Origin of the sequence: Pseudomonas sp. B33.4 (genome assembly GCF_034555375.1) — a bacterium.
Lineage (GTDB): Bacteria > Pseudomonadota > Gammaproteobacteria > Pseudomonadales > Pseudomonadaceae > Aquipseudomonas.
This window is the reverse complement of the sequence record NZ_CP140706.1, coordinates 6185857-6242092: the sequence shown is the minus strand read 5'-3', so window position 1 is coordinate 6242092 and position 56236 is coordinate 6185857. Positions and strand designations below refer to the sequence as shown.

The following is a 56236-nucleotide window of genomic DNA, read 5'->3' as shown; positions in this document are numbered from 1 at the left end:
CGTTTCTCCAGCCTGATGCTGGTCATTGGTTTGCTGTTCATCTACCTGCCGATGCTGATCCTGGTGATCTACTCGTTCAACGCCTCGAAACTGGTGACGGTGTGGGGCGGCTGGTCGATCAAGTGGTACGTCGGCCTGCTCGACAACACGCAACTGATGGGCTCCGTGCTGCGCTCGCTGGAAATCGCCTGCTATACCGCCGTAGCGGCGGTGGCGCTCGGTACGCTGGCGGCGTTCGTGCTGACCCGCATCACCCGCTTCAAGGGCCGCACACTGTTCGGCGGTCTGGTGACAGCGCCGCTGGTGATGCCTGAGGTGATCACCGGCCTGTCGCTGTTGCTGCTGTTCGTGGCCATGGCGCAGATGATCGGCTGGCCGCAGGAGCGTGGCATCGTCACCATCTGGATCGCCCACACCACATTCTGTGCGGCGTACGTGGCGGTGGTGGTGTCGGCGCGTCTGCGTGAGTTGGACCTGTCGATCGAAGAGGCAGCGATGGACCTCGGTGCGCGGCCGTGGAAGGTGTTCTTCCTGATCACCATTCCGATGATCGCGCCATCGCTGGCGGCGGGCGGCATGATGTCGTTCGCGCTGTCGCTGGATGACCTGGTACTGGCGAGCTTCGTTTCCGGCCCGGGTTCGACGACCCTGCCGATGGAAGTGTTCTCGGCGGTGCGTCTGGGCGTGAAGCCTGAGATCAACGCCGTGGCCAGTCTGATTCTGCTGGCGGTGTCGATCGTGACCTTCATGGTCTGGTTCTTCAGCCGCCGTGCCGAAGAAGCGCGCAAGAAAGCCATCCAGCAAGCCATCGAAGAAAGCGCAGCCGATTCGTGGAAGCAGCCGGACGTGCGTCGGGCGCCAAGCCCGGAGGCGGCGTAAGCACTAATGGGTTGGCCTCATTCTCGAGGCCAACCCAATTCAAACTGTAGGAGTGAGCCTGCTCGCGATAGCGGAGTCTCAGTCAGGAAATTTCCAACTGACAGGACGCTATCGCGAGCAGGCTCACTCCTACATGGGTTTTTAAGCAGTCCAGGGAGAGTTGCGGATGACTTCAACGAAGTTCATCGGCTTGAACCCCGGCTCCTGATCCTTCAGCACATCGGTCTTCACATTGCCGAACGTGGTCTGCGGACGATGGCGCAAGCCATCGGCAAACGCGCAGATGATGCATTCCTTGAAACCTTCCCCACGCGGGTGCGCATGCACCACCGCTTCACGCTGCACGGTGCTGAACGCCGCGTAATCCATTCCCAGTACATCCATCTCCACGCCTGCGGTCACCAGCGCTACGGTCGGGCGCAGATGCTTCGGCACGCCCGGTGTGGTGTGCAAGGCAATCGACAGCCAGACTTGTTCGATGTCGTCATCACTCAACCCGTAGGGTTTGAGAAACGCCGCCGCTGCGTTGGCACCGTCTACTTCGAAGCGCTTGTCATCACTGCGATGACCTTCGACCAGGCCGAGGTCATGGAACATTGCGCCGACGTACAACAGCTCCGGGTTGTAGGCCAGTTGCTGACGTTCACCGCTCAGGGCGCCGAACAGGAATACCCGACGCGAATGGTGGTAGAGCAGGTCGGACTCGATGTCGCGGATGTACTCGGTGGTGGCCCGGGCGAGGGCGCTGTCAGGGATTTTGATGCCGGCGATGGTGCTGCTCATAACGGTTTCCTCGTCGAAAACGCCGTCGTGGCGCTGATGGGGAAAGTCTGTGCCCGAGGCTGAAACCGGACAATCGATCCATGGCTGCGATCCTTGCCAATCCACCTGCAAATCGTGCCAAGCTAAAAGATCGCAGCCTTCGGCAGCTCCTACATGGGAAAGCGGGGACACCTGTAGGAGCTGCCGAAGGCTGCGATCTTTTGCTCTTGAAAGGGAATCCACAGCCATGAACAAAACCGTCGCCATCGTCGTGTTCGCCGGCGTGCAGTCACTGGATGTCAGCGGCCCTATGGACGTGTTCGCCGAGGCCAATCGCTTCTTGGCGGCCGAGGATCACTATCGGCTCGAAGTGATCGGTGTCGAACACGGCCCGATGGCCTGTTCCAACGGTTTGAACCTGAATGCCCATCGGCATTTCAGCGAAGCACTCGACGCCTACGATCTGCTGCTGGTCGCCGGCGGGCCGCAATTGCCGTTCATGGATTTCGGCGCGACGTTCGACGGTTGGCTGCGCGGGGCCTGTGCACGGGCGCAGCGTTTTGGTTCGATCTGCAACGGCGCGTTCATGCTGGCGCGCGCCGGATTGCTGGAGGGGCGCACCGTGACTACGCACTGGAATGACGCCGAGGCGTTGGCGCAGTTGTGTCCGACAACGCAGGTCGAAGCGGACCGCTTGTATGTCGAGGACGGCACGCTCTACACCTCGGCCGGAGTTACGGCGGGCATCGATCTGTCGCTGTATCTGCTGGCCCGTGATCACGGTGCCGAAGTGGCGTTGAGCGTGGCCAAGCGATTGGTGGTGTTTACGCAGCGTTCTGGTGGGCAGTCGCAGTTCAGTCCGTTCCTCACGCCACATGCGGAGCCGACATCGGCGGTAGCGATGGTGCAGTTGTATGTATTGGCCAATCTCACAGGCGATCTGACGATTGCCGATCTGGCCAATGCGGCGAACATGAGTGCGCGTAACTTTTCCAGAGTGTTCGCCCGGGAGGCCAAAGTCACCCCGGCGGAGTTCGTCGAGCGGGCGCGAGTGGATGCGGCGCGGGTGATGCTGGAAAGCACCACGGCGCCGTTGAAGACGGTGGCATATCAGTGCGGGTTTCGCGATGCGCAACATATGCGCAGTGTGTTCAACCGCCGATTGGGCGTGACGCCGCAGCAGTTTCGGCTGAATTTTGCGCTGCTGCTTTAACCCTCACCCCAGCCCTCTCCCGGAGGGAGAGGGGGCCGATCCGGGGATATTGAGGAGATACGCCGACGTGAAATTGCTGTGCCGAATCCACAATCGACTCGATCTCTCAGGTCGGTGCATAGCGAAAGACACCTCGGTCAGTCCCCTCTCCCTCTGGGAGAGGGTTAGGGTGAGGGGCTTTTAAGGTGCCCGCGCCGGCAACAACTTCAAGGTACTGCGCGTATTCGCCGTCACCTCTTCGGCATTGAAATGCGCCTGCACATACATCCCGTCGACATACGCCTCAGCCTGATCGTCATAGTGACTGTCAAACGGCACACCACTCTGCCCGACCGGGTTGATCGTCAACCCATGTGCGGGATCGGCAAAATCCACCAGCCGCCGAGTCGACGGCCCGTAAGTCACCGGCCATGGCGCCGGGCCGATCTTCGCCGACAGATTGTTCGGCACTTCATGACTGCCCGGCGCCGCAAACGGCCCGACATTGAAAATCCGATCCAGCGGCTTCTGCTGTCCCAACGGATGGCCGTGAGTCAGCGTATGCGCGGTCCCCCATTTCCAGCCAGCAACATCGTCACCAAGCGTTAGCTTCAGATGCGCCATGCTCGCCTGCCATGCCGTGCGCACGACGTCTGCGCGAGTTTCTTTGGCCGGCGTGCTGCGGTTATCCCACCACGGAGAATCGGCATTCGCCGCCAGTCTGGGCAACGCCGCATCGATCACTCGCGTGGACAGTAAGGTGTCGAAAAAATCATTGCCCAACTCATCACGCATCGCCGCATCGGCCAGGTCGTAGAGGAACTGGTTGAACACCGTCGCACTGACCGAATCCAGCGGATAGTCGCCCGGCCACTGCGCCAGTTGCTCGACCAGTTTCAACTGCGCCGGATCGCTGACCACCTCGCGTAGCACCGGTAGCAATGGCGCCAGCAATCGCGGGCCATAACCGGTCGCCGTGCCCAGTTGCAGTTTCTGGTTGGCTTCGTTGGTCCACTTCACGCTCTTGTCGCTGAGCTGACGATTGAGCTGTTGCCCGCGATCGGCGAGGTTGTAGTAACCGGGAATCTCCATGCCGGTCGGCGACAGCGGCTGGAAGTTGGCCGAGACGATGTAGCCGCGTGCCGGGTTCTCTTCCTGCGGGTTGGCGCTGAACGGGTAGAAACCGTCCTTGTCGGCCTGATTGCTGCTGCCGTCGAGGATGAACTCCGGCCGCACCCCGGCGGGGCGCTTGGGCAGCAACGCCGAAGCCCACCAGGCGATATCGCCCTTGGCGTTGGCGTAGACGAGGTTCAGCCCTGGTGCCTGCACCTTGGCCGCGGCGGCGCGGGCCTTGGTCAGCGTGTCGGCGCGGTTGAGCTGGTAGAAGCCTTCGAGGATCGGGTTTGGCGTTTCGAGAAACGCCCACCACATGGCGATCGGTGTCTTGCCGGCTGCGGTGCCGAGCGCATCGTTGACGATCGGGCCATGAGGGGATTGGCGCAGGGTGAGGGTCACTGGCGACTGCCCCTTCACATTGATTTGCTGCTCGGTGACGACCATGTCGGTCCACTGGCCGCGATACCAGACCTGATTCGGATTGTCCGGGTTGACCTTCTCGGCGATCAGATCCAGATCATCGTTCTGGAACATGGTCAGGCTCCAGCCGAAATCGAGGTTGTGCCCCAGAAACGCAAACGGCACCAATGCCTGATGATGGCCGTACAACTCGAAGCCGGGCGCCGACAGTTGCGCCTCGTACCACACGGATGGCACCGAGAAGCGAATGTGCGGGTCGCCGGCCAGCAGCGGTTTGCCGCTCTGGCTGCGGCTGCCGGCAATCACCCAGGCGTTGCTGCCTTCGAACTGCGGCAAACCATTGTCGATCAGCGCTTGTTCGCTGAGACGGGCGAGGGCGTTGAGGTCCTTCCAGTCGCCGGCAGCGAGAGCCGGCGTCGGTTTGGCGTGACCGTTGACCAGCACACCTTTGGGCTGCCAGTCGAGGTCGAAAACGTTGAGATAATCGGCGCCGAGCTGATCGCGCACGTAGGTCAGCAGCGGTTCGGTGCGAAACGCCGCCGCAAAGCTATAGGCCATGTAGCCGGCGACGCTGATGCTGTCTTCCGCCGTGAACGGCCGTTTGGGGATGCCCAGAACGTCAAACTCGATCGGTGCGGCGTGGCTGTCCTGATATTGGTTAATGCCATCCAGATAGGCTTGCAGGCCCTTCCACGCCGGCGACTGTTTATCGAGGCTGGCGACATAACTGGCGGCGCGCTCGCGGATGCGCAGGCTGCGGAACAGTTTGTCGGTGTCGAGCAGTTTCGGCCCGAGCACTTCGGCCAGTTCGCCACGGGCGAGGCGGCGCATGGCTTCCATCTGGAACAGCCGGTCCTGGGCATGCACATAACCGAGGGCGCGATAGAGGTCGGTTTCGTTCTCGGCGCGAATGTGCGGCACACCGCGCTCGTCGTAGCGCACGGTCACCGAACCTTGCAGGTTACGCAGTTCGACCTGGCCCTGGCGCGTCGGTTGTTTGCTGTAGACATACCCGCCGACGCCGGCAAGCAGAACAACGATGAGCAAGCCAATTACGGTGAACACGCGCTTCATGGTGACTCCTTGTGCATGCGGGATTGCCGCCCGTCGGGCTGCAAACAATTAGCACAGACCCTCCGGCCCGTGCAGCGCTGTCCTTGAAAAGTCCGGAATGCCTTACGGCGTCTCCACCGGCCACGGGCAATAACAACCGACCGCCAGGGTGTGCGTGGCATTGACCGGGCGATCTTGCGTCAGGGCATTCAAAATCGGTTCGATAAAACTGTTGCTGGAGTTACAGGTCAGGCCTTCGCTGTACGGGCCGAAGTAGGCCAGTTTGCCGCTGCGGTCCCAGATCGCCACGGCCGGGCTGGCGGGGACTTGTTCGGAGCCGGGCAAAATCGTGATGGTTTTCAGGCTGCTGAGGGGGGCGGGTAACTGGCCGTGGCTGCCAGTTTTTTGCACGGCGAAGAATTCAACGCCTTTGGCGCCAAACTGCTCGACCATCTCGGTCAGGTGCTGTTGATTGCCGACATTGCACGGGCAGGCCGGGTCCCAGAAATGCACCAGGCGGATCTTGCCGGGGCCGGCGAGATTGTCCGGCAGGCGCAGCGGATCACCGGAAAACACTGCCGTGTGTTCGCTGAACGCACGCAGATAACGCCCCTGAAACCAGTCATACGCCGCCCACAGGACCCCGGCGCAAATCAGCGCGAGCAGGCTGGCAAACAGTGCGGTGCGGTAGGGCGAACGCATGGATTTGGTTCCTCAGAGGCGGGCTAGCTTGCCATGTCTGTCACTACAGATGAATATCGCAGGCCGATAAAGTCTGTTTACCGTTTTGGAATTCCCGCATGCCTGCCACTTTCGACCCCGATCAAATCCGCGCCAGTCTCAAGCCTTTGGCCGAGTGGCAGCCTTTGTCGGACGAGGCGAAGGCGTACCAGCAGTTTTATCAAACCGATTTTCCCCATCGCGATGTCTGGCGTGGCATGGGCCGTTTCGACGTCGATGGCTATGAGCTGGTCAGCCATTGCTGGTGGCCGGAGAAGGTCAAGGCGACGCTGTTTCTGCTGCACGGTTACTACGATCACGTCGGACTCTACCGGCATGTGATCGAGTGGGCGCTGGACCAGGATTTTGCGGTGATCGCCTGTGACTTGCCGGGCCATGGCCTGTCGAGCGGGCCGCGCGCGAGCATTCGCGATTTCTCTGAATATCAGGACGTCCTGCAAGCGTTGTTCGCCGAGGCGCAGTCGATCGCGCTGCCGCAGCCGTGGCATTTGTGCGGGCAGAGCACCGGCGGGGCGATTGTGGTCGATCATTTGCTCAACCATGCGCAAAACAGCCCGGCGCAAGGTCAGGTAATTTTGATGGCGCCACTGGTTCGGCCGCGAGCGTGGGGCTGGTCGCAGCTGAGCTATTACCTGCTCAGGCCGTTCGTCCGGGGTGTTGCGCGACGCTTCAGCGAGAATTCCAACGATCCGGATTTCCTGCCGTTTCTGCAGGCCGATCCGTTGCAGCCGCGACGCTTGCCGACGAAGTGGGTAGGGGCGTTGTCGCGTTGGATCATCCGCGTCGAGCACGCGAAAAAAAGTCCGCGACGGCCGCTGATCATTCAGGGGCAGGCGGACATGACCGTGGACTGGCAGCACAATTTGCAAGTATTGAAATGGAAGTTTGATCGACCGCAGATCTTGCTGCTGGCCGAGGCGCGACATCATCTGGCGAATGAGACGGCGGAGATGCGTGAGGAGTATTTCGAGTTCTTGAGCAAGCGCATCAGGGGCCGGAATCTGTAGCGTCTGTGAGGGCCCCATCGCGAGCAGGCTCGCTCCTACATTTGGAATGCGTACCCCTGTAGGAGTGAGCCTGCTCGCGATAGCGGTCTAAGAGACGACGAAGATCATTGCCCGACAGCCAACCCTGCGCGAATCGCCGCCAACGCCGCCTGGTAATACGCCTTACCCTCAGCCGACTCGGCAAATGTCGCAAACTCCTCCAGCTCTTCATCCGACAGATCGCGATAGACGTAAAGCAACGTGTTGTTCATGTCCGCGCCGATCTGATCCATCAAGCGCTGGCGCTGACCATTGAGCATGCCTTGCGCCTGACCACCACCGAGCAGCCCGGGGATCATCGAACTCAAGCTGTCCGCCGCCACACCAGCAATCGCCAGGCTGACTTCGGCGCCGGCTTCACGGGCCGGCAAGGCTTGCGCGAGGTGGCCGATGATCAGCAGACGGCTGTCACTGGCCTGCATCTTCGGCAAACCCTTGGCATTTTTAGCCAATTGATCGCGACGCGTCGCGAGCAGCTCAGCCGCGACGATTTTCTTGCCCAACGGCGATTGAAAGAAGGTCAGCGCCGGTTTCGGATCGGCAAGCTTCTGCCGCAGTTGTGCTTCGGCACGTTGATCCACGGCCTGCGGGGCAAAGCGCTGGTTGCTGTTGTTGACCAGCGCTTGAAAGACAGCGGGCGGCAGACTGTTCTGATAACGCTGCTGTGCAGCCGTCAGGGCATCGTTGAAATGCGCACGTTGATCTGGCCAGCCGGCGACCTTGTACAACTGATCGTGGCCGTCCGCCCAGGCGGGCAACACGCAGAACATCAACAGTGAAAAAAGCAAACGGCGCATAGGGACTCCTGTCAGCAGCGGACTATTCTCCGTGCGGTGCCGGTACTTGTCGAGAATTCGTAGCAAGCCGCCGCGTGGCTCTGTCGGATTTCTTGCCGCCGACATACTATGCGCGCCATGCAAATATCCTCTGAACACCCACTGCTGTTACGCATTGTCGATGACCTGGCCGAACACGGCTGGTCGCAGCAGAACATATTCCTGCCCGCCGGTTTGACCCGCGAGCTGGCGGCCGAGTGCCGCAAACGTGAGGCCGAAGGTGAACTGGCGCCGGCGGCGGTGGGGCGTGGGCCGTTTTCAGAGATTCGCGAGGGGATTCGTGGCGACCACATCCAGTGGATCGACCCCGGTCAGGCCGAGGCCAGCGACCGTTATCTGAACTTGATGGAGAGCCTGCGCGAGGCACTCAACCGTGGCTTGTTCCTCGGCCTTGAAGACTTCGAATGCCATTTCGCCCTGTACCCGCCTGGCGCGTTCTATCGCAAGCATGTCGACCGTTTTCGCGACGATGACAAGCGCATGGTCTCGGTGGTGGTCTATCTCAACGACGCGTGGTTGCCGGAGGATGGTGGTCAGCTGCGCATGTACCTGAACGATGAGCGCGTGCATGACGTGCAGCCTACTGGCGGGTGTCTGGTGGTGTTTCTTTCCGGCGAGGTGCCGCATGAGGTGCTGCCGGCGAGCCGCGAGCGCCTGTCGCTGACTGGCTGGTTCCGCCGCCGTGGCAACGAGCCGTTCTGAGATGGAAAGGATTCTGGTCAGTCGTTGCCTGCTGGGTCATCGCGTGCGCTACGACGGCGGTGCGAGCGGGCCGTTCGATTTGCTCGAGCAGTGGATTGCCGAAGGGCGTGTGGTGCCGTTGTGTCCGGAGGTCGCGGGAGGATTGCCAACGCCACGGGCAGCGGCGGAAATCCCGGGCGGGCAGGGTGGTGAAGTGCTTGATGGTGTCGCCTCGGTTATAACCACCGAGGGGGAGGATGTCAGTGCGCAGTTTCTGGATGGCGCGCAGCAGGCGCTGGAGCTGGTGCAGAAGCACGGGATTCGTGTGGCGGTGCTCAAGGCCAACAGTCCGTCTTGCGGGAATCTGCTGACGTATGACGGGACGTTCAGTGGTGTCAAAGTCAGTGGCGAAGGGGTGACGGCTGCGTTGCTCAAACGCCATGGTGTGCAGGTTTTCAGTGAGTTTGAACTGCCGCAGGCGGCGCTGGCTCTGGTTGCTTTGGATTGATCCGTAATTGTTGCCCTCACCCCAGCCCTCTCCCCGAGGGAGAGGGGGCCGACCGAGGTGTCTGGCGCTGTCCATCGACCTGAAAGACCTTGTCGATTATGGATTCGGCAAAGTAGGTTCAGGTCGGCGTATCTCTATAGCAACCCCAAATCAGTCCCCTCTCCCTCCGGGAGAGGGTTAGGGTGAGGGGCTTCTAAGGCTTCAACCACTTCTCGGTCAACGCCGCCAAACGCCCATCCGCCCTGATCCGCTGCATCGCACTCTCCAGGCTGGCCTGAAACGCCGGATTGCCCTTCTGAAACGGAATCGCCAAGTCCACTGGTTCCGCCGCTTTCGGCTTCTCTTCCGTCAACGCCTGCACCAGCACCATCGGCCGTGGCTGCTCATCTTTCTTTGCCAGCAACTGCGAATCGACCTTTCCGTAAGGTTCGCTGAAGTCGAAACGATCCTTGAGTTCGGGTGTCAGTGCTATGTGGTTGAGCGCGACGTCGTACTTGCCGCTTTCAACGCCCTGAAGCAGATCGGCCTCGTCAGTGACGATGAAGTCGGCGCGCACATCCAGCTCGTTGGCCAGCAGTTGCCCAAGCTCGACCTCGAACCCCGTGAGTGTGTCGCCTTCCTTGAAATTGAAGGGCGGTGTATTAGCCTCAAGGGCAATGCGCAGCTCGCCACGGTCGTTGACGTCATCAATCAGTTCGGCTTGAGCCAAAGGGCTCAAAAGGGGTAGCAGGCAGATCAGGCCAGGCAGAAAACGCATGGTCACTCCTTTGAAATCATTATCGCGACGCTCTGATTCAGGCTCGCTTTGCTATGGTTGTCGAGTGCCTTCGACAACGAATGGTCATGAAGTTGTCATGACCGTGCGGATTTTACGGAAAAACTGGAGAAGAAAATGAAAAGCTTTATGTCACGTGCAGCGTTCGCGGGTGTGCTGATGGGCGTTTCGGTGCTGGCCAGTGCGGCGACACCGGCCCCCAAAGATGCCGAAGTGTTCATCGTTTCTCCCGAAGACGGGGCCACTGTTTCGCAGACCTTCACCGTCAAGTTCGGTACCAAGGACGTCGCACTGGCGCCGGCCGGTGATGTCACCAAGAACACCGGTCACCATCACCTGCTGATCGACGCCAAGGAAATTGTTCCTGCCGGTTCGGTCGTCCCTACCGATGCCAACCATATGCACTTCGGCAAGGCGCAGACCCAGGCTGACATCAAGCTCGCCCCGGGCAAACACACCTTGCAGCTGGAACTTGGCGACAGCGGTCACATGGCATTCGACCCGCCAATCGTCTCGAAGAAAATCACCATCAACGTGGAATAAAAAAGGGAGCCCTTTCGGGGCTCCCTTTTTTATCAGCGGCGAGTTGCAAGCTACGAGCTTCAAGCAAAAGCACAAGCGAACATCACTTGCCGCTTGTTACTTGAGGCTTGTAGCTGTTCTTAGAAAAGAACCCGGCTACGGATGGTGCCGTTGATGTGCTGCAGCTTCTCTTGCGCCAGATCCGAGTACTCGGCGTCGACGTCGATTACCACGTAGCCAACCTTTTCGTTGGTCTGCAGGAACTGACCGGAGATGTTGATGCCGTTTTCGGCGAAGACCTTGTTGATCTCGCTCATCACACCCGGGATGTTCTCGTGGATGTGCAGCAGGCGGTGTTTGCCAGGGTGAGCCGGCAGGGCCACTTCCGGGAAGTTCACCGACGATACCGAAGTACCGTTGTCGCTGTACTTGACCAGTTTTTCTGCCACTTCCAGACCGATGTTGGCTTGCGCTTCAGCGGTCGAACCACCGATGTGCGGGGTCAGGATCACGTTGTCGAGGCCACGCAGCGGGCTTTCGAACTCTTCGTCGTTGGAGCGTGGCTCCACCGGGAACACGTCGATGGCCGCGCCGATCAGGTGCTTGTCCTTGATCGCGTCCGCCAGAGCGTCCAGTTCAACCACGGTGCCACGCGCCGCGTTGATCAGGATGCCGCCCTTCTTGATGGCGCGGATTTCCTTCTCGCCGATCATCCACTGGGTCGCAGCGGTTTCCGGAACGTGCAGGGTGACGATGTCGGACATGCCCAGCAGCTCGGTCAGGCTACCGATTTGAGTCGCGTTGCCCAGCGGCAGCTTGGTCACGGTGTCATAGAAGTACACCTGCATGCCCAGACCTTCAGCCAGAACCGACAGCTGCGTACCGATCGAGCCGTAGCCGACGATGCCGAGTTTCTTGCCACGGATCTCGAAGGAGTTGGCGGCGGATTTGATCCAGCCGCCACGGTGGCAGGAAGCGTTTTTCTCCGGGATGCCGCGCAGCAGCAGGATCGCTTCGGCCAGTACCAGCTCGGCAACGGAGCGGGTGTTGGAGTACGGCGCGTTGAACACGGCGATACCGCGCTCGCGGGCAGCACTCAGGTCAACCTGGTTGGTGCCGATGCAGAAACAGCCGACCGCAACCAGCTTCTTCGCGTGATCGAAGATCTCTTCGGTCAGTTGGGTGCGCGAACGAATGCCGATGAAGTGAGCGTCAGCGATCTTTTCCTTGAGCTGGGCTTCCGGCAAGGAACCTGTCAGGTATTCGATGCTGGTGTAGCCCGCCGCCTTGAGGACGTCGACAGCCGATTGGTGGACGCCTTCGAGAAGAAGGAACTTGATCTTGCTCTTATCGAGAGAAGTCTTGCTCATCTGCGTAAACCTGTATCCCGGAGAAAAATGGCAGGGAGGGGCGCAGCCTGGAGCTGACCCAAACGGCAGGAAAGCCGTTACCGCAGATCTGGCCTTGGGCACTGTCCTGCGGGGTCGATATGCTAGCATAGCCTCCCCGCTAAACACTCATTCCTGCGACGTGAAGCGTTCTCAGGATGACCATGAATTGTTCGAGAGTTCTGTCGATGACCAATCCTGCCCTGATTGATGAACTGAAGACCCTGGTCGAGCCTGGCAAGGTTCTGACCGACGCCGACTCCCTGAATGCGTACGGCAAGGATTGGACCAAGCACTTCGCCCCGGCGCCCAGCGCCATCGTGTTTCCCAAGACCATCGAGCAGGTGCAGGCCGTGGTCCGCTGGGCCAACACGCACAAGGTCGCGCTGGTGCCATCGGGCGGACGCACCGGGCTTTCCGCTGCTGCGGTGGCGGCGAATGGCGAAGTGGTCGTCTCGTTCGATTACATGAATCAGATTCTTGACGTGAACCTCACCGACCGCACCGCCGTTTGTCAGCCGGGTGTGGTCACCGAGCATTTGCAGAACGTCGCCGAAGAAAAAGGTCTGTACTACCCGGTCGACTTCGCCTCGGCAGGTTCCAGCCAGATTGGCGGCAATATCGGCACCAATGCCGGCGGGATCAAGGTGATTCGCTACGGCATGACCCGTAACTGGGTGGCCGGTATGAAAGTTGTCACCGGCAAAGGTGATGTGCTGGAACTGAACAAAGACCTGATCAAGAACGCCACCGGTTACGACCTGCGTCAGCTGTTCATCGGCGCTGAAGGCACCCTCGGCTTTGTCGTTGAAGCGACCATGCGCCTTGATCGCGCACCGAAAAACCTTACCGCGATGGTCCTCGGCACCGCCGATTTCGACTCGATCATGCCGGTTCTGCATGCCTTCCAAGGCAAGCTCGACCTGACCGCGTTCGAATTCTTCTCCGACAAGGCCCTGGCGAAAGTCATGGGCCGTGGCGACGTTCCGGCGCCGTTCGAAACCGATTGCCCTTTCTACGCGTTGCTGGAATTCGAAGCGACCACCGAAGAAGTGGCCAACAGTGCGCTGGAAACCTTCGAGCATTGCGTCGAGCAGGGCTGGGTGCTGGACGGCGTGATGAGCCAGAGCGAAACCCAACTGCAGAACCTGTGGAAACTGCGCGAGTACATCTCCGAAACCATTTCGCACTGGACGCCGTACAAAAACGACATCTCGGTCACCGTGTCGAAAGTGCCGGCATTTCTGCAGGAAATCGACGCGATCGTCGGTGAATACTATCCGGACTTCGAAATCGTCTGGTTCGGCCACATCGGCGACGGCAACCTGCACTTGAACATTCTCAAGCCGGATAACCTGAGCAAGGACGAGTTCTTCGCCAAGTGTGCGACCGTCAATAAGTGGGTGTTCGAAACCGTCGAGAAGTACAACGGTTCGATTTCCGCCGAACACGGCGTGGGCATGACCAAACGCGATTACTTGACCTACAGCCGCTCGCCGGTTGAGATCGAGTACATGAAAGCGGTAAAAGCGGTTTTCGACCCGAACGGCATCATGAACCCGGGCAAGATTTTCGCGGTTTGATCGGCAATCTTTGATGAATCAATGAAGGCAGGAGTCGGTAAATGAGCTATCAGCACCAGTACGTCGACGGCACGCGCATCCACTTCCCGATCGGGAAAGTCGTGTGCATTGGCCGCAATTACGCCGAACACGCCAAGGAGCTGGACAACCCGGTGCCTACCGAGCCGTTGCTGTTCATCAAGCCGGGCAGTTGCGTGGTCGAGCTGGAAGGCGGTTTCGCCATTCCGACCGAGCGCGGTTCGGTGCACTACGAAGCGGAAATCGCCGTGTTGATCGGCAAGCCGTTGTCGACCAAGCCGAGCCGTGAAGAAGTGCTCGACGCGATCTCCGGTTTCGCCCCGGCGCTGGATCTGACCCTGCGCGACAAGCAAGCCGAGCTGAAAGCCAAGGGCCTGCCGTGGGAAATCGCCAAGTCGTTCGACGGCGCGGCGGTGCTTGCACCGTTCGTGGTGGGCAGCACCTTTGCTGACCTGACCGACATCGGCATTCGCCTGACCATCAACGGCGAAGTCCGCCAGGACGGCAACAGCAGCGCGATGCTCAACCCGATCGTGCCGATGATCCAGCACATGGCTGGCTGCTTCTCGCTGCAGGCCGGTGATGTGATCCTCACCGGTACGCCGGTGGGTGTGGGCCCGCTGAACGTGGGTGACGACATCGTCCTCGAACTGGTTGGCGCGAGCAGCTTCACCAGCAGCGTGCGCTGATTTAACGCGATCCCCTTGTAGGAGTGAGCCTGCTCGCGATAGCGGTCTGACAGTCAAAGATTATTTCGACTGACCCGGCGTCATCGCGAGCAGGCTCACTCCTACATGTTTTGTGATCCTTCCCACAATGGCGTAGGGCAATCCCGCCATTTGCCGTTTTTTTCACATCCTGTACGGATAATTCCTCTCATTCTGGCGTCTGAGCCGGCCTCTTTGTGCTATTACCCTTAGCCTGAATTTTCGGAACGCGTCCCTCGATGTCATCTCAAACTCAGCTCAAACCCACTCGCCGTTCACGTTTTGCCCTGCGTTGGTATGTCTGGCTCTTGCTGGTGATTGCCGCCGCCTATGCCTTGGCGTTTGCCATGCATTGGGATGATCGCGGTGTGCTGTGGCTGCAAGAGCGTTTCGAAAGCCAGGCCGAGCAGAAGGAAAGTATCTGGCTACCGGACTATCGGGTGGTGATCGATGCCAAGCCCCTGACGGGGATGGAAAAGGACGAAGCCTCGGATCTGTCGTACAACCCGGAGACCAAAACGCTGTTTTCAGTGATGGGCAAAAACCCGTTTCTCGCCGAGCTGACGTTGCAGGGCGATGTGCTGCGCAAGATGCCGCTGGTGGGCTGGAGCAATCCGGAGGGGCTGACTGTTATGGAAAACGGCCTGATGGCCATCGTCGATGAGCGCCAGCACACGCTGTCGATCGTCAAGGTCGACGCCGACACCCGCGAACTGAATATCGCCGACTTCCCGAAATACGATCTCGGCCCGTCGAAAGACCAGAACAAAGCCTTCGAAGCCATCACCTGGGACTCGCACAACCAGCAATTGCTGCTGGGCGAGGAACGGCCACCGGCGCTGTTCACCTGGAAAAGCGACGGCAGCCAGACCCTCAAGGGCGACAAGCAAAAGCTCGCCAGTGATGAATTGGATATTCGCAATCTCTCGGCACTGGCGATAGATCCGCGCACGCGTCACACGCTGGTAATGTCCGCCGATTCGCACCTGCTGCTGGAGCTGGACGAGAAGGGCGAGCAAGTCAGCTTCATGACCCTGCTTGGCGGCTTTAACGGATTGAAAAACACCATCCCGCGCGCCGAAGGCGTGACCATGGACGAGGCGGGCACGCTGTACATGGTCAGCGAGCCGAACCTGTTCTATCGCTTCGAGAAACAGAAATAGCAGCCTTTACCGATTCCAATGTAGGAGCTGCCGAAGGCTGCGATCTCTTGATCTTATGAACAGCAAGATCAAAAGATCGCAGCCTGCGGCAGCTCCTACACGGGTTGTCTTGTGGTTTGAGGCAAGTGGCCATTAAGCTTCAGTTCAGACGAGCGTGATATTTCATCCGCCTGTCTTGATCCCGAGCCCGCCCGAATGCGTCGACTTGCCCGTCCCAAGCCTCTGATTATCCTCCTGTCGGTGATTGCCCTGATCGCGTTGATTGCGATCGGCCAATACATGCGCCTGTTCGAGCGCGCCTGGTTCAATCTGCACACGTTGTGGCAGCCGCTGAGCAGTCAATCCATTGCGTTGGACCAGTATCGAGTGGAGATTGAGGCGCGGGTCATCGATGGCCTGGACGATGATGTTTCGGCGCTGACTTTCGATCCGGTGCGTAAAAGCCTGTTCACCGTGACCAACAAGAATTCCGAACTGGTCGAACTGTCGCTCGACGGCAAGATCCTGCGCCGCATTGCCCTGATTGGCTTTGGCGATCCGGAAGCGGTCGAATACATCAGCGCCGACACTTACGTGATCACTGACGAGCGCCAGCAGCGGCTGATCAAGATTCACCTGGAAGCAGACACCACATTCCTCGACGCAGCGGATGCCGAACAGATGACCCTCGGCGTGCATATGGCCAGCAACAAGGGCTTCGAAGGCTTGGCGTATGACTCGGTGGGCAAGCGCCTGTTTGTTGCGAAGGAACGCAACCCGATGCTGATCTACGAAGTGCACGGCTTTCCGCACTTCAATCCGGAGAAGTCCTACGCCGTACATGTGATCAACGATCCCAAGCGTGACGCCGGGATGTTTGTGCGCGACCTGTCGAGCTTGCAGTACGACGAGCGCAGCGGGCATTTATTGGCGCTGTCGGATGAGTCGCGATTGATTCTGGAGCTGGATGTGGATGGGCGGCCGCTGAGCACGATGTCGATCAGTGGCGGGCGTCAGGGTCTGAAGAAAACCGTGCCGCAGGCTGAGGGCATTGCGATGGATGATGACGGGACGTTGTATCTGGTGAGTGAGCCGAACCTGTTTTACGTCTTCAAAAAACCAGCACAGCCCTGACCAGCACCACAAAACCATTGTAGGAGTGAGCCTGCTCGCGATAGCGGTGTGTCAGTCGACATTAATATCAACTGATCCACCGCTATCGCGAGCAGGCTCACTCCTACAGGGGTATTTCGTCTGCCCATTAATTTCGGGCAGTCTGGGATTATTCAGCCTTGAGGGTTTTCACGCCTTCGCTAGTGCCCAGCAACAACAGATCCGCCGGACGCGCCGCGAACAAGCCATTGGTGACCACGCCGACGATTGCATTGATCTGCGCTTCCAGCTCCACCGGGTTGGTGATCTGCAGGTTGAACACATCCAGAATGATGTTGCCGTTGTCGGTCAGCACGCCTTCGCGGTACACCGGGTCGCCGCCCAATTTCACCAACTGACGAGCAACGTGGCTGCGGGCCATCGGGATCACTTCGACTGGCAGCGGGAACTCGCCCAGCACTGGCACCAGTTTGCTCGCGTCGGCGATGCAGATGAAAGTCTTGGCCACGGCCGCGACGATCTTCTCGCGGGTCAGGGCTGCGCCACCGCCCTTGATCAGGTTCAGGTGCGCGTCGCTTTCATCGGCGCCATCAACGTAGAACTCCAGGTCGCTGACGGTGTTCAGCTCGTACACCGGAATCCCGTGGCCTTTGAGGCGCGCGGCAGTGGCTTCGGAACTGGCGACCGCGCCATCGAATGCGCCCTTGTGCTGGGCCAGGGCGTCGATGAAGCAGTTGGCGGTGGAGCCGGTGCCGACCCCGACGATGCTCTTGTCGTCGAGTTTCGGAAGGATGAAGTCGACGGCGGCCTGAGCCACTGCCTGTTTGAGTTGATCCTGGGTCATGCGGGCTCCGGAAGCGGGCAAGGAGAGAACGGAAAGGCCGGCATTATAGCCGCAAGCGTGGCTAAAACCTCTGGATTCGTGTGGTCGTGTGGGCAAAAGCCGGGTTAGACTCCTCGGTCCCGCTCAACCGCTCAGTGATGCTTTCCGATGCTCGAACAGTACGTCAAAAAGATCCTCACCTCGCGCGTTTATGACGTTGCCGTAGAAACCCCGCTGCAGAACGCTCGCCAGCTCTCCGAGCGGCTGGGCAATGACATTTGGCTCAAGCGCGAAGACTTGCAGCCGGTGTTCTCGTTCAAGATTCGCGGCGCCTACAACAAGCTGACGCAACTGAGCGATGAAGAACGCGCCCGTGGCGTGGTCACCGCGTCGGCGGGCAACCATGCGCAAGGTCTGGCCCTGGCGGCGAAAGTGCTGGGCGTGAAAGCGACCATCGTCATGCCCAAGACCACTCCGGAAATCAAAGTCGAGGGCGTGCGTTCGCGCGGCGGCAAGGTGGTGCTGCACGGTGATTCGTTCCCGGAAGCGTTGGCCTACTCGCTGAAACTGGTTGATGAAAAAGGCTACGTCTACATTCACCCGTATGACGATCCGCACACCATTGCCGGCCAAGGCACCGTGGCGATGGAAATTCTGCGCCAGCACCCGCAGCCGCTGGACGCGATTTTCGTCCCGGTCGGTGGCGGTGGTTTGATCGCCGGTATCGCCGCGTATGTGAAATACCTGCGCCCGGACATCAAAGTCATCGGCGTCGAACCGGACGATTCCAACTGCTTGCAAGCGGCAATGGCTGCCGGTGAACGCGTGGTGCTGCCGACTGTGGGCATCTTCGCCGACGGCGTGGCCGTGGCGCAGATCGGCCAGCACACCTTCGACATCTGCAAAGACTACGTCGATGAAGTGATCACCGTCAGCACTGACGAGATCTGTGCGGCCATCAAAGATATCTACGACGATACCCGCTCGATCACCGAACCTGCCGGCGCGTTGGGCGTGGCCGGGATCAAGAAATACGTCGAGTTGCGCGGCGTCAGCGGCCAGACCTTTGTGGCCATCGATTCCGGCGCCAACGTCAACTTCGACCGCCTGCGCCACGTCGCCGAGCGCGCCGAACTGGGTGAAGGCCGCGAAGCGATCATCGCCGTGACCATCCCGGAGAAGGCCGGCAGCTTCAAGGCGTTCTGCGAGGCCGTCGGCAAGCGCCAGATCACCGAATTCAACTATCGCTACAACACCGGCAGCGAAGCACACATTTTCGTTGGCGTGCAGACGCACCCGGACAACGACCCGCGCAGCGCACTGCTGGCGAGCCTGACCGAGCAGGGTTTCCCGGTCGTCGACCTCACTGACAACGAACTGGCCAAGCTGCACATCCGCCACATGGTTGGCGGGCACGCGGCGCACGTGATTGATGAAGTGGTGTTCCGCTTCGAATTTCCGGAGCGCCCGGGCGCGCTGTTCAACTTCCTTAATAAGCTGGGCGGACGCTGGAACATCTCGATGTTTCACTACCGTAACCATGGCGCCGCTGATGGTCGCGTGGTCGCGGGCCTGCAGGTGCCCCACGATGAGCGTCATCTGGTGCCGGCGGCCCTTGAGGAAATCGGTTACCCGTACTGGGATGAAAGCGAGAACCCGGCCTATCAGCTGTTTCTTGGCTGAGCGGCTACGCTGATGGGCATGGCCCGAGGAAGAGAAATTCATGGAAACCCTGACCACCCTGAAAGTAATTCACGTCGCGGCGACCGTGGTGATCCTCGTCAGCGGGTTGGGGCTTGCCGCTCTGACCTGGCGTAATCGCAGCGAAGGGCCGGCCAGCACAATGCAGCGTCCCTGGCTGTTTATCTGGTGTTTGATGCTGATCGCGATGCTGAGCATGCCTTTCACCGGCTGGTGGTTGGTACACCTTATCGGCTGGCCACTGGGGCAGTTGTGGATTCTGGGCTCCAGCGTGATCTATGCCGTGGCCACGTTGAGTGCAGTGTGGTTGTTGGTGCGGCTTAATCGGCTGTGGACTAGCGGGGTTGGTAACTGGAAATTCACCTTGGCGCTGGCGATTGTCAGCGGCGTCGGGTTTCTTGCCATTGCGGCATTGATGGGTGCCAAGCCTGTTTAAGGCTTGAGGCCGTGTAGACCCGATCGCGAGCAGGCTCACTCCTACATTGGAATGCGTTTCCCTGTAGGAGTGAGCCTGCTCGCGATAGCGATTTCAGTCGCGCAGAGTAATGACCGGCCAGCCACGCTTCTCGGCTTCAGCGCGTAGATTCGGATCCGGATCGACCGCCACCGGATTCGCCACCTGCTCCAGCAGCGGCAAATCATTCATCGAATCGCTATAGAAATAGCTGTCGTCCAGCGAGTACCCGGTCTCTTCCAGCCAACGGTTCAGGCGCGTCACCTTGCCTTCACGGAAGCACGGAATATCTGTGCTGCGCCCGCTGTAACGGCCATCGACCATCTCGCATTCGGTGGCGATCAGGGTTTCAACGCCCAGACGCACAGCGATTGGCGCGGTGACGAAACGGTTGGTCGCAGTGATGATCACCAGTTTGTCGCCAGCATCACGGTGTTTTTTCAGCAGTTCCAGCGCCTTGGGCAGCACGATCGGCTCGATGCAGTCGCGCATGTAGTCGTTGTGCCATTGCTCGAGCACGGCCATGTCGGTGCGGCCGAGGATCTCCAGGCAGAAGTTCAGGTACGCGGCGTTATCCAGTTTGCCGGCCAGGTAATCCTGATAAAACTCGTCGTTGCGTGCTTTGTACGCAATCGGGTCGAGGAAGCCGCGTTCACACAGATAGTCGCCCCAGGCGTGATCGCTGTCGCCGCCCAGAAGGGTGTTGTCCAAATCGAAGAGTGCCAGGCGCATTGCAGTTACCCGCTGATAAGTCTGTAAAAAGGCGACAAGAATACGGTCTTTTCACAAGAGTGCACATAAGGTAGGAAGCTTCGTTGCCGCCTTATCAACCTTTGTGGAACAATGCGGCGACATGCGTTTGCGAGGTTGTGCCCGTGATCGACCCCGATGGTTTCCGCCCCAATGTCGGGATCATTCTGACGAATGACGCCGGCCAGGTGCTATGGGCTCGCCGTATCAATCAAGATGCCTGGCAGTTTCCGCAAGGGGGAATCAACCCTGAAGAGACGCCGGAAGACGCCTTGTACCGCGAGCTGAACGAAGAAGTTGGCCTGGAACGTGAAGATGTTGAAATACTGGCCTGTACTCGGGGCTGGTTGCGCTATCGTTTGCCGCAACGTCTGGTGCGTACGCACAGCCAACCGCTGTGCATCGGCCAGAAACAGAAATGGTTTCTCCTGCGCCTGATCTCCAACGAGCAGCGGGTGCGGATGGATTTGACCGGTAAACCGGAGTTCGATGGCTGGCGCTGGGTCAGCTATTGGTATCCGTTGGGCCAGGTGGTGACATTCAAGCGCGAGGTGTATCGCCGCGCACTCAAAGAGCTTGCCCCGCGCCTTTTAGCGCGCGACTGACGACGGAGTTCGACCCCGAGCCATGCTCAATACGCTGCGCAAGATCGTCCAGGAAGTTAACTCCGCCAAGGATCTCAAGGCGGCGTTGGGGATTATTGTGTTGCGCGTCAAAGAGGCCATGGGCAGCCAGGTCTGCTCGGTCTACCTGCTTGATCCCGAGACCAACCGCTTCGTCCTGATGGCCACCGAGGGCTTGAACAAGCGCTCGATCGGCAAGGTCAGCATGGCACCCAACGAAGGTCTGGTCGGTCTGGTCGGCACGCGTGAAGAACCCCTGAACCTCGAAAACGCTGCGGATCACCCGCGCTACCGCTACTTCGCCGAAACCGGTGAAGAGCGTTACGCCTCGTTCCTCGGTGCACCGATCATTCACCACCGCCGCGTCGTCGGCGTGTTGGTCATCCAGCAAAAAGAACGCCGTCAGTTTGACGAAGGTGAAGAAGCCTTCCTCGTGACCATGAGCGCGCAGCTCGCCGGCGTTATCGCCCATGCCGAGGCCACTGGATCGATCCGTGGACTGGGCCGTCAGGGCAAAGGCATTCAGGAAGCCAAGTTCGTTGGTGTGCCGGGTTCGCCGGGCGCAGCCGTCGGTACCGCGGTGGTCATGCTGCCGCCGGCCGATCTCGACGTGGTGCCAGACAAGACCATCACTGACATCAACGCCGAGCTGGCGCTGTTCAAGACCGCCATCGAAGGCGTGCGCGCCGACATGCGCGCGTTGTCCGCCAAGCTTGCGACCCAGTTGCGCCCGGAAGAGCGCGCGCTGTTCGACGTCTACCTGATGATGCTCGACGATGCCTCTCTGGGCAGCGAAATCACCACCGTGATCAAGACCGGCCAGTGGGCCCAGGGCGCGCTGCGTCAGGTGGTCACTGAGCACGTCAACCGTTTCGAACTGATGGACGACGCCTACCTGCGTGAGCGTGCCTCGGACGTCAAAGACCTCGGCCGCCGCCTGCTCGCCTATTTGCAGGAAGAGCGTCAGCAGAACCTGGTCTACCCGGAAAAAACCATTCTGGTCAGCGAAGAGCTGACGCCGGCGATGCTCGGCGAGGTGCCGGAAGGCACGCTGGTCGGTCTGGTTTCGGTACTCGGTTCGGGCAACTCCCACGTGGCGATCCTCGCCCGCGCCATGGGTATTCCGACGGTGATGGGTCTGGTCGACCTGCCGTACGCCAAGGTCGACGGCATCGAAATGATCGTCGACGGCACACGCGGCGAGGTTTACACCAACCCGAGCGAAGTGCTGCGCAAGCAGTTCGCCGAAGTCGTCGAAGAAGAGAAACAACTGGCGCTGGGCCTCGACACCTTGCGCGACCTGCCGTGTGTGACCCTCGATGGCCACCGCATGCCGCTGTGGGTCAACACCGGTCTGCTCGCCGACGTGGCGCGGGCGCAGAAGCGTGGCGCCGAAGGTGTCGGCCTGTACCGCACCGAAGTACCGTTCATGATCAACCAGCGCTTCCCGAGCGAGAAGGAACAACTGGCGATCTACCGCGAGCAGCTCGCCGCGTTCCACCCGCAACCGGTGACCATGCGCAGCCTCGACATCGGTGGTGACAAGTCGCTGTCGTACTTCCCGATCAAGGAAGACAACCCGTTCCTCGGCTGGCGCGGCATTCGCGTGACCCTCGACCACCCGGAAATCTTCCTGGTGCAGACCCGCGCGATGCTCAAGGCCAGCGAAGGCCTGAACAATCTGCGGATTCTGCTGCCGATGATCTCCGGCACCCACGAACTCGAAGAAGCCCTGCACCTGATTCACCGGGCCTGGGGCGAAGTGCGCGACGAAGGCACCGACGTGCCGATGCCGCCGATTGGCGTGATGATCGAGATTCCGGCAGCGGTGTATCAGACCAAGGAACTGGCGCGGATGGTCGATTTCCTGTCCGTCGGTTCCAACGACTTGACCCAGTATTTGCTGGCGGTCGATCGCAATAACCCACGTGTGGCCGATCTTTACGACTACCTGCACCCGGCGGTGCTGCAAGCTTTGCAGACCGTGGTTCGCGATGCCCATGCGGAAGGTAAACCGGTGAGTATCTGCGGCGAGATGGCCGGTGATCCGGCGGCGGCGGTGCTGTTGATGGCGATGGGTTTCGACAGTTTGTCGATGAACGCCACCAACTTGCCGAAGGTGAAGTGGATGCTGCGCCAGGTCAATCTGAGCAAAGCTCAGGAATTGCTGGCGGAGCTGATGACCATCGACAACCCGCAAGTTATCCACAGCTCGCTGCAATTGGCGCTGAAGAACCTTGGGTTGTCGAAGATGAATCCACCGGCGGTTGTCAAGGCCGTCTAAAGATCAAGAGCCCCTCACCCTAACCCTCTCCCGGAGGGAGAGGGGACTGATTGGGGGATGCTGCCGAGGTACGCAGACCTGAAGGTGCTGTGCTGAATCCATAATCGATTCACACCGATTTGAAGGTGATTTGCCGAGTCCATAATCGATTCGCACGGACTTGAAGGTGCGTGCTGAATCCATAATCAACTCGGTCTTTCAGGTCGATGTATGGCCCAAGACACCTCGGTCGGCCCCCTCTCCCTCTGGGAGAGGGCTGGGGTGAGGGTTTGCTCTTAAGCTGTTATCTCCACCTCGCCCAAATGCCCGCCATACGGCCCAAAACTCCGCTCAACCATCTGCCGCGCCCCATCCGCCTGCACAATCAACGCCGTACTCGCCCGCGTCCCGTAACTCTGGCTGGCAATAAACACACTCGACAACAGTGATTCCGTCGCCAGACCCACCCCGGTATCCGGCAATTCGGCAGGTGGGGCCGTCTGCGCATCACTTAACAAACCCAACAACCGTTCAGGCTGCGGATCATCCAACACCCCACTCAACGCAGCCTTGGCCCTGAGCAACTTCGGCCACGGCGTATCCAGCCCAGCATTCGACAAGCCGTAGACTCCGGACGCGAGCATCACCGGCTCCGACATCCGCGCATTGAAATGCCACAGCTCATGACTGTTGCCGAGCAACAGATTAAACCCGGCATATTCCGCCGAACGCCCGACCACATCGCTCAAATAATCATCAATCGACGCATCGCCGGTCAGAAACCGCGCCACCAGTTCCCCTCGTGACTTGCGCGCTGGCGCCTGTTGCGGATCGCGAATGTTGGTCAGCGCGGCGAAGCGCCCGTTGGCGCCGATCCCCAGCCAGGTCCCGCCGGCCTCAAGATCACGCCCGGCATGCACATGCGGCGCTTCCGGCCATTGCGCCAGTGGCAGGCTCGGCCGGGCGTAGAACTCGTCACGGTTGGCCGCGACGATCAGCGGCTGGTCATGGCCCGGCCGCCAGGCGAAAACAATCAGGCACATAAGGTGGTCCTTGTGTGATTTTTGTCCACTCTACGCATCCGGCGTCCGTGCATCCATCGCCAGTGGAGCCAAAGGGGGTGCATCCGTTACCATGCCGCTCCGGTTTTGCGGATGCGGTCTGGGGAGACGGTCATGGAATTTCTGCTCTATCTGGCGCTGGGCGCCTGTGCGGGCGTGCTGGCCGGGCTGTTTGGCGTTGGCGGCGGGATCATTATCGTGCCGGTGCTGGTGTTCAGTTTCACCCTGCAGGGCTTTGATCAGTCGATCCTCACCCATCTGGCGGTCGGGACATCGCTGGCGACGATCATCTTCACCTCGGTCAACGCCGTGCGTGAGCATCATCGACGCGGCGCGGTGCGCTGGCCGATCTTCATGTGGATGGCCGTCGGCATTCTGCTCGGCGCGGGTTTCGGAGCCCTGACTGCAGAAGCAATCTCCGGTCCGCACCTGCAAAAGATCATCGGCGTGTTCGCCTTGATCATCTCGGTGCAACTGGCGCTCGACATCAAACCCAAGGCCAGCCGAACGGTGCCGGGTAAACTCGGTCTGACCGTGGCCGGCAGTGTGATCGGCTGGGCCTCGGCGATTTTCGGCGTCGGCGGTGGTTCGCTGACGGTGCCGTTCCTGACCTGGCGCAGCGTGCCGATGCAGCAAGCGGTGGCGACCTCGTCGGCCTGCGGTCTGCCGATCGCTTTGGTCAGTGCTTTAAGTTTCATGATTCTGGGGTGGCACGATCCGTTGTTGCCACCGCATAGTCTCGGTTTTGTGTATTTGCCGGCGCTGTTGGGCATCGCCCTGACCAGCATGGTTTTCGCCCGCATCGGCGCGCGTCTGGCGCATCGGTTGTCGCCGCGCTTGCTGAAACGGCTGTTCGCCGCTTTGCTGTTCAGCGTGGGTGTGAGCTTCCTGCTTTAACCGCGTCGCAATCCTGGCTTAATCCTGAGGTGGCAGCGTCGCCCGGGAATTTTGGTTTCAACTCTAACGAGGAGTCGCAATGCTGCCTTACCCGCAGATCGACCCGGTGGCACTGGCCATCGGTCCGCTGAAAATCCACTGGTACGGTCTGATGTACCTGATCGGCATCGGCGGTGCGTGGCTGCTGGCGTCGCGCCGGCTCAACCGTTTCGACCCGACCTGGACCAAGGAGAAACTCTCCGACATGGTCTTCTGGATGTCGATGGGCGTGATCGTCGGCGGGCGCCTGGGCTATGTGCTGTTCTACGATCTGAGCGCCTATCTGGCCAACCCGACGCTGATTTTCGAAGTGTGGAAGGGTGGCATGTCGTTCCACGGCGGTTTCATCGGCGTAATGCTGGCCGCGTTGTGGTTTGGCAAGCGTAACGGCAAGTCGTTCTTCCAGTTGATGGACTTCGTCGCACCAATGGTGCCGATCGGTCTGGGCGCCGGGCGCATCGGTAACTTCATCAACGCCGAATTGTGGGGCAAAGCCACCGACGTGCCGTGGGCCATGGTCTTCCCGCCATTCAGCGATCCGGCGCAACTGCCGCGTCACCCGTCGCAGCTCTATCAGTTCGCGCTCGAAGGCGTGGCGCTGTTCCTGATCCTGTGGATTTTCTCGCGCAAGCCGCGCCCGACCATGGCCGTGTCGGGCATGTTCGCGCTGTTCTACGGCATCTTCCGTTTCATCGTCGAATTCGTCCGTGTGCCGGATGCGCAACTGGGCTATCTGGCCTGGAACTGGCTGACCATGGGCCAGGTGCTCTGCGTGCCGATGATCGTCGGCGGGCTGTTCCTGATCTGGCTGGCCTATCGTCGCGCACCGGCAGCACCGCTCGCGCCGACGGCTTAAACTACGAACCCCGGCGCGCGACGCCGGGGCTCAAAGGACACAGGTAACTCATGAAGCAATATCTCGAACTGGTCTCGCACGTCATTCAGAACGGCAGCAAACAGGCCAACCGCACCGGCATCAACACCATCAGTTTCCCGGGTGCGATGCTGCGTTTCGATCTGCAGGAAGGTTTTCCGGCGATCACCACGCGCAAAATGGCCTTCAAATCGGCCATCGGCGAGATGTGCGGTTTTCTCCGTGGCGTCAACAACGCCGCTGAATTCCGTGCGCTGGGCTGCAAGGTCTGGGACCAGAACGCCAACGAAAACGCGCAGTGGCTGGCCAACCCGTTCCGTCAGGGCGACGACGACCTCGGCGAAATCTACGGCGTGCAATGGCGAAAATGGCCGGCGTACAAACAGATCCCGCTGAGCAACAGCGCCGCCATCGAACAAACCTTGGCCAACGGCTACAAGCAGATCGCTCAGGGCGAAGAAAACGGCCAGGCCTACGTGGTGTTGTACAAAGCCATCGATCAGGTGCGCCAGTGCGTCGACACGATCATCAAGGATCCGGGCAGCCGTCGTATTCTGTTCCACGGCTGGAACGTCGCTCAGCTCGATGAAATGGCTCTGCCGCCATGCCATCTGCTGTATCAGTTCCACCCGAATGTCGAGACCAAAGAGATTTCCCTGACCCTCTACATCCGTTCCAACGATCTGGGTCTGGGCACGCCGTTCAACCTCACCGAAGGCGCCGCGCTGCTGAGCCTGATCGGTCGCCTGACCGGTTACACGCCGCGCTGGTTCACCTATTTCATCGGTGATGCGCACGTCTACGAGAACCACCTGGACATGCTCAACGAACAGCTCAAGCGCGAGCCGTTCGCCATGCCGAAACTGAAAATCTCGGATCGTGTACCGGAGTTTGCCAAGACTGGCGTGTACCAGCCGGAATGGCTGGAATTGGTCGAGCCGAGCGATTTCTCGCTGGAAGGCTACGAACACCACGCGCCCATGACCGCGCCGATGGCGGTCTGACAAGCAATACGCAATACCCCTGTGTAGGAGCTGCCGAAGGCTGCGATCTTTTGATCTTGCTGTTTATAAGATCAAAAGATCGCAGCCTGCGGCAGCTCCTACATTTGGTTTTGTGTTGGACTCAATGGCCGTGGCTGCGGCCTACGTGGGAGTGTTCGACTTCCGTCGCGACAACCCCGCCACTCACTTCCAGCCGCTGCAAAATCCCGCATTGATCGGCCATCGGCCCTTCGCCACAACGTTGGCGCAGGTCGAGCAGTTGCATCTGCAACGCCAACAACCCATCAATCCGCGCCTTCACATGCTGGATATGTTCGTCGATCAACGCATTGACGCTCTCGCACTGATCCTGTGGACTGTCGCGCAAGGCGAGCAGGCTGCGGATTTCTTCGAGGGTCATGTCGAGGGTGCGGCAGTTGCGGATGAAGGTCAGGCGTTCGGCGTGCGCCTGGGTGTAGACGCGGTAGTTGCCGTCGCTGCGGGCCGGTTCCGGCAGGAGGTTTTCGCGCTCGTAATAGCGGATGGTTTCTACGGCGCAGTCGGTGAGTTTGGCCAGTTCTCCGATCTTCATGACGGCAATCTCCAAAAGGGTGCTTGACCCTATAGTGGCTACAGGGTCTTTACTTGGCAACAGGCACCTTCATGGACGCGACCAATGAGCGATTCCCAGCACACCCACAAGCCCGGCGACGGCCACGATCACAGTCATAAATTGCAGCCTGTGCATAAGCATTCACACGGTGGCGATTCCTGCTGCGGGTCGAAAGTCGCAGCGCCGGCACCGGTTCATGCGCACGAAGACGCCTGCTGCTCGTCGACAGCTGCCGCGCCTGCGTTGGTGCAATTGAGCGAAAAAACCAGCGCCGACGCGCGGCTGAGCAGTTTCCGCATCGAAGCGATGGACTGCCCGACCGAGCAGACGCTGATCCAGAACAAGCTCGGCAAACTCGCCGGCGTGCAGCAGCTCGAATTCAATCTGATCAACCGCGTACTCGGCGTGACTCACAATCTGCCGGGCACTGCGCCGATCACCGAAGCGATCAAATCCCTCGGCATGCACGCCGAGCCGCTGGAGGCGGGCGTCGAAGCGCCGGCCCCGGCAGCGGTGAAAAAACACTGGTGGCCGCTGGCATTGTCCGGTGTCGGCGCGCTCGCCGCTGAAGTCATCCACTTCACCAATGCCGCACCGACTTGGGTGGTGGCGATCATCGCGCTGGTGTCGATCCTCAGCGGTGGCCTGACCACCTATAAAAAGGGCTGGATCGCCCTGAAGAACCGCAACCTCAACATCAATGCGCTGATGAGCATCGCCGTCACCGGTGCCATTCTTATCGGCCAGTGGCCGGAAGCGGCGATGGTGATGTTCCTGTTCACCGTCGCCGAGCTGATCGAAGCGCGCTCGCTTGATCGTGCGCGTAATGCGATCAGCGGTTTGATGCAGATGACACCGGAACAAGCCACGGTGTTGCAGGCTGACGGCAGCTGGATTGAACAGGATGTGAAAAGCGTCGAACTCGGTGCCCGCGTACGAGTGAAACCCGGCGAGCGCATTGCGCTGGACGGTGAAGTCGTCAGTGGCAGTTCAACCATCGATCAGGCGCCGATCACCGGCGAAAGCCTGCCGGTTGAAAAAACCATCGGCGACAAAGTCTTCGCCGGCACCATCAACCAGGCCGGTTCGCTGGAATACACGGTGACCGCAGCGGCGAACAACTCGACCCTGGCGCGGATCATCCACGCCGTCGAACAAGCCCAAGGCGCGCGCGCACCGACTCAGCGCTTCGTCGATCAATTCTCGAAAATCTACACGCCCGTGGTGTTCGTGTTTGCCTTGGCCGTGGCGATCATTCCGCCGCTGTTCATGGGCGCCGTGTGGTTCGACTGGATCTACCGCGCGCTGGTGTTGCTGGTGGTCGCGTGCCCATGTGCACTGGTGATTTCGACGCCGGTGACCATCGTCAGCGGCCTCGCCGCCGCGGCGCGCAAAGGCATTCTGGTCAAGGGCGGCGTGTACCTGGAGGGCGGTTTCAAGCTCGATTATCTAGCGCTGGATAAAACCGGCACGATCACCCACGGCAAACCGGTGCAGACCGATTACCTGTCCCTCGACCCAACCGCCGATGCCACCGCGCCTGCAATCGCTGCGGCATTGGCCGGTCGCTCCGATCACCCGGTGTCGCTGGCCATCGCCAACGCCGCTGTGGATAAAAACTTCGCTGCGCTGATTGTGGATAACTTCGAAGCGTTGGGCGGGCGTGGCGTCAAAGGTGAGATCAACGGCCAGACCTATCATTTGGGCAACCACCGCCTGGTCGAAGAACTCGGTTTGTGCTCGCCAGCACTGGAAGAAAAACTCTTCGCGCTGGAGAAACAGGGCAAATCCGTGGTGCTGCTGCTCGACAGCTCTGGCCCGCTGGCGCTGTTTGCCGTGGCTGACACGGTCAAGGAAACCAGCCGCGAAGCGATCCGTCAGTTGCATGAACTGGGGGTGAAAACCCTGATGCTCACCGGCGACAACGTCCACACCGCCCAGGCGATTGCCGCGCAGGTTGGCATCGACGAGGCCCGGGGCGACTTGTTGCCGACCGACAAACTGCAAGCCATCGAAGACCTTTATGCACAGGGCCGACGGGTCGGCATGGTCGGCGACGGCATCAACGATGCCCCGGCACTGGCCCGCGCCGAGATCGGTTTCGCCATGGCCGCTGCCGGCACCGACACCGCGATCGAAACCGCCGATGTCGCCCTGATGGACGACGATCTGCGCAAGATCCCGGCGTTCATCAGCCTGTCGCGCAATACCGCGAGCATCCTGAAACAGAACATCGCGCTGGCCCTGGTGATCAAAGCTATCTTTCTTGCGGTAACCTTCGCCGGGCTCGCCACCATGTGGATGGCGGTGTTCGCCGACATGGGCGTGAGCCTGTTGGTGGTGTTCAACGGTTTGCGCCTGCTGCGCAAATAGATGAGGAAAGGTTGTGCTGAGTGCCGAGCTGAAAGCGTTTTACATGGTCGCCCGCCTGGGCAGCATCACGCTGGCGGCGAAAAAACTCGGCCTCAGCCAACCCACCGTGACCACGCAGATTCGCAATCTGGAAAGTCAGTATTCGGTGGAGTTGTTCTACCGTGGCGGCCGGCGTCTGAGCGTCAGTGATGAAGGCGCGCGGTTGCTGCCGATGGTCAAGACGCTGTTGCAGCAGGAAGCCGACATCGAGTTTTTCCTGCGCAACAGCGGACAGGTGCAGGGCACTTTGCGCATCGCCGCGACCGCGCCCTATTACATCCTCGATCTGGTGAAGACCTTTCGCGAGCGTTTGCCGCAAGTGGAAGTGTCGGTGGAAATCGGCAACTCGCAACAAGTGCTGGAAGCGCTAGAGGATTACCGCGTGGACATCGCCGCGTCGTCGCAATTGCTCGATGACGCGCGGTTGATTCGTCGGGTGTTGGGCACTGATCCGCTGGTGCTGGCGGTGCATCGCAATCATCCGCTGGCGGCGCAGGAGCATGTCGCGTTGAGTGCGCTGGCCGGGCATACCTTGTTGATGCGTGAATCCGGTTCAACCACGCGGCGGCTGACGGAAGAGTTGCTCGCGAGTGCCGGGGTGAGCTTCGGGCCGTTGCTGGAGATTGGCAGCCGTGAGTCGATTCGTGAGGCGGTGTTGCGCAATATCGGCATCAGCATCATTGCCCGGCAGGAAGTGCCGCATGATCCGCAGTTGCGCGTGCTGACGATCGAGAATGCGCCGCAGATTCCTGAGTACCTTTACTGCCTCAAAGAAAGGAAGGGCGCGCGGTTGCCGGCGGCGTTCCTCGGCTTGGCACAGGAAATGTCCCCGGCTTGAAGATCAAAAGATCGCAGCCTTCGGCAGCTCCTACAGGGGGACGCATTCCAATGTAGGAGCTGCCGAAGGCTGCGATCTTTTGATCTCCAACCAAAATCCCCGAATACCACTATCGGCCGTTTTTGCCTCGTTGCCACATGACGGACGCATTACAACTCTAGGATTGGCCCCATCTGCTTGATGAGGTCTGTCCATGAATCCTGCCATCGCAACTGCCCTGACCAACCCCGGCGCACCCATGAAAGTGCGCGGCGTGCAGAAACGCTTCGGCGCGTTCACTGCGCTGGATAACGTCTCCCTCGACGTCGCCGCCGGTGAACTGGTGTGCCTGCTCGGCCCGTCGGGCTGCGGCAAGACCACGTTGCTGCGCTGCATCGCCGGTCTGGAAAAACAGGACAGCGGCGAGCTGTACCTCGGCGAGCGCGACGTCTCGCACCTCGCCCCGCAAGCCCGTGATTACGGGATTCTGTTCCAGTCCTACGCGCTGTTTCCCAATCTGACGGTCGAAGCGAACATTGCCTACGGCCTCGCCGGCAGCGGTCGCGACGAAGTACGTCGCCGTGTCGGGCAAATGCTCGAACTGGTTGGCCTCACCGGCAGCGAGAAAAAGTACCCCGGCCAATTGTCCGGCGGCCAACAGCAACGTGTAGCGCTGGCCCGCGCGCTGGCGCCGGCACCGTCGCTGTTGTTGCTTGATGAACCGATGTCCGCCCTCGACGCCCGCGTCCGCGAGCATCTGTGTACCGAGCTGCGCCAGCTGCAACGCAACCTCGGCATCACCACCTTGATGGTCACGCACAATCAGGACGAAGCCATGCTGATGGCCGACCGCATCGCCGTGATGAACAACGGCCGCGTCGAGCAGTACGCCACGCCGCAGGAAATCTACAACCGCCCGGCCACGCCGTTCGTGGCCGAGTTTGTTGGGCAGGGCAACTGGCTGCCGTTCCAGCGCAGCAGCGACAGCCACGCGCAGGTCGGCGGGATGAACCTGCGCCTCAGCGACGGCAGCGTCCAGCGCGCCTCGGGTCGTTTGTTCTGCCGCCCGGAAGCGATCAACGTCAATCCGCCGGTGCATGAAGAAAACCTGTTCCCGGCCAAAGTCCGCGAAATAACCTTCCTCGGCAACCGCTGCCGCATGAGCTTCGAACTCGATCAATTGCCGGGCCACGCCTTGCTCGCCGAACTCGCGCCGGAAGCCATGCCGCGCCTCGGTGCCCAGCAGATCATGGTCGCCTTGCCGCCGCGCAGCCTGCAGGTGTTTGCCTGATGAACAGCAACCTCGCGCTGCCGCTACCGCACAAGCAGGTGCGCCAGACTTCGAAAGCCGAGATCGGCGATCGCATTTTTGTCGTCGGCGGCAAAGCCCTTCTGCTGCTGTTGCTCGGCGTCGCGGTGTTGCTGCCGTTGCTGGCGATCTTCTGGCGTGGCTTCAGCAGCGAGGCCGGGCAGGGCGGTGGCTGGGTTGCGGCGAAGGAGTTGGTGAGCAGCGCGAATTTCCACTGGCTACTCGGTAATAGCCTGAAAGTTTCCCTCAGCGTCGCGGCCATCGTCGTACCGCTGGCTTACCTGTTTGCCTACGCGCTGCAACGCACGCTGATTCCGGCGAAGGGCATCTGGCGTGGGATTTCGTTGTTGCCGCTGATGGCGCCGTCGATGCTTCCGGGGATTGCACTGGTCTATCTGTTCGGCAACCAGGGCATGTTGCGCGGCCTGCTCTCGGACAACATCTACGGGTTCTGGGGGATTGTGCTGGGTGAGGTGATTTATACCTTTCCCCATGCGTTGATGATTCTGCTCTCGGCGTTGTCGCTGGCCGATGCGCGACTGTTCGATGCCGCGTCGAGCATGGGCGCCAGTCCGGCTAAAGCCTTCCGCAGCATTACTTGGCCAGCGACTCGCCAGGCCGTGTTCGCCGCGTTCTGTCTGGTGTTCACCCTGACCATCACCGATTTCGGTGTGCCGGTGGTGGTCGGTGGCGACTATCAAGTGCTGGCGCTGGAGGCCTACAAAGCCGTGGTCGGTCAGCAGCAATTCGGTCGCGGCGCGTTGATCGGCATGGTGCTGTTGCTGCCGGCGCTGTTCAGCTTCGGCGTCGATGCCTGGCTGCGCCGCCGTCACGGTGACTCCATGAGCGGTCGGGCGCAGGTGTTCAAACCGGCGCCGTCGAAGCTGCGCGATGGCTGCTATCTGGCGATTGTCCTGTTGATCAGCGCGGCGTTGATTCTGGTGTTCGGCATGGCGGTGTTCTCCTCCTTGGTGAAATTCTGGCCGTACAACCTGTCGCTGTCGCTCAACCATTACCAGTTCAACGAAACCGCTGGCGGCGGCTGGCTGGCCTACAGCAACAGTCTGAAGATGGCCTTGGGTACGGCGTTGATCGGCAGCGTGCTGATTTTCACCGGTGCTTACCTGATGGAGAAAACCCGCAGCCAACGCGGCCTCAATCTGGCCTTGCGCATGCTCAGCTTTGTGCCGATGGCGGTGCCGGGGCTGGTGCTCGGTCTGGGTTACGTCTTCTTCTTCAACCTCACGGGCAACCCGCTGCATGTGCTGTACGGGACGATGACGCTGCTGATCGTCTGCACCATTGCGCATTATTTGACCACCGCACAAATGACTGCGACCACCGCGTTGCGCCAACTCGACGCCGAGTTCGAAGCCGCCGCGCTGTCGCTCAAGGCGCCGCTGTATCGGCATTACCTGCGAGTCACCGTGCCGATATGTTTGCCGGCGCTGCTGGATATCGTGCGCTACCTGTTTGTCTCGGCGATGACCACGGTGTCGGCGGCGATCTTCCTCTACAGCCCCGACACCATCCTTGCGGCGGTCGCAGTGCTGAACATGGATGACGCCGGCAACGTCGGCGGCGCGGCGGCGATGTCGACCCTGATTCTGTTCACCTCGGCGGGCGTGTCTTTGCTGCTGGCGTGGGCTTCGCGCGGCTTGCTGCGCCGTTCTCAAGCCTGGCGGCAAACCGCGCCCGGTCACTGATTCCAACCCCGTTCAACTCATTACAGGAAAACGATCATGTTCAAGCCTATGGCCCTGGCCGCTGCTGTGCTCGCTACTTTCAGCCTGAATGCCTTCGCGGCAAAAACCGAGTTGACGGTGTACACCGCCCTCGAAGCCGAGCAACTGAAGTCCTACAAAGAAGCGTTCGAAAAGGCCAACCCGGACGTCGAGATCAAATGGGTGCGTGATTCCACCGGGATCATTACCGCCAAACTGCTCGCCGAAAAGGCCCGTCCGCAGGCTGACGCGGTGTGGGGTCTGGCCGCTTCAAGCCTGGCGATCCTCGATCAGCAGGGCATGCTGCAAAGCTATGCGCCGAAGGACCTCGGCAAGATCGGTGCGAACTACCGCGACGCCGCTAACCCGCCTGCGTGGGTCGGCATGGACGTCTGGGCCGCGACCATTTGCTTCAACACTGTCGAGGCCGAGAAACAGGGTTTGACCAAACCCGTGAGCTGGCAGGACCTGACCAAGCCTGAGTACAAAGGCAAGATCGTCATGCCTAACCCGGCCTCGTCCGGCACCGGTTTCCTCGACGTCAGCGCGTGGCTGCAAACCTTCGGCGAGAAGCAGGGCTGGGCCTACATGGACGGTCTGCACCAGAACATTGGTCAGTACGTTCACTCCGGTTCCAAGCCTTGCAAGTTAGCGGCGGCGGGCGAGTTCCCGATCGGTATTTCCTTTGAATACCCAGCGGTACAGCTAAAACGCCAGGGCGCGCCGCTGGACATCATCCTGCCGAAGGAAGGTCTGGGCTGGGAAATCGAAGCGACTGCCGTGATCAAAGGCACGCCGCATGAAGAAGCGGCGAAGAAACTGGCGGACTTCTCGGCGAGTGCTGAGGCGATGGATCTGTACAAGGAGAACTTTGCTGTTCTTGCGCAGCCAGGGATCGCCAAGCCGCAGACTGAATTGCCGGCGGATTATGAGCAGCGTCTGATCAAGAACGACTTTGCCTGGGCCTCGAAGAATCGCGACGAGATCCTCACCGAGTGGCGCAAGCGCTATGACGGCAAGTCCGAGAAAGTGGCGGCCAAGTAAATCTTCGCAAGCTGACAGGGCCTCATCGCGAGCAGGCTCACTCCTACAGGGGAACGCATTCCAACTGTAGGAGTGAGCCTGCTCGCGATAGCGGTCTTTCATTCAGGAAATCATCCAGATGACACAACACAAAGACCTGCTCGTCGTAGGCGCCGGCATTCTGGGCCTATCGCACGCCTACGCCGCCGCCAAACGCGGCCTCAAGGTCGCCGTTTTCGAACGCACTGCCACGCCCCTCGGCGCCTCGGTGCGCAACTTCGGCCAGGCCCTTGTCACCGGCCAACCCCCCGGCCCAATGCTCGAACTGGCCAAGGCCAGCCGCGAAATCTGGGGCGACTGGGCGCAACTCGCCGGGCTGCAAATCAAACGTAACGGCTCCTACTTGTTTGCCCGCACCGAAGCCGAAGAACATCTGCTCGAAGCCTTCTGCAACGGTCGAGCCGTTGAACACGGTTACAACATCCAGTTGCTGCGCGGCGCTGCATTGCGCGATCTATACAACGGCCAGTTCCGCCACCACCGCGCCGCCCTCCACGGCATCGACGATCAACAGCTGTACTCGCGCGAAGCAATCCCTGCATTGATCGATTACCTGCGCCGAGACCTCAGTGTCGAGTTTCACTTCTCGACTTTGGTGCGCGACGTTGAACCCGGCCACCTGCACAGCACCGCCGGGACGTTTACCGCGAAGCAGATCATCGTCTGCTCCGGCCACGATTATCAAACCCTGCTGGCCGAGCCGATTGCCGCACTCGATCCGCAAATCTGCCGCCTGCAAATGCTTCGCGCCAAACCGCAGATCGATCTCAATCTGCAACACGCCTTGCTCACCGGTCTGAGCTGCGTGCACTACGGCGCCTTCGCCGATTTGCCGGAAGCGGCGGCGGTGCAGGCGCAAATCCTGCGTGAGCAACCGCACCTGCACGACAACGGTATTCACCTGCTGATCAGCCCGACGCCGTACGGCGAACTGATCATCGGTGACTCGCACCATTACGGCAGCGACCCTTCACCGTTCAACGCCGAGCAAGTGGACAACTGGATGATCGAACTGGCCGAGCAGACCCTGGGCTGCAAGGTGCAAGTGGTCGAGCGCTGGCAGGGCGTCTATGGTTCTCGGGGACCGGGACCATTTTCGTTGCTGCGCCCGGCACCCGGGTTGAGTGTGGCGCTGATGCACACCGGCGTCGGCATGAGCGTTGGCCCGGCCATGGCCGAGCGCAACATTGCGCAGTTGCTGGAGGAAGTTTGATGACAGATCACGAGCAAACCGTCGCCAAGGTATTCGCGCTGTACGAACGCTTCGGCACCAGCGATTACATCGGCGAACCGGTGTCGCAGATCGAACACATGTCCCAGGCCGCCGAACTGGCGATGGCCGAGGGCTTTGATGACGAAGTGGTGTTGGCAGCGTTCTTTCATGACATCGGCCACCTGTGTGCCGAGGGCGCGGAGAACATGGACGGCTTTGGCGTGGTCAGTCATGAACGGTTGGGTGCGGATTATTTGCGTGAGGCCGGTTTCAGCGAGCGCTTGGCACAGCTGGTGGAATATCACGTGCAGGCCAAGCGGTATCTGACGTTGCGTGAGCCGGGGTATTTTGATCGGCTGAGTGAGGCGAGTCGGCGGACGCTGGAATATCAGGGTGGGGTGATGACAGAGGCCGAGGCGGATGCGTTTGCGCATGATCCGTTGTGTGCGGTGAGTTTGCGGATGCGGCAGTGGGATGAGCTGGCCAAGGAGATGGCGGTGCCGGTGATGGATTTGGGTGTGCTGAAGCGTAAGGCTGAGGTTTTGTTGTCGGCCGGGTAATCGTTGCCCTCACCCCAGCCCTCTCCCGGAGGGAGAGGGAGCCGATCGTGTTGTTGTGGGGCCATACATCGACCTGAGATATCCAGCCGAACTCAGGTTTGAAAAGCCTGGAGATCTGCTCCCTTCCCCCTCTACCCCTTGGGGGAGAGGGCTGGGGTGAGGGGGTTCGATCTACAGCTCAAGCACCTTCCCTACCAACGCCTCAATCTGCTCCTGCCTTTCCCCCTGATTCAACTTCGCCTGCGGATTCAACGACGACCACTGCGGATGCGCCCGCGCCTTGTTCAGCGCTTCCGGCAACTTGCCCTCGCGCCAGGTTTTGTCTTGCGGCGTGGCCACCTGAACCGCATCCATCGCCGCATGCCCACGCTGATCCAGCGCCAACACCAGTTGCCGCTGACGCAACGCCAACAACCGTAGCACCCCGTCATCCACCGTCAGCTCACGCTGGCCTTTGATCTTGCCGAGCAAGCGACTGCCATAACTACGCGCCGTCTGCAGCGCACCACCGGCAATCGCCCCCGCCAGCGCCGCCGCGCCGAGCGTGATCCCGCCAACCAGCAAATCCACGCCAGCCCCCGCCGCCGCACCGGCAGCAATCCCGCCGCCTACGCGCACACCGAGTTGCTTCAAGGTTTCCGGGTTGAACAGGTCATCGCCCCAACGCCCGTCCAGCAACGGCAAATCACTCGCCGCCGCATCCTGCGGACGAAACGCATACAGTTTGAGCAACGCCTCAACACACTTCTGCTCACGCTGACGCACAGCCTTGCGCAGTTCGCTGATGGCTTGCTGTTCCTGCGCAGCTTCGCTGACCACACTGCGCCGGCAAGCCGCACAGTCGATCAACAACTCAGCAATCAAGCGCGCCGCACTTTGCTGCCGCGCCAGGCGCTGAGCCTGTTGATCGGCAATCAACCGCTCAAGTTGCGGACGGGCGTTTTCCAGCAGCAGCGCGAGGCTTTCATACAACCGCCGCTCGCCATCTTCGGGCGGCGCAACGCTGTCGAAACGTACCAGCGCATGCAGCCCGAGCCGCGCCAATGCCTCGCGCCAATCCGGTTCGCGATGGTTGGCGCTGCTGACGAAATTCAGCACCGGCAGCAGCGGTTTGCCGCAACTGGCCAGCACTTCCAGTTCATCGCGATACTTGGCCAGCACCGGTTCGCGCGCATCGATCACGTATAAACCGGCGTCGGAGGCCAGCAATTGCCGCAGCACTTTCGCCTCCTGTTCGAAACGCTGGCGCGCCTCGCTGCCGTCGAGAAACCGCGCCAGTCGCGCCGGGCCATCGAGGCGTTCGCCGGGGCGTTCCAGACGTTCGAGAAAGTCCAGCAGGGCGATGGCGTCTTCCAGCCCCGGCGTGTCGTAGAGGTCGAGCAACGGCTCGCCGTCCACCGACAACCGCGCACCTTCGACATGCCGCGTGGTGCTCGGGCGATGGGAGACTTCGCCGAAGCCGACATCGCGGGTCAGCGTGCGCAGCAGCGAGGTCTTGCCGACGTTGGTGTGGCCGACCACCGCGAGTTTCAGCGGCGCTTTCCAGGCATCAGTCATGACCCGTCTCCAGCCAGTTCAACGGCGCGCAATCGGCGAACGGCAACTCCAGTTGTTGCAGCGCGATGTGCCAGTCGCCGAGGCGTTCGGCGTCCAGCGCTTCGCCGGGCGGCGCTTGCAGCAGCCACACGCGGGTTTCGCCAGCGCTGCGCGCCAGCTCGGCGATTAGCGCGAGGCTGCCACGATCCGGCGAGCGCCGTGGATCGCAGGCAATCGCCAGACGTGCTGGCGGAAAGCGGCTCAATTGTTCGAGGAGTTTGTGCCGTGACTCGCGGCTGTCGAGGATGCCGGCGTTGCTGACGTTTTTCGGCAATGCGGGCGGCCATGGGCGCTGCTCATCGAGTTCGATGGCGACCAGCAACGCGCCTTCGCTGACCAGTTCACCAACGCCGCTTTCGACGCGATGCAGTTGCGCAGGCTCCGGGTCATTGACGCCGAGGCGTTCGCTGGTCGGCATCAGGCGTTCGCGCAGTTGTGCGTAGCCGGGCAGGTTCAGGTCCAGACGCAGCGCGGCTTTACCGCTGTTCCAGCGCCAGAAACACAACAGTGCGAGCAGCAGTCGCGGCAGCACGCCGTACACCACCAACACCCCAACCAGCCAGGTCGCCCAGGCCTGACGGGCGCTTTCAATATCGAGCGCAGCGTCGCCACTGGCGCGGATCATCTCCACCGTCGGCACATTGAAACCGAGCAGCGACGGCAGATAACCCAGCGCATGAGTGACGTGGATAAAGGTGTCGGCGCTGAGAATCGTGGTTTCCCAGACGAAGCCGTAGCGCCGGGTCGCCATCAATGTCAGCAGCAGAATCAGTGCGCTGAACATCGCCAGCAACCATAAACCGTTGACCAGCGTACCGAGCGCCCAGCGATTGAGTTTCTTGCGTTGCAGCATCAGCAGCAGGGCAGGTGCCAGTTGCGCGGCTTTGGCATCGCGGGCCATTTTTTCGCTGAGCCACAGCCATAGTCGTCCGAGCGTGGCGCCGTGTTCACCGGCAAAGATCAATCCCAGCAACCAGCTCAGCAACAGAATCAGGTTCAGTCCGAGCAGGCTGCCCAAGGCCCAGAACACATTGACCGGCGTCTGGCCGAGTGCGGCGAAGGCCAGACCGGCGCCGCTCAATACCGCGAAGATCATCAGCAACACCAGCGCCAGACGCGCGCCTTGCAGCCAGTGTTTGAGGGCATTGGTCAGCCCGTCACGCTCGGCCAGCCATAACGCCCGGCGTTGAATGCGGCTCGGCAGATCGCCGCCGGCCGTGCGCGCCAGTCGGTTGGCCTCTAGATCATCCAATGGGCCTGCGTGTTCTTCGCGCAGGCGCACGGTCTCGGTCAGCCAGAGGTTTTGCAGTGGAGTCAGTTCAGTCACGCGGCGTCCCGTTGCTTAAATGAGCGCTGAGCATAACCGCTGTGGCGCTTATCGGGGTAAGCGCGGCTCTGGTATCCTCGCCGGCATGACTAAATCACTCCCCCTCAGCCTGATCGCAGCCCTCGGTGAAAACCGCGTGATCGGCGTCGACAACAGCATGCCCTGGCACCTGCCGGGGGACTTCAAATACTTCAAGGCCACGACCTTGGGCAAGCCGATCATCATGGGTCGCAAGACCTGGGATTCGCTTGGCCGTCCGTTGCCGGGCCGCCTGAATATCGTAGTCAGCCGTCAGGCCGATCTGGTGCTGGAAGGTGCGGAAGTGTATCCGTCGCTGGAAGCTGCGGTGATTCGCGCCGAGGAATGGGCGAAAGCGCAGGGCGTCGATGAGCTGATGCTGATTGGTGGCGCGCAGTTGTACGCGCAAGGACTGGCGCAGGCGGATCGTCTGTATCTGACGCGCGTGGCGTTGAGCCCGGAAGGGGATGCGTGGTTTCCGGAGTTTGATTTGAACGAGTGGAAATTGGTTTCCAACGTTGAAAACCCGGCGGTTGAAGATAAGCCGGCGTACAACTTCGAAGTCTGGGAAAAAGCCTAAAAGATCGCAGCCTGCGGCAGCTCCTACACGGTATCCGTGTTTCCCTGTAGGAGCTGCCGAAGGCTGCGATCTTTTGATCTTGCTTTACATCACGCCTGAGCCAACTCCGCATGCTCATCGGCATCCAGCAGCTCTTTATCCGTCTGCTGCATCACCTGACTGGTAATCGCACCGGCCGTAATCGAACCACTCACGTTCAACGCCGTGCGGCCCATATCAATCAGCGGCTCAACCGAAATCAGCAACGCCACCAGTGACACCGGCAAACCCATCGCCGGCAGCACGATCAGCGCCGCGAACGTCGCGCCGCCACCCACACCGGCCACACCCGCCGAACTCAAGGTCACAATCGCCACCAGCGTCGCGATCCACAGTGGATCCAGCGGGTTGATGCCCACGGTCGGCGCAACCATCACTGCCAACATCGCCGGGTACAGACCGGCACAACCGTTCTGGCCGATGGTCGCACCGAACGATGCCGCAAAACTCGCCACCGACTGCGGAATCCCCAGACGACGGGTTTGCGCTTCAATGCTCAGCGGAATGCTCGCCGCGCTAGAGCGGCTGGTGAACGCGAACGTCAGCACCGGCCAGATCTTGCGGAAGAAGCGCAGCGGGTTGATCCCGGCCGCCGACACCAGTACGCCGTGCACGACGAACATCAGGCCCAGACCGAGGTACGACACCACGACAAAACTGCCGAGCTTGATGATGTCCTGCAGGTTGGAACCGGCGACCACTTTGGTCATCAGCGCCAACACGCCGTAAGGGGTCAGCTTCATCACCAGACGTACCAGACGCATCACCCAGGCTTGCAGGGTGTCGATGGCGTTGATCACTTTCTGGCCTTTCTCGACGTCATCCTTGAGCAGTTGCAGCGCCGCAACCCCCAGGAACGCAGCGAAAATCACCACGCTGATGATCGAGGTCGGCTTGGCCCGCGCCAGATCGGCAAACGGGTTTTGCGGGATGAACGACAGCAGCAGTTGCGGCACATTCAGGTCGGCAACTTTGCCGGCGTAGTCAGTCTGAATGGTTTGCAGACGGGCCATTTCCTGAGTGCCAGCGACCAGACCTTCGGCAGTGAGGCCGAACAGGTTGGTCAGGCCGATGCCGATCAGCGCCGCAATCGCGGTGGTGAACAGCAGGGTGCCGATGGTCAGGAAGCTGATCTTGCCCAGCGACGAGGCGTTGTGCAGGCGTGCTACGGCGCTGAGGATCGAGGCGAACACCAGCGGGATAACGATCATTTGCAGCAACTGCACGTAGCCGTTGCCGACCAGATCGAACCAGCCGATCGAGGCTTTCAGCACCGGGTTACCGGCACCGTAAACAGTGTGCAGAGCCACGCCGAACGCGACGCCCATCGCCAGCGCGAGCAGGACTTTTTTCGCCAGACTCCACGTGGTGTGGCGGGTTTGCGCCAGACCGAAGAGCAGGGCGAGGAACACCAGCAGGTTGAGAATCAACGGTAGATTCATGAGAACTCCAGAAAGACTTTGCCAACAGCCTTCCGGGGCTGCTGCGAACCGGCAAGCCTAACAGCTTGATTTGCAATGATTTAATACCGAAATCTTAGGGCGTCCGTCGTTTTTGGAATAAGCCCGTGTCGCTCTCGGCAATGCATCTGGCGCGATAGGGACGTGGGCGGTCGCTGACAGGCGAGGACTGTCACACATATTTGTTAGCGTCGATCTCTTTGAATCAGGGAGAAGAGGCTTATGAAGTTCGCACCGAAATTTCTGGCTGTCGCACTGACGGTGGGCATGGGCCTGGCTACTCAGGCGTTCGCTACTGACCTGAAACACTGGCCGGCCGATCAGGCCAAGGCGCTGGATGCGATGATCGCCGCCAATGCCAACAAGGGTAACTACGCGGTGTTCGACATGGACAACACCAGTTACCGCTACGACCTCGAAGAGTCGTTGTTGCCGTTCATGGAAAACAAGGGCCTGATCACCCGCGACAAACTCGATCCTTCCCTGAAACTGATGCCGTTCAAGGACACCGCCGACCACAAGGAAAGCCTGTTCAGTTACTACTATCGCCTCTGCGAAGTCGACGACATGGTCTGCTACCCATGGGTGGCGCAGGTGTTCTCCGGCTTCACCCTCAAAGAGCTGAAGGGCTATGTCGATGAGCTGATGGCCTCGGGCAAACCGGTGCCGGCGACGTATTACGAAGGGGATGTGGTCAAGAAACTCGACGTCAACCCGCCGAAAATCTTCACCGGCCAGCAGGAGCTGTACAACAAGCTGATGGAGAACGGCATCGAGGTCTACGTGATGACCGCCGCCTCTGAAGAGCTGGTGCGCATGGTCGCGGCGGATCCGAAGTACGGCTACAACGTCAAACCGCAGAACGTCATTGGCGTGACCACGCTGCTGAAGAACCGTGAAACCAACGAACTGACCACCGCGCGCAAGCAGATCACTGCCGGCAAATATGACGAGAAGGCCAACCTTGGGCTCGAACTGACGCCGTATCTGTGGACGCCGGCGACGTGGATGGCCGGCAAGCACGCAGCGATCCTGACCTACATCGATGAATGGAAAAAACCGGTATTGGTCGGTGGCGATACCCCGACCAGTGACGGTTACATGCTGTTCCACGATGTCGATGTGGCGAAGGGCGGGATTCACCTGTGGATCAACCGCAAAGACAAGTACATGACGCAGTTGAACGGCATGATGGCCAAGCATGCAGCGGCGCAGGCCAAGGAAGGTTTGCCGGTGACGGCGGACAAGAATTGGGTGATCGTCAAGCCAGAAGAAATCCAATAAAAGCAGCTGATAGCGGCGAGCCGCAAGCTGCAAGCAAGAGCCACGTTGCTCTTTCTTGCAGCTTGCGGCTCGCCGCTTTGAGCTTTTTCAGATCCCGTCGAGCATCGCTTTGTTACGCACAGCACCTTTGTCGGCACTGGTCGCCAGCAAGGCATAAGCCTTAAGGGCGGTGGTCACTTTGCGTGGACGAATCTCGACCGGTTTCCAGCCCTTCTTGTCCTGCTCGGCGCGGCGTGCAGCCAGTTCTTCATCGCTGACCAACAGGTTGATCGAGCGGTTCGGAATGTCGATCAGTACTTTATCGCCATCCTGCACCAGACCTATCGCGCCACCGGCTGCAGCCTCTGGCGAAGCGTGGCCGATGGACAGACCCGAAGTACCGCCGGAGAAACGACCGTCGGTGAGCAATGCACAGGCTTTGCCCAGGCCTTTGGATTTCAGGTACGAGGTCGGGTAGAGCATTTCCTGCATGCCCGGTCCGCCTTTCGGGCCTTCGTAGCGAATGATGACGATGTCGCCAGACTTCACTTCGTCAGCGAGGATGCCGCGTACGGCGCTGTCCTGGCTTTCGAAGATCTTCGCGTTGCCTTCGAAGACGTGGATCGACTCGTCGACACCGGCGGTTTTCACCACGCAGCCATCGAGAGCGATGTTGCCGTACAGCACGGCCAAACCACCTTCTTGCGAATAGGCGTGTTCAACGCTGCGGATGCAGCCGTTTTCACGGTCGTCATCCAGGGTTTCCCAACGGGTCGACTGGCTGAACGCCGTCTGCGTCGGGATACCGGCCGGGCCGGCCTTGAAGAAGTGGTGCACGGCTTCATCGTCAGTCTGGGTGATGTCCCACTTGGCGATGGCTTCTTCCATGCTGCGGCTGTGCACGGTCGGCAGGTCGGTGTGCAGCAGACCGCCACGGGCCAGCGAACCGAGGATGCTGAAGATGCCGCCAGCACGGTGCACGTCTTCCATGTGGTACTTCTGGATGTTCGGCGCCACTTTGCACAACTGCGGAACGCTGCGCGAAAGACGGTCGATGTCGCGCAGGTCGAAATCGATCTCCGCCTCTTGGGCGGCAGCGAGCAAGTGCAGGATGGTATTGGTCGAACCGCCCATCGCGATGTCGAGCGTCATCGCGTTCTCGAACGCTTTGAAGTTGGCGATGTTGCGCGGCAGCACCGATTCGTCATTCTCGCCGTAGTAACGCTTGCACAACTCGACGATGGTGCGGCCGGCCTGCAGGAACAGTTGTTCGCGATCGCTGTGGGTGGCGAGGGTCGAACCGTTGCCCGGCAGTGCCAGACCCAGTGCTTCGGTCAGGCAGTTCATCGAGTTGGCGGTGAACATGCCGGAGCACGAACCGCAGGTCGGGCAGGCGCTGCGCTCGTACTCAGCGACTTTCTCGTCAGAAGCGCTTTCGTCGGCGGCGATCACCATGGCGTCGACAAGGTCGAGGCCGTGGGACGCGAGTTTGGTCTTGCCGGCTTCCATCGGGCCGCCGGAAACGAAGATCACCGGAATGTTCAGGCGCAAGGCAGCCATCAACATGCCCGGGGTGATCTTGTCGCAGTTGGAAATGCACACGATGGCGTCAGCACAGTGGGCGTTGACCATGTACTCGACGGAGTCGGCGATGATCTCGCGGCTCGGCAGCGAGTACAGCATGCCGTCGTGGCCCATGGCGATGCCGTCATCCACGGCGATGGTGTTGAATTCTTTCGCTACACCGCCAGCGCGTTCGATTTCACGGGCGACCAGTTGGCCCAGATCCTTCAGGTGCACGTGGCCCGGTACGAACTGGGTGAAGGAGTTGGCAATGGCGATGATCGGCTTTTTGAAGTCGTCATCTTTCATCCCCGTGGCGCGCCACAGTGCGCGGGCACCGGCCATGTTGCGGCCGTGGGTGGATGTTTTCGAGCGGTAATCTGGCATGGAGCACTCCGGGCGGCTAATCACTTACTAATCAGGTGCAAAAGGGGAGTGAGCTTCTATTGACGTCTGGAACACTCAGAAATGGCCGTGTGTCCGTGATGTTGCCGATGACGTTGCGGGATCGCCGCTGGTCTCAGCCTGAGCTCATAAACCCGCCGGGGGATGAATGGCGATGAATCAGCCGATTCTACACCGCTGGCGTCTGGAGGGAATGGCGCAAAGCGTTGTTCCAGCGCAGACGGTGTATATGGAATGACGGCCGGCAGGTTTAATCACCACCGGACTGCACTGCGGCATTGGCTTCATGCTCTCTGGCGCGACGGCTGAGCTTGTTGTTGAGTACCAGCGCTATCGTGCTCAGCAGCACAAAACTGTAGCCCAGCGTCGATTGCAGATTGGCCGGACTGAGGCTGATCAAGGCGCTGATCAGCCCGCCACAAATAAAGATGATCGTGCTGCCCGCCGAGGCCGAGGTGCCGGCGTTTTCCGGAAACAGGCCCATGGCCCGCGAGGTGGCGGCGGGGCGGGCAATGGTGGTGCCGGCGGTGCAGATCAGCATCGGGATCAACACCGTGGTCGGCGCCAACACATGATTGGCTGCCAGGTACAGCATTGCCAGTCCCGACAGCAGTATCAGGCTTAGCCCGGTGAAGATTTGCTGCACCGGCGTGATGCGTCGATTGAGAACCGCCGCGATGATCCCGCCGACAACGTAGGCCGCACCGTAAACCAGCAGGATCAGCGAAAAGTCATAAGGCGCGAGTTGCAGTTGGTCCATGAAAATCAGCGGTGAAATCACGATGAACGAAAAGTGGCAGGCGAAGGCAAACGCCGAAATCAGCCAGTAGCCCACAAACTCGAAGTCGCCCAACACGCGTCGATAGGACTGAATGAAGCCGATCGGCGAACCCCCCGAGGCTGGACGGCTGCTCGGTAAAAACAGCCAGGCCTTGATCAGCACCATGGCGGACAACGCGGTAAACACCCAAAAGCTGCCGCGCCAACCGAGTGTGGCTTGCAAAAAGGTCCCGGCCAGCGGCGACACCGAAATGAAAATCCCCGTGGCCGTGACCATCAGGATACGCAAGCGGTCGCGCTCCTCGCCTTCAAACAGATCCTGCACCAGCGCCTGGGACAACACGAAACAGCCACAACCCAAGGCCTGTATCACCCGAAAGACCAGGAATAGCGTGTAATCGGAGGTCAGCACGCAGCCGAGCGCGCCCAGCATCGATACGCTCATGCCGGCGAGTAACAAGCCTTTGCGCCCGATCACGTCCGAGAGAGGGCCGATCAGCAACTGGGCAAACGCGATCCCCACGGCGAACAGGCTGATCGACAGTGCGATATCCGCCGGGGAGCTGCGAAAGTGTGCCGCCAATGCGGGAAATGAAGGCAGCAGAACATCCAGTGGAAACACGCCCAGCAGCACCATGGCCAGCAACAGGCTGACAGCAGCGCGGCGCTGCGTTGTGGTTACCACGGATTTTCCTTTATCCATCGATCAGTCCTGCCTTGGCAAAAAGTTTCTGGTTATGAGGAAGTGCGAAAAAACCGGCCTTGCGCAGTGCTTCCAGCGTTGCAATGGAGCCTGACCGTGCGCGTGCTCGATTGGCGTGCGCCGTTGCCATGCTGCCGATGATGTCCCTCACATCGCTGTCGGCAATGCCTGCTCCTCGCAAACTCTGTTGCAGCCAGTGTTCGTCGACCTCGAAAAAAATCCCGATGATCTCCAGCAGTGTTTTGCTGACAAACAGGCGCTGGCGGCTGTTCATGGACAGCCAGAAATAATGGAACACTTCGGCGAAGTAACGGCTGTGGCGGGCTTCATCAGTCAGATGGTCGCGCAGCATGTCGCTCACGCTGGAGACCAGGCTGTCGCGACAGACGTCCAGCAGCTCTCGGGCGATGATGGTTTCCGAGACGAAGCCGAGCAGAAACCATGCCAGTGGCCGGTTCTTTTCCGGCGTGCGAGCGATCAATGCGTTAAGGCGGGTGATGCGCTTCGGAATCACCGGACGTCCAGTGATCCCGTAGAAGCTGGCGATCTGCTCAGCGAGTCGATTGGAGAACAGTGCGTGGTAGCCCTCATCGGTGTAGAGCTGCAACGCTGCGTGTTTCATTGCCAGAGGCACGTAGATGGGCAGCTCACGGTGCACGATGACTTCCACTGCACGATTGACGATGCGGTGTTCGAGCAGGGTGGTGTAATCGAGAAAATGCACCAGATGGTTGGCTGATAGCCGATGCAGCACATCACGCCCGGCCGCTTGAATGGCCGGATGTGCCAGATAGGGCAGAAACGCAGGTGGAAACCAGTGGCGGGTTTGCAGTTGCAGCGGCACATCGTCGGGCAGTTGATAATCATGGGTACTGCTGCGCACGGAAGCACGGCTCTCCCAATCACCCAAGGTGAATTTGAGTGCCCATGACACCGGCGCTTCATCCGGGTCCGCAATTGACTGGCTCATGCCTGCCCCTCGCGCAACAGTTCGCGCATCTCGTGGCACATCACCTGTCCATCGCTTTCTCCGCAGCCAACAAAAAACAGCGGTTGTTCAGCGCTACCCTCGAGATTGAGGAGGGCTTCGACCCGACGGTCGGCAAATGCCCCGGTCAGCCAGGTGTTGAGACCCAATGCCGTGGCGACGAGTTGAAAGGTTTGCGACAGGTGACCGGCTTCAACGAAGGCCATGCGATAGGCCCGCGAGTGTTCATATTTCCACCAGAGCCGGTCAAAACGGGCGGTAATGAACAATCCCAGTGGCAGGTTGTTGATGAAGTGCTGGCCGCCGAGCAAATGGCCCAGGGCAGGCTCAGGCAATGGATTGACCCGGCTCAGGGAATGATCGTCCGGATGGTAGGCATAAATGCCAGGTTCCAGATCAACAACATTCCGCACCAGCAAGAAGCCTTCGCAGGCGTTCAGGCCTCCCCCGGAAGGGCTGCTTCGACGTGCGCCAAGGCCTGTGGCGATGCTGTCGTCACAATCTCCTTCACGTTCGTGCAGATAGCCGAGAGAAAGGTAGAGCAGAGTGCCGACGTCATTGAGCGTCATCGCTGCACCGGTGTAGCTGCGACAGGTTTTGCGCTGAAACAGCGCATTTTTCAGGCTGTCATTACCCAATGAGCACGGAGCGGGCAGGGCAATACGTTGCTCAGGTTCAGGCTGCGGGCCGTCGGTCGCGGGAGGCGGAGTGGCCAATACCTCATTGCAATGCGCGAGATATTGACTGGCCCACTCATGGATGTTCTGAGGTGGATATTCACACGGAATATTTTGCGTACCGATGTGATAGATCTTCGACAATTCGTCCCAGCCCCATTTTGGAACGTCTATTTTTGAAATGGTTAGTATGTCCGCGTTTAATAGTTGTATGTCTATTATGTTGTCGGCGTCGAACAGGTCTGGCTTGTTTATTAGTTGGGCGAAGCGAGAGGCGTAGTTTAAGTCGAGCTCGTGTTGAGTATGGTTTTTATAATTCCATACAATTTGTCCGGGCGAGCGCGGCAATATAAATAGATAAGGATTGATGTGCATGTGGGGCGATTCTCTCTGGATAAAGTCAAAAGGACGCCGGGTTGCCGGCACTCCCCGGCGTCCTGACTCACTTAGCGGGTTTTGGAAGCAACCAGAAAAGCCAGGTTTGCAATTTTTTTACTTTCCAGAGAAATACTTTTCATGATGTGAACTCCTTGTTCGTTGATAGTTGAAGTCACCTCGTGGTGACAACTTCATAATAGTTTGTAATGGATTATTGGCAAGAGGATATTAAGTAGGAAATTTCCAGTAATTTTGTCGGAGCAGTCTTTAGCCGGAAATAAACTTGTAGGGTAAGTTTCAATAATTAAAGGACGTAAGGAAATATCCTGCACGTCAGCGAGAAAATAATTGTAGGAAGTATTGGGAAATAGCGAGGAGGAAGGGTGGCACGCAAAAAAACGGGGAGCCTTCTGGCTCCCCGTTATCCGCATGGATCAGCTGTTGGGCAGCAAGCGGCAGGTAATGCTCTTGATGTAGCGGGTTTCAGCGATGGCCGGGTGCACCGGGTGATCCGGGCCCTGACCGCCACGCTCCAGCAACTGGATGTTGCGATCCAGGTGGCGGGCGCTGGTCAGCAGGATGTTCTGCAGATCATCTTCCGGCAGGTGCATCGAGCATGACGCGCTGACCAGGATGCCGTCCTTGTTGAGCAGGCGCATGGCTTGCTCGTTCAGGCGACGGTAGGCGCCTTCGCCGTTTTTCATGTCTTTCTTGCGTTTGATGAACGCTGGCGGGTCGGCAACGATGACGTCGAAGCGCTCTTCGCTGGCCTTGAGTTCTTTCAGGGCTTCGAAGACATCGCCTTCGATGCAGGTCATCTTGTCGGCGAAACCGTTCAGTGCAGCGTTGCGCTCTACACCATCGAGGGCGAAAGCCGAAGCATCGACGCAGAACACTTCGCTGGCGCCGAATGCGGCAGCCTGTACGCCCCAGCCACCGATGTAGCTATAGAGGTCGAGGACGCGTTTGCCTTTGGCGTACGGGGCCAGGCGTGCGCGGTTCATGCGGTGATCGTAGAACCAGCCGGTTTTCTGACCCTGAATGACCGGGGCTTCGAATTTCACGCCGTTTTCTTCCAGCGCAACCCACTCCGGCACCAGGCCGAACACGGTTTCGACGTAGCGGTTGAGGCCTTCGGCGTCGCGTGCGGCGGAGTCGTTCTTGAACAGGATGCCGCTTGGCTTGAGCACTTGGGTCAGTGCGGCGATCACGTCATCTTTATGCGCTTCCATGGTGGCCGAAGCGATCTGCACGACGAGGATGTCGCCGAAACGGTCGACGACCAGGCCTGGCAGCAGGTCGGAATCACCGTAGACCAGACGATAGAACGGTTTGTCGAACAGGCGCTCGCGAAGTGACAGGGCCACGTTCAGGCGGTGCACCAGCAGCGATTTGTCTAGTTGCACTTTGATGTCGCGCGACAGCAGGCGAGCGCAGATCAGGTTGTTCGGGCTCATCGCCACGATGCCCAGCGGTTTGCCGCCGGCAGCTTCGAGGATGGCTTGATCGCCGGCCTGGAAGCCGTGCAAAGGGGTGGCGGCTACATCGATTTCGTTGCTGTAGACCCACAGGTGACCGGCGCGCAGGCGACGGTCGGCGTTGGCTTTGAGGCGCAAGCTAGGCAGGGACATGACGTCGCTCCGGAAAAAAGAGCGGGAGTATACCGTGTTGGCGCTTGGGCCGGGTTTGATGAGCGATGAAACGCAGATGGACTCTTCGCGAGCAGGCTCGCTCCCACACAGGGCTTGTGACCGACACAAGACCAATGTGGGAGCGAGCCTGCTCGCGAATGCGGTTTTGACTTCTACGCAGAAAGCGCGTTGATCAACTCCTTGTTGAACGCCGGAATATCATCCGGCTGCCGACTGCTGATCAGGTGACCATCCTTGACCACTTCTTTATCGACCCAATTGGCCCCGGCATTTACCAGGTCATCCTTGAGCGTCTTGTAACTGGTCATGGTCTTGCCGTTGACCAGTCCCGCCGAGATCAGCAACCAGCCGCCATGGCAAATCACCGCGATCGGTTTACCGGCAGAGGCACCGGTCTTGACCAGGTGCTGGGCGTCTTGATCAATGCGGATGGTGTCGGAGTTCTGCACGCCGCCCGGCAGGACGATCGCGTCGTACTGCTCGCTGCTGGCGGCCTGGAAGGTCTGGTCGACCTTGAAATCGTCTGCCGGTTTGTCGTGATTCCAGCCTTTGACCTTGCCAGCCTCGGCCGAAAGGATGTCGACCTGCGCGCCAGCCTGTTCCAGCGCTTGCTTGGGACCTGTCAATTCAACTTGTTCGAAACCATCGGTTACCAAAAAAGCGACGCGCTTGCCGTTTAGGGAAGTGGCCATCGATAAGCTCCTGAGTCTGCGGGAATTTGTTGCCGCGTCGGACAGAAACTGTCCAGCGGGCCTTACAAAATCCGAAGCCTGAGCTTGAATGAAAGTTCCTGCGATGTGCCCATCGGTGTGTCGCCCTGCGGTTTCAGCGGTTAGAATCGCCGCCTGTCCCAGAGTGTGTACTTATGTCCCAAGAGCTGACCACCGAACAGATTCAACAATCGCTGCAAGGCATCAGTGTGCCGGCGCAACCGCAGATCATGGTGGATCTGCAAATGGAGCAGTACATGCCTGACCCGGATCTGGAGGTGATCGCCAAGTTGATCGCCCAGGATCCCGGCCTGTCCGGCTCGCTGCTGAAAATCGTCAACTCGCCGTATTACGGTCTGAGCAACAAGATCACCTCGATCCAGCGTGCAGTGAATCTGTTGGGCAGCCGCTCGATCATCAACCTGATCAACGCGCAGTCGATCAAAGGCGAAATGAACGACGACACCATCGTCACCCTCAACCGTTTCTGGGACACCGCCCAGGATGTGGCAATGACGTGCCTGACGCTGGCCAAGCGTATTGGCACTCAAGCGGGTGACGAGGCTTACGCTTTGGGTCTGTTCCACGATTGCGGCGTGCCGTTGATGCTGCAACGGTTCCCCAATTACATGACGGTGCTGGAAAAGGCTTACGCCAACGCCAGCGCCGAATGCCGGGTGGTCGACACCGAGAACAGCGAGTTCAATACCAACCACGCGGTGGTTGGCTACTACACCGCCAAGTCCTGGCGCCTGCCGGAACATGTCAGCGCGGCGATCGCCAATCACCATAATGCGTTGGCGATTTTCAACGATGAGTCGTCGCGCAACAGCCAGATGAAAAACCTGCTGGCGATTCTGAAAATGGCCGAGCACATTTGCGCGTCTTATCGCGTGCTGGGCAACCAGACCGAAGATTTCGAATGGAACGCCGTCGGGCCGTTGGTACTCGACTATGTAGGGCTGTCGGATTACGACTTCGAAACCCTCAAGCAAACGATCCGCGACCTCGGCGCGCATTGATTCGAGAACGCCATGCCTGAACTGCCGGAAGTCGAAACCACCCGTCGCGGGATTGCCCCGCATCTGGAAGGCCAGCGCGTCAGCCGGGTGATCGTGCGTGATCGGCGATTGCGCTGGCCGATCCCCGAAGACCTCGATGTGCGTCTGTCCGGGCAGCGCATCGTGCTGGTCGAACGTCGTGCCAAGTATCTGTTGATCAACGCCGAAGTCGGTACGTTGATCAGCCATTTGGGCATGTCGGGCAATTTGCGTCTGGTCGAGGTCGGATTGCCGGCGCTCAAGCACGAACACGTCGATATCGAGCTGGAATCGGGGTTGGCGCTACGCTACACCGACCCACGGCGCTTCGGCGCGATGCTGTGGAGCAATGATCCACTCAATCATGAACTGCTGATTCGCCTTGGCCCGGAGCCACTGACCGATCTGTTCGATGGTGAGCGTCTGTTTCAGCTGTCGCGCGGGCGGTCCATGGCGGTCAAGCCGTTCATCATGGACAACGCGGTGGTGGTCGGCGTCGGCAATATCTATGCGACCGAAGCGCTGTTTGCTGCCGGGATTGATCCGCGCCGCGAGGCGGGAGGGATTTCCCGCGGGCGGTATCTGAAGCTGGCGATCGAGATCAAACGTATTCTTGCTGCCGCCATCGAGCGTGGCGGCACCACGCTGCGTGATTTCATCGGTGGCGACGGCCAGCCGGGCTATTTCCAGCAGGAGCTGTTTGTTTATGGCCGTGGCGGCGAGCACTGCAAGGTCTGTGGCACCGGGCTGCGTGAAGTGAAGCTGGGTCAGCGTGCCAGTGTGTTCTGCCCGCGCTGCCAGAGCTGAGGTAAAAGGCTGAAAAAGTCCTACGGTCTATAGTGAGTTGTCTCACTGTTCAGCCCGAAGGATCGTGCCATGAAGTTCTTGCAAGTCCTCTTTGTTGCGCTGCTGCTGTGTTCCAGTCTGGCTGTTCAAGCCGCGGAAAATGGCAGTGGCGATCCGCGTTACACCATCCAGAATCCACCGGCTTACGCCATGCTTGGCGATTTGCTGATTGCCCGACCTTTACTAGTGGTGGCGACGGTAATTGGTGCGGGGGCGTTTGTCGTGTCGTTGCCGTTTACCGCACTGGGTGGCGGGATCGGCGATGCGGGGCAGGCGTTGGTGGTGGATCCGGCGAAAGCGGCGTTTGTGCGGTGTCTGGGGTGTATGGGGGAGGGGTTTGAGCAGCGCGAATGAGCTGATCAGGATTTTGCTGTGTGGCTGAAGGCCTCATCGCGAGCAGGCTCACTCCTACAGTTGAAATGCGTTCCAATGTAGGAGTGAGCCTGCTCGCGATGGCGTCGGTACAGGGCGCTGAAAAATCAGACCTTGCCGGTAATCTTGCGGTACTTGTCCATCAACTGTTCTTCAGTCTCCGGATGAGCCTCGTCCAGCGGAATGCAATCCACCGGGCAAACCTGCTGGCATTGCGGTTCGTCGTAGTGGCCGACGCACTGGGTGCACAGGTTCGGATCGATCACGTAGATCTCTTCGCCTTGGGAGATGGCGGCGTTCGGGCACTCGGGTTCGCAGACGTCGCAGTTGATGCAATCGTCGGTGATGATCAGGGACATGCTAACTCCAGCCGGGGCGGCAGGCCCGGGCGCTATAAATCAATGCGCGCAATTGTGCCGCATTGGCGAGCGCAGTGCACGCGGGCGCGATCAAGGGCACTGAACTGCGATCATTTTAAGATCAAAAGATCGCAGCCTGCGGCAGCTCCTACTTTTTGAAGCGTAGGGTCAGGGCGTCAGCCACGGCGGGGTGGACGAACTTGCTGATATCGCCGCCCAGCGCGGCAATTTCCCGCACCAGCGTCGACGAAATGAACGAATAACGCTCGGACGGCGTGAGAAACAGGCTCTCGACATCCGGGGCCAGCTGGCGGTTCATGTTGGCCAGCTGAAATTCGTATTCGAAGTCCGACACCGCGCGCAGACCACGCAGGAACACATTGGCGTTCTGCTCTTTGGCGAAATGTGCCAGCAGTGTCGAGAAACCGACCACTTCCACATTAGGCAGGTGTTTGGTGACCTCGCGAGCCAGTTCGACCCGTTGTTCCAGCGGGAACAGCGGGTTTTTCTTCGGGCTGGCAGCGACTGCAATAATCACGTGATCGAACAGGCGCGAGGCGCGTTCGACCAGATCGCCATGGCCCTTGGTAATAGGGTCGAAGGTACCTGGGTACAACACTCGGTTCATCGCGTCGTCCTGGCGGGAGTCCGTTGGGGAGTCGGATGGTATCGCAGCCGTCCCGGTCGGCCAAGTCGCCTGTTGGGTAAGAAAGCACTATAGACGACGCGAATAATCGGTTTTTTCACGGGTTTCTCAGTCGATCGGCGAGGGATGTCGCCAGTTGCGCGGTCAGGCCATACACCGACAGCTGCGGGTTGGCGCCGATGCTGGTGGGGAACAGCGAGCCGTCGTGGATCGACAGATTAGCCAGTTGATGATGCCGGCCGAGACTGTCGGTGACCGCGCTTTTCGGGTCTTCACCCATCGCGCAGCCGCCCATGACATGCGCGCTGCCCAGACGCGTGCGATACAACTCGAGGCTCAAACCATCGATCAGCGTGCGTGCCTCGGCCAGGTTCTTCACGTAACGGGCGTCGGCGTGCATCGGCATGACCGATTTCGCGCCGCCGGCGAACTGGATTTCGGCCATGACGTGAAACGCCCGGCGCAAGCCTTCCCAGGCATAGGGCGAAATCTGGTAGTCGAGCACCGGCGAACCATCGCCCCGCAACTCGACTGCACCGCCCGTGCTGTCCGGGTGGAAGCCATCACGCAGCAAAGCCAGCATGGCGTGTGTGTGCGGCAGGTCCGCCATGTGTTGCGCACTCTCCTGGCCAAAGCCACCGAGCAGCGTGGCAGCCAGCGCCGGATGCAGCGGCGGTACTTCGAGTTTGAAGGCCATCGGCCCGGTGGTGCCGTCCTTCCACTGGAAATGGTCGGAATAGATCGACTGCGGCGCCCCGTAAAACGGGTTGATGACTTCGTCGAAGCGCGCGGCGGACATGTTCACCGGGTGCAGGAAGGTGCGCTTTCCCAGGTTTTCATGCGGGTCGGGAGCGTCCGAGCGCAGCAACAGCGCCGGACTGTTGATGCCACCGCCGGCCAGTACGTAGTGCTTCGCCTTGATGTTGATTTTGCGCCCGGTCGGTTCGACGCAACGCTCATCCATCGCCACACATTGCAGACCAGTGACTTTGTCGCCGCTGATCAGCAGCTTCTCCGCGCGGGCCAGATAAAGCAGTTCGCCGCCCTTTTCCAGCGTTGCCGGAATCGTCGTCACCATCATCGATTGCTTGGCGTTGGTCGGGCAGCCCATGCCGCAGTATCCGAGGTTCCAGCAGCCACGTACGTTGCGCGGAATCACATGCCAGCTGTAACCGAGTTGCTCGCAGCCTTTGCGGATCACGTCGTTGTTAGCGTTGGGTGGGACCATCCACGGGGCGACGCCGAGGCGCTGCTCCATTTTCTCGAACCACGGCGCCATCTCGGCGGGGCTATGGCCTTTGACGTTGTGTTCTTTGGCCCAGTGTTCGAGGGTCGGCTCCGGGGTGCGGAAACTCGATGTCCAGTTGATCAGCGTGGTACCACCGACCGCGCGTCCCTGGAGGATGGTGATCGCGCCGTCCTTGCTCATGCGGCCGATGCCTTCCTGATAGAGGCTGCTGTAAGCCTTGTCTTCAAGCATTTTGAAATCGGAACTGGTTTTCAACGGGCCTTCTTCGATCAGCAGGACTTTGTAGCCGGCAGCGCTGAGGATTTCCGCCGTGGTGCCGCCACCGGCGCCGCTGCCGATGATTGCCACGTCGGCTTCCAGGGTCAGGTCGTCGCTCAGTTGTGAGCCGTTGTAGGTTTTCCAGCCTCGGGCGAGGCCTTCGCGGAACGGGTCGGGTACGGGCATCGATCAGGTTCTCTTGTTTTTGTTGTTCTGGCGGGTCTCATCGCGAGCAGGCTCACTCCTACATTTGGAATGCAACCCCCTGTAGGAGTGAGCCTGCTCGCGATAGGTGCGACTCGGTCTCAGACCGAAGGCGGGCCGGGATAACCGCAATGCGCCCAGGATTCTGCGCGGGTGTACCAGGCCATCATCACCATCTGCTGTAGCGAGCTATGCCCCATGCGCAACAGGCTCAGCGAGCTGTTTTCCCAGCGATCAAGAAAATGCCGCATCGCTTCGGCACTGGCGTTTTCCCAACTGCCCCAGATCCCGGTGAGTGGCCCGCGCGTCACCGCCATACCGAGGACGTCGAACAGTTGCCGGGTCAGTTTGAGCATCTCCGGCGACAGGTGATCGAGGCTGTAGTCCAGCGACTTGAGCGTGCCTTCAACAGCGCTTGGCAGTTTCTCGGCCGCCACGGCGC

The 56236-nt window shown here is 60.1% G+C and carries 52 protein-coding genes (2 of these 52 running past the window's edge); 29 read left to right on the top strand and 23 right to left on the bottom strand.

The genetic code is table 11. The features are described from left to right. Nucleotides 1-879, top strand: the 3' portion of a protein-coding gene (locus U6037_RS27715) for an ABC transporter permease subunit (RefSeq protein WP_007913861.1). It extends 12 nt beyond the left edge of the window; the window shows 879 of its 891 coding nt (coding positions 13-891); its start codon lies beyond the left edge, outside the window; its stop codon occupies nt 877-879. A gap of 141 nt (nt 880-1020) precedes the next feature. On the opposite strand, the gene U6037_RS27710 is transcribed toward U6037_RS27715, so the two are convergent. Then, nucleotides 1021-1662 carry an HD domain-containing protein gene (locus U6037_RS27710; RefSeq protein ID WP_322845186.1) on the bottom strand — a complete coding sequence of 214 codons (642 nt, stop codon included), beginning with the start codon at nt 1660-1662 and terminating at the stop codon, nt 1021-1023. A gap of 226 nt (nt 1663-1888) precedes the next feature. On the opposite strand from U6037_RS27710, the gene U6037_RS27705 reads away from it, so the two are divergent. After that, nucleotides 1889-2854, top strand: coding sequence for a GlxA family transcriptional regulator (locus U6037_RS27705; RefSeq protein WP_322845185.1), 966 nt, complete (start codon nt 1889-1891; stop codon nt 2852-2854). 180 nt (nt 2855-3034) lie between these two features. Here U6037_RS27705 and U6037_RS27700 read toward each other — a convergent pair whose 3' ends face one another. Continuing rightward, nucleotides 3035-5443 carry a penicillin acylase family protein gene (locus U6037_RS27700; protein ID WP_322845184.1) on the bottom strand — a complete coding sequence of 803 codons (2409 nt, stop codon included), beginning with the start codon at nt 5441-5443 and terminating at the stop codon, nt 3035-3037. A gap of 102 nt (nt 5444-5545) precedes the next feature. Then, nucleotides 5546-6124, bottom strand: a complete 579-nt coding sequence (locus U6037_RS27695; protein WP_322845183.1) for a DUF6436 domain-containing protein — start codon at nt 6122-6124, stop codon at nt 5546-5548. A 98-nt stretch (nt 6125-6222) separates the two neighbouring features. Here U6037_RS27695 and U6037_RS27690 point away from each other — a divergent pair, with 98 nt between their 5' ends. Beyond that, nucleotides 6223-7170 (top strand): alpha/beta hydrolase, encoded by a 948-nt coding sequence (locus U6037_RS27690; protein ID WP_322845182.1) that lies wholly within the window; start codon nt 6223-6225, stop codon nt 7168-7170. A 104-nt stretch (nt 7171-7274) separates the two neighbouring features. Here the strand turns inward: U6037_RS27690 and U6037_RS27685 are convergent, their stop codons facing one another. Further along, nucleotides 7275-8006, bottom strand: coding sequence for a DUF2059 domain-containing protein (locus U6037_RS27685; protein ID WP_122604472.1), 732 nt, complete (start codon nt 8004-8006; stop codon nt 7275-7277). Between the two features lie 108 nt (nt 8007-8114). On the opposite strand from U6037_RS27685, the gene U6037_RS27680 reads away from it, so the two are divergent. Next, nucleotides 8115-8747: a 2OG-Fe(II) oxygenase gene (locus tag U6037_RS27680; RefSeq protein ID WP_322845181.1), complete on the top strand. Its 633-nt coding sequence runs from the start codon at nt 8115-8117 to the stop codon at nt 8745-8747. A gap of 1 nt (nt 8748) precedes the next feature. Next, entirely contained in the window at nt 8749-9234 is a 486-nt protein-coding gene (locus tag U6037_RS27675; RefSeq protein WP_322845180.1) for a DUF523 domain-containing protein, read from the top strand. Nucleotides 9235-9427: 193 nt separating this feature from the next. Here the strand turns inward: U6037_RS27675 and U6037_RS27670 are convergent, their stop codons facing one another. Next, nucleotides 9428-9991, bottom strand: coding sequence for a transporter substrate-binding domain-containing protein (locus U6037_RS27670; RefSeq protein WP_322845179.1), 564 nt, complete (start codon nt 9989-9991; stop codon nt 9428-9430). A 135-nt stretch (nt 9992-10126) separates the two neighbouring features. Between U6037_RS27670 and U6037_RS27665 the strand changes: the two genes are divergently transcribed. Next, nucleotides 10127-10552 (top strand): DUF4399 domain-containing protein, encoded by a 426-nt coding sequence (locus U6037_RS27665; RefSeq protein WP_322845178.1) that lies wholly within the window; start codon nt 10127-10129, stop codon nt 10550-10552. Between the two features lie 119 nt (nt 10553-10671). On the opposite strand, the gene serA is transcribed toward U6037_RS27665, so the two are convergent. Continuing rightward, the gene (serA, locus tag U6037_RS27660) at nt 10672-11901 is read right to left on the bottom strand and encodes a phosphoglycerate dehydrogenase (protein ID WP_008085296.1); all 1230 of its coding nucleotides are present in this window, start codon (nt 11899-11901) and stop codon (nt 10672-10674) included. Between the two features lie 206 nt (nt 11902-12107). On the opposite strand from serA, the gene U6037_RS27655 reads away from it, so the two are divergent. The 4 genes from U6037_RS27655 to U6037_RS27640 all read left to right on the top strand — a co-directional run bounded on the left by U6037_RS27655 (nt 12108) and on the right by U6037_RS27640 (nt 16503). Beyond that, complete coding sequence (locus U6037_RS27655; protein ID WP_322845177.1) at nt 12108-13502, top strand: FAD-binding oxidoreductase; 1395 nt, start codon at nt 12108-12110, stop codon at nt 13500-13502. Between the two features lie 41 nt (nt 13503-13543). Beyond that, a complete protein-coding gene (locus U6037_RS27650) occupies nt 13544-14209 on the top strand; it encodes a fumarylacetoacetate hydrolase family protein (RefSeq protein ID WP_007913879.1) in 666 nt (221 codons plus the stop codon). 257 nt (nt 14210-14466) lie between these two features. Beyond that, nucleotides 14467-15390, top strand: coding sequence for an SdiA-regulated domain-containing protein (locus U6037_RS27645; RefSeq protein WP_322845176.1), 924 nt, complete (start codon nt 14467-14469; stop codon nt 15388-15390). A gap of 195 nt (nt 15391-15585) precedes the next feature. Then, complete coding sequence (locus tag U6037_RS27640; RefSeq protein ID WP_322845175.1) at nt 15586-16503, top strand: SdiA-regulated domain-containing protein; 918 nt, start codon at nt 15586-15588, stop codon at nt 16501-16503. A gap of 148 nt (nt 16504-16651) precedes the next feature. On the opposite strand, the gene rpiA is transcribed toward U6037_RS27640, so the two are convergent. After that, the gene (rpiA, locus tag U6037_RS27635; protein ID WP_007913886.1) at nt 16652-17326 is read right to left on the bottom strand and encodes a ribose-5-phosphate isomerase RpiA; all 675 of its coding nucleotides are present in this window, start codon (nt 17324-17326) and stop codon (nt 16652-16654) included. 147 nt (nt 17327-17473) lie between these two features. Between rpiA and ilvA the strand changes: the two genes are divergently transcribed. Then, on the top strand, nt 17474-18988 hold the full coding sequence (ilvA, locus tag U6037_RS27630; protein ID WP_123593571.1) for a threonine ammonia-lyase, biosynthetic: 1515 nt from the start codon (nt 17474-17476) through the stop codon (nt 18986-18988). A gap of 40 nt (nt 18989-19028) precedes the next feature. Then, the gene (locus tag U6037_RS27625) at nt 19029-19442 is read left to right on the top strand and encodes a DUF2269 family protein (RefSeq protein WP_322845174.1); all 414 of its coding nucleotides are present in this window, start codon (nt 19029-19031) and stop codon (nt 19440-19442) included. A 93-nt stretch (nt 19443-19535) separates the two neighbouring features. On the opposite strand, the gene U6037_RS27620 is transcribed toward U6037_RS27625, so the two are convergent. After that, nucleotides 19536-20192, bottom strand: coding sequence for an HAD family hydrolase (locus U6037_RS27620; RefSeq protein ID WP_038358942.1), 657 nt, complete (start codon nt 20190-20192; stop codon nt 19536-19538). 143 nt (nt 20193-20335) lie between these two features. Here U6037_RS27620 and U6037_RS27615 point away from each other — a divergent pair, with 143 nt between their 5' ends. Next, the gene (locus U6037_RS27615; RefSeq protein ID WP_003229203.1) at nt 20336-20815 is read left to right on the top strand and encodes an RNA pyrophosphohydrolase; all 480 of its coding nucleotides are present in this window, start codon (nt 20336-20338) and stop codon (nt 20813-20815) included. Between the two features lie 22 nt (nt 20816-20837). Then, entirely contained in the window at nt 20838-23117 is a 2280-nt protein-coding gene (ptsP, locus tag U6037_RS27610) for a phosphoenolpyruvate--protein phosphotransferase (protein ID WP_322845173.1), read from the top strand. A 275-nt stretch (nt 23118-23392) separates the two neighbouring features. Here ptsP and U6037_RS27605 read toward each other — a convergent pair whose 3' ends face one another. After that, nucleotides 23393-24139 carry an NRDE family protein gene (locus U6037_RS27605; protein ID WP_322845172.1) on the bottom strand — a complete coding sequence of 249 codons (747 nt, stop codon included), beginning with the start codon at nt 24137-24139 and terminating at the stop codon, nt 23393-23395. A 132-nt stretch (nt 24140-24271) separates the two neighbouring features. Between U6037_RS27605 and U6037_RS27600 the strand changes: the two genes are divergently transcribed. From U6037_RS27600 to U6037_RS27590, 3 genes are all read left to right on the top strand, one after another. Continuing rightward, nucleotides 24272-25054: a sulfite exporter TauE/SafE family protein gene (locus U6037_RS27600; RefSeq protein WP_122604460.1), complete on the top strand. Its 783-nt coding sequence runs from the start codon at nt 24272-24274 to the stop codon at nt 25052-25054. 79 nt (nt 25055-25133) lie between these two features. Continuing rightward, a complete protein-coding gene (lgt, locus tag U6037_RS27595) occupies nt 25134-25949 on the top strand; it encodes a prolipoprotein diacylglyceryl transferase (RefSeq protein ID WP_007913003.1) in 816 nt (271 codons plus the stop codon). A gap of 50 nt (nt 25950-25999) precedes the next feature. Next, nucleotides 26000-26971: a thymidylate synthase gene (locus U6037_RS27590; RefSeq protein ID WP_322845171.1), complete on the top strand. Its 972-nt coding sequence runs from the start codon at nt 26000-26002 to the stop codon at nt 26969-26971. A gap of 121 nt (nt 26972-27092) precedes the next feature. On the opposite strand, the gene cadR is transcribed toward U6037_RS27590, so the two are convergent. After that, a complete protein-coding gene (gene cadR / locus U6037_RS27585; protein WP_322845170.1) occupies nt 27093-27542 on the bottom strand; it encodes a Cd(II)/Pb(II)-responsive transcriptional regulator in 450 nt (149 codons plus the stop codon). A gap of 84 nt (nt 27543-27626) precedes the next feature. Between cadR and U6037_RS27580 the strand changes: the two genes are divergently transcribed. The 7 genes from U6037_RS27580 to U6037_RS27550 all read left to right on the top strand — a co-directional run bounded on the left by U6037_RS27580 (nt 27627) and on the right by U6037_RS27550 (nt 36681). Then, on the top strand, nt 27627-29936 hold the full coding sequence (locus U6037_RS27580; RefSeq protein ID WP_322845169.1) for a heavy metal translocating P-type ATPase: 2310 nt from the start codon (nt 27627-27629) through the stop codon (nt 29934-29936). A gap of 13 nt (nt 29937-29949) precedes the next feature. Continuing rightward, nucleotides 29950-30813, top strand: coding sequence for a LysR family transcriptional regulator (locus U6037_RS27575; protein WP_064116303.1), 864 nt, complete (start codon nt 29950-29952; stop codon nt 30811-30813). 193 nt (nt 30814-31006) lie between these two features. Beyond that, on the top strand, nt 31007-32083 hold the full coding sequence (locus U6037_RS27570) for a putative 2-aminoethylphosphonate ABC transporter ATP-binding protein (RefSeq protein WP_322845168.1): 1077 nt from the start codon (nt 31007-31009) through the stop codon (nt 32081-32083). Next, on the top strand, nt 32083-33807 hold the full coding sequence (locus tag U6037_RS27565; RefSeq protein WP_322845167.1) for a putative 2-aminoethylphosphonate ABC transporter permease subunit: 1725 nt from the start codon (nt 32083-32085) through the stop codon (nt 33805-33807). Before U6037_RS27570 ends, U6037_RS27565 begins: the two co-directional genes overlap by 1 nt. A gap of 36 nt (nt 33808-33843) precedes the next feature. Then, complete coding sequence (locus U6037_RS27560) at nt 33844-34869, top strand: putative 2-aminoethylphosphonate ABC transporter substrate-binding protein (RefSeq protein WP_007912988.1); 1026 nt, start codon at nt 33844-33846, stop codon at nt 34867-34869. A 118-nt stretch (nt 34870-34987) separates the two neighbouring features. After that, nucleotides 34988-36121: a TIGR03364 family FAD-dependent oxidoreductase gene (locus U6037_RS27555; RefSeq protein WP_322845166.1), complete on the top strand. Its 1134-nt coding sequence runs from the start codon at nt 34988-34990 to the stop codon at nt 36119-36121. Continuing rightward, nucleotides 36121-36681, top strand: a complete 561-nt coding sequence (locus U6037_RS27550) for a phosphonate degradation HD-domain oxygenase (RefSeq protein WP_322845165.1) — start codon at nt 36121-36123, stop codon at nt 36679-36681. Before U6037_RS27555 ends, U6037_RS27550 begins: the two co-directional genes overlap by 1 nt. Nucleotides 36682-36852: 171 nt before the next feature. Here U6037_RS27550 and U6037_RS27545 read toward each other — a convergent pair whose 3' ends face one another. After that, nucleotides 36853-38238 carry a GTPase/DUF3482 domain-containing protein gene (locus tag U6037_RS27545; RefSeq protein WP_322845164.1) on the bottom strand — a complete coding sequence of 462 codons (1386 nt, stop codon included), beginning with the start codon at nt 38236-38238 and terminating at the stop codon, nt 36853-36855. Next, on the bottom strand, nt 38231-39604 hold the full coding sequence (locus U6037_RS27540; RefSeq protein ID WP_322845163.1) for a DUF2868 domain-containing protein: 1374 nt from the start codon (nt 39602-39604) through the stop codon (nt 38231-38233). Before U6037_RS27540 ends, U6037_RS27545 begins: the two co-directional genes overlap by 8 nt. An 85-nt stretch (nt 39605-39689) precedes the next feature. Between U6037_RS27540 and U6037_RS27535 the strand changes: the two genes are divergently transcribed. Next, nucleotides 39690-40202 carry a dihydrofolate reductase gene (locus tag U6037_RS27535; RefSeq protein WP_322845162.1) on the top strand — a complete coding sequence of 171 codons (513 nt, stop codon included), beginning with the start codon at nt 39690-39692 and terminating at the stop codon, nt 40200-40202. Nucleotides 40203-40291: 89 nt separating this feature from the next. Here U6037_RS27535 and U6037_RS27530 read toward each other — a convergent pair whose 3' ends face one another. Continuing rightward, nucleotides 40292-41683 carry an L-cystine transporter gene (locus tag U6037_RS27530; protein ID WP_322845161.1) on the bottom strand — a complete coding sequence of 464 codons (1392 nt, stop codon included), beginning with the start codon at nt 41681-41683 and terminating at the stop codon, nt 40292-40294. A gap of 240 nt (nt 41684-41923) precedes the next feature. Between U6037_RS27530 and U6037_RS27525 the strand changes: the two genes are divergently transcribed. After that, nucleotides 41924-42985 (top strand): hypothetical protein, encoded by a 1062-nt coding sequence (locus tag U6037_RS27525; protein WP_064116295.1) that lies wholly within the window; start codon nt 41924-41926, stop codon nt 42983-42985. Between the two features lie 87 nt (nt 42986-43072). Here the strand turns inward: U6037_RS27525 and ilvD are convergent, their stop codons facing one another. The 6 genes from ilvD to U6037_RS27495 form a co-directional block, all read right to left on the bottom strand. Further along, nucleotides 43073-44914, bottom strand: a complete 1842-nt coding sequence (gene ilvD / locus U6037_RS27520) for a dihydroxy-acid dehydratase (protein WP_322845160.1) — start codon at nt 44912-44914, stop codon at nt 43073-43075. A 268-nt stretch (nt 44915-45182) separates the two neighbouring features. Continuing rightward, on the bottom strand, nt 45183-46415 hold the full coding sequence (locus tag U6037_RS27515; protein WP_322845159.1) for a multidrug effflux MFS transporter: 1233 nt from the start codon (nt 46413-46415) through the stop codon (nt 45183-45185). Further along, entirely contained in the window at nt 46408-47385 is a 978-nt protein-coding gene (locus U6037_RS27510) for a diiron oxygenase (RefSeq protein WP_322845158.1), read from the bottom strand. Before U6037_RS27510 ends, U6037_RS27515 begins: the two co-directional genes overlap by 8 nt. Next, a complete protein-coding gene (locus U6037_RS27505) occupies nt 47382-48455 on the bottom strand; it encodes a SagB family peptide dehydrogenase (RefSeq protein ID WP_322845157.1) in 1074 nt (357 codons plus the stop codon). Before U6037_RS27505 ends, U6037_RS27510 begins: the two co-directional genes overlap by 4 nt. A gap of 437 nt (nt 48456-48892) precedes the next feature. Continuing rightward, the gene (locus U6037_RS27500) at nt 48893-50089 is read right to left on the bottom strand and encodes a class I SAM-dependent rRNA methyltransferase (protein WP_016983220.1); all 1197 of its coding nucleotides are present in this window, start codon (nt 50087-50089) and stop codon (nt 48893-48895) included. Nucleotides 50090-50262: 173 nt separating this feature from the next. Beyond that, entirely contained in the window at nt 50263-50802 is a 540-nt protein-coding gene (locus tag U6037_RS27495) for a type 1 glutamine amidotransferase domain-containing protein (protein WP_322845156.1), read from the bottom strand. Nucleotides 50803-51029: 227 nt separating this feature from the next. Here U6037_RS27495 and U6037_RS27490 point away from each other — a divergent pair, with 227 nt between their 5' ends. The 3 genes from U6037_RS27490 (at nt 51030) to U6037_RS27480 (ending at nt 53060) form a co-directional block, all read left to right on the top strand. After that, nucleotides 51030-51842 (top strand): HDOD domain-containing protein, encoded by an 813-nt coding sequence (locus tag U6037_RS27490; protein ID WP_177330936.1) that lies wholly within the window; start codon nt 51030-51032, stop codon nt 51840-51842. A gap of 12 nt (nt 51843-51854) precedes the next feature. Next, on the top strand, nt 51855-52667 hold the full coding sequence (gene mutM / locus U6037_RS27485; protein WP_007913582.1) for a bifunctional DNA-formamidopyrimidine glycosylase/DNA-(apurinic or apyrimidinic site) lyase: 813 nt from the start codon (nt 51855-51857) through the stop codon (nt 52665-52667). Nucleotides 52668-52736: 69 nt separating this feature from the next. Then, nucleotides 52737-53060, top strand: coding sequence for a multidrug transporter (locus tag U6037_RS27480; protein ID WP_322845155.1), 324 nt, complete (start codon nt 52737-52739; stop codon nt 53058-53060). 125 nt (nt 53061-53185) lie between these two features. On the opposite strand, the gene U6037_RS27475 is transcribed toward U6037_RS27480, so the two are convergent. The 4 genes from U6037_RS27475 to U6037_RS27460 all read right to left on the bottom strand — a co-directional run. Next, nucleotides 53186-53437 carry a YfhL family 4Fe-4S dicluster ferredoxin gene (locus tag U6037_RS27475; RefSeq protein ID WP_311971942.1) on the bottom strand — a complete coding sequence of 84 codons (252 nt, stop codon included), beginning with the start codon at nt 53435-53437 and terminating at the stop codon, nt 53186-53188. Nucleotides 53438-53585: 148 nt separating this feature from the next. Further along, the gene (gene coaD / locus U6037_RS27470) at nt 53586-54065 is read right to left on the bottom strand and encodes a pantetheine-phosphate adenylyltransferase (RefSeq protein WP_003229157.1); all 480 of its coding nucleotides are present in this window, start codon (nt 54063-54065) and stop codon (nt 53586-53588) included. A gap of 115 nt (nt 54066-54180) precedes the next feature. After that, nucleotides 54181-55776, bottom strand: a complete 1596-nt coding sequence (locus U6037_RS27465) for a GMC family oxidoreductase (protein ID WP_322845154.1) — start codon at nt 55774-55776, stop codon at nt 54181-54183. 119 nt (nt 55777-55895) lie between these two features. Continuing rightward, nucleotides 55896-56236, bottom strand: the 3' portion of a protein-coding gene (locus U6037_RS27460; RefSeq protein WP_322845153.1) for a twin-arginine translocation pathway signal protein. 205 nt of this gene lie beyond the right edge of the window; the window shows 341 of its 546 coding nt (coding positions 206-546); its start codon lies beyond the right edge, outside the window; the stop codon is at nt 55896-55898.

Excerpts from the sequence above, each read along its gene's own strand:
- U6037_RS27710 (WP_322845186.1), bottom strand. The coding sequence starts at position 1,662 with ATGAGCAGCACCATCGCCGGCATCAAAATCCCTGACAGCGCCCTCGCC.
- U6037_RS27705 (WP_322845185.1), top strand. The coding sequence starts at position 1,889 with ATGAACAAAACCGTCGCCATCGTCGTGTTCGCCGGCGTGCAGTCACTG.
- U6037_RS27700 (WP_322845184.1), bottom strand. The coding sequence starts at position 5,443 with ATGAAGCGCGTGTTCACCGTAATTGGCTTGCTCATCGTTGTTCTGCTT.
- U6037_RS27695 (WP_322845183.1), bottom strand. The coding sequence starts at position 6,124 with ATGCGTTCGCCCTACCGCACCGCACTGTTTGCCAGCCTGCTCGCGCTG.
- U6037_RS27690 (WP_322845182.1), top strand. The coding sequence starts at position 6,223 with ATGCCTGCCACTTTCGACCCCGATCAAATCCGCGCCAGTCTCAAGCCT.
- U6037_RS27685 (WP_122604472.1), bottom strand. The coding sequence starts at position 8,006 with ATGCGCCGTTTGCTTTTTTCACTGTTGATGTTCTGCGTGTTGCCCGCC.
- U6037_RS27680 (WP_322845181.1), top strand. The coding sequence starts at position 8,115 with ATGCGCGCCATGCAAATATCCTCTGAACACCCACTGCTGTTACGCATT.
- U6037_RS27675 (WP_322845180.1), top strand. The coding sequence starts at position 8,749 with ATGGAAAGGATTCTGGTCAGTCGTTGCCTGCTGGGTCATCGCGTGCGC.
- U6037_RS27670 (WP_322845179.1), bottom strand. The coding sequence starts at position 9,991 with ATGCGTTTTCTGCCTGGCCTGATCTGCCTGCTACCCCTTTTGAGCCCT.
- U6037_RS27665 (WP_322845178.1), top strand. The coding sequence starts at position 10,127 with ATGAAAAGCTTTATGTCACGTGCAGCGTTCGCGGGTGTGCTGATGGGC.
- serA (WP_008085296.1), bottom strand. The coding sequence starts at position 11,901 with ATGAGCAAGACTTCTCTCGATAAGAGCAAGATCAAGTTCCTTCTTCTC.
- U6037_RS27655 (WP_322845177.1), top strand. The coding sequence starts at position 12,108 with ATGACCAATCCTGCCCTGATTGATGAACTGAAGACCCTGGTCGAGCCT.
- U6037_RS27650 (WP_007913879.1), top strand. The coding sequence starts at position 13,544 with ATGAGCTATCAGCACCAGTACGTCGACGGCACGCGCATCCACTTCCCG.
- U6037_RS27645 (WP_322845176.1), top strand. The coding sequence starts at position 14,467 with ATGTCATCTCAAACTCAGCTCAAACCCACTCGCCGTTCACGTTTTGCC.
- U6037_RS27640 (WP_322845175.1), top strand. The coding sequence starts at position 15,586 with ATGCGTCGACTTGCCCGTCCCAAGCCTCTGATTATCCTCCTGTCGGTG.
- rpiA (WP_007913886.1), bottom strand. The coding sequence starts at position 17,326 with ATGACCCAGGATCAACTCAAACAGGCAGTGGCTCAGGCCGCCGTCGAC.
- ilvA (WP_123593571.1), top strand. The coding sequence starts at position 17,474 with ATGCTCGAACAGTACGTCAAAAAGATCCTCACCTCGCGCGTTTATGAC.
- U6037_RS27625 (WP_322845174.1), top strand. The coding sequence starts at position 19,029 with ATGGAAACCCTGACCACCCTGAAAGTAATTCACGTCGCGGCGACCGTG.
- U6037_RS27620 (WP_038358942.1), bottom strand. The coding sequence starts at position 20,192 with ATGCGCCTGGCACTCTTCGATTTGGACAACACCCTTCTGGGCGGCGAC.
- ptsP (WP_322845173.1), top strand. The coding sequence starts at position 20,838 with ATGCTCAATACGCTGCGCAAGATCGTCCAGGAAGTTAACTCCGCCAAG.
- U6037_RS27605 (WP_322845172.1), bottom strand. The coding sequence starts at position 24,139 with ATGTGCCTGATTGTTTTCGCCTGGCGGCCGGGCCATGACCAGCCGCTG.
- U6037_RS27600 (WP_122604460.1), top strand. The coding sequence starts at position 24,272 with ATGGAATTTCTGCTCTATCTGGCGCTGGGCGCCTGTGCGGGCGTGCTG.
- lgt (WP_007913003.1), top strand. The coding sequence starts at position 25,134 with ATGCTGCCTTACCCGCAGATCGACCCGGTGGCACTGGCCATCGGTCCG.
- U6037_RS27590 (WP_322845171.1), top strand. The coding sequence starts at position 26,000 with ATGAAGCAATATCTCGAACTGGTCTCGCACGTCATTCAGAACGGCAGC.
- cadR (WP_322845170.1), bottom strand. The coding sequence starts at position 27,542 with ATGAAGATCGGAGAACTGGCCAAACTCACCGACTGCGCCGTAGAAACC.
- U6037_RS27580 (WP_322845169.1), top strand. The coding sequence starts at position 27,627 with ATGAGCGATTCCCAGCACACCCACAAGCCCGGCGACGGCCACGATCAC.
- U6037_RS27570 (WP_322845168.1), top strand. The coding sequence starts at position 31,007 with ATGAATCCTGCCATCGCAACTGCCCTGACCAACCCCGGCGCACCCATG.
- U6037_RS27565 (WP_322845167.1), top strand. The coding sequence starts at position 32,083 with ATGAACAGCAACCTCGCGCTGCCGCTACCGCACAAGCAGGTGCGCCAG.
- U6037_RS27560 (WP_007912988.1), top strand. The coding sequence starts at position 33,844 with ATGTTCAAGCCTATGGCCCTGGCCGCTGCTGTGCTCGCTACTTTCAGC.
- U6037_RS27555 (WP_322845166.1), top strand. The coding sequence starts at position 34,988 with ATGACACAACACAAAGACCTGCTCGTCGTAGGCGCCGGCATTCTGGGC.
- U6037_RS27550 (WP_322845165.1), top strand. The coding sequence starts at position 36,121 with ATGACAGATCACGAGCAAACCGTCGCCAAGGTATTCGCGCTGTACGAA.
- U6037_RS27545 (WP_322845164.1), bottom strand. The coding sequence starts at position 38,238 with ATGACTGATGCCTGGAAAGCGCCGCTGAAACTCGCGGTGGTCGGCCAC.
- U6037_RS27535 (WP_322845162.1), top strand. The coding sequence starts at position 39,690 with ATGACTAAATCACTCCCCCTCAGCCTGATCGCAGCCCTCGGTGAAAAC.
- U6037_RS27530 (WP_322845161.1), bottom strand. The coding sequence starts at position 41,683 with ATGAATCTACCGTTGATTCTCAACCTGCTGGTGTTCCTCGCCCTGCTC.
- U6037_RS27525 (WP_064116295.1), top strand. The coding sequence starts at position 41,924 with ATGAAGTTCGCACCGAAATTTCTGGCTGTCGCACTGACGGTGGGCATG.
- ilvD (WP_322845160.1), bottom strand. The coding sequence starts at position 44,914 with ATGCCAGATTACCGCTCGAAAACATCCACCCACGGCCGCAACATGGCC.
- U6037_RS27515 (WP_322845159.1), bottom strand. The coding sequence starts at position 46,415 with ATGGATAAAGGAAAATCCGTGGTAACCACAACGCAGCGCCGCGCTGCT.
- U6037_RS27510 (WP_322845158.1), bottom strand. The coding sequence starts at position 47,385 with ATGAGCCAGTCAATTGCGGACCCGGATGAAGCGCCGGTGTCATGGGCA.
- U6037_RS27505 (WP_322845157.1), bottom strand. The coding sequence starts at position 48,455 with ATGCACATCAATCCTTATCTATTTATATTGCCGCGCTCGCCCGGACAA.
- U6037_RS27500 (WP_016983220.1), bottom strand. The coding sequence starts at position 50,089 with ATGTCCCTGCCTAGCTTGCGCCTCAAAGCCAACGCCGACCGTCGCCTG.
- U6037_RS27495 (WP_322845156.1), bottom strand. The coding sequence starts at position 50,802 with ATGGCCACTTCCCTAAACGGCAAGCGCGTCGCTTTTTTGGTAACCGAT.
- mutM (WP_007913582.1), top strand. The coding sequence starts at position 51,855 with ATGCCTGAACTGCCGGAAGTCGAAACCACCCGTCGCGGGATTGCCCCG.
- U6037_RS27480 (WP_322845155.1), top strand. The coding sequence starts at position 52,737 with ATGAAGTTCTTGCAAGTCCTCTTTGTTGCGCTGCTGCTGTGTTCCAGT.
- U6037_RS27475 (WP_311971942.1), bottom strand. The coding sequence starts at position 53,437 with ATGTCCCTGATCATCACCGACGATTGCATCAACTGCGACGTCTGCGAA.
- coaD (WP_003229157.1), bottom strand. The coding sequence starts at position 54,065 with ATGAACCGAGTGTTGTACCCAGGTACCTTCGACCCTATTACCAAGGGC.
- U6037_RS27465 (WP_322845154.1), bottom strand. The coding sequence starts at position 55,776 with ATGCCCGTACCCGACCCGTTCCGCGAAGGCCTCGCCCGAGGCTGGAAA.